The sequence below is a fragment of the Lutibacter sp. genome (assembly GCF_046055765.1).
Lineage (GTDB): Bacteria > Bacteroidota > Bacteroidia > Flavobacteriales > Flavobacteriaceae > Lutibacter.
The window spans coordinates 1-42,031 of sequence record NZ_JASFZF010000033.1; the positions used below are offsets into that span (position 1 = coordinate 1).

41 protein-coding genes and 1 pseudogene are annotated in these 42,031 nt (G+C 29.0%); 18 read left to right on the forward strand and 24 right to left on the reverse strand.

The annotated features are described in order from the left end of the window. Positions 1 to 156 precede the first annotated feature (156 nt). Complete coding sequence (locus tag QM495_RS03780; RefSeq protein WP_408670776.1) at positions 157 to 468, reverse strand: DUF6660 family protein; 312 nt, start codon at positions 466 to 468, stop codon at positions 157 to 159. A gap of 176 nt (positions 469 to 644) precedes the next feature. On the opposite strand from QM495_RS03780, the gene QM495_RS03785 reads away from it, so the two are divergent. From QM495_RS03785 to QM495_RS03800, 4 genes are all read left to right on the forward strand, one after another. Then, positions 645 to 914 carry a hypothetical protein gene (locus tag QM495_RS03785; protein WP_408670777.1) on the forward strand — a complete coding sequence of 90 codons (270 nt, stop codon included), beginning with the start codon at positions 645 to 647 and terminating at the stop codon, positions 912 to 914. Between the two features lie 75 nt (positions 915 to 989). Further along, the gene (locus QM495_RS03790; protein WP_408670778.1) at positions 990 to 1,961 is read left to right on the forward strand and encodes a type IX secretion system membrane protein PorP/SprF; all 972 of its coding nucleotides are present in this window, start codon (positions 990 to 992) and stop codon (positions 1,959 to 1,961) included. Between the two features lie 11 nt (positions 1,962 to 1,972). After that, the gene (locus tag QM495_RS03795) at positions 1,973 to 2,482 is read left to right on the forward strand and encodes a gamma carbonic anhydrase family protein (protein WP_408670779.1); all 510 of its coding nucleotides are present in this window, start codon (positions 1,973 to 1,975) and stop codon (positions 2,480 to 2,482) included. Positions 2,483 to 2,723: 241 nt separating this feature from the next. After that, on the forward strand, positions 2,724 to 3,245 hold the full coding sequence (locus tag QM495_RS03800; protein ID WP_408670780.1) for a hypothetical protein: 522 nt from the start codon (positions 2,724 to 2,726) through the stop codon (positions 3,243 to 3,245). Positions 3,246 to 3,304: 59 nt separating this feature from the next. Here the strand turns inward: QM495_RS03800 and murI are convergent, their stop codons facing one another. From murI to QM495_RS03840, 8 genes are all read right to left on the reverse strand, one after another. Continuing rightward, a complete protein-coding gene (murI, locus tag QM495_RS03805) occupies positions 3,305 to 4,093 on the reverse strand; it encodes a glutamate racemase (RefSeq protein WP_408670781.1) in 789 nt (262 codons plus the stop codon). A gap of 58 nt (positions 4,094 to 4,151) precedes the next feature. After that, positions 4,152 to 4,652 (reverse strand): OmpH family outer membrane protein, encoded by a 501-nt coding sequence (locus QM495_RS03810; protein ID WP_408670782.1) that lies wholly within the window; start codon positions 4,650 to 4,652, stop codon positions 4,152 to 4,154. Between the two features lie 21 nt (positions 4,653 to 4,673). Beyond that, positions 4,674 to 5,462 carry an OmpH family outer membrane protein gene (locus QM495_RS03815; RefSeq protein ID WP_408670783.1) on the reverse strand — a complete coding sequence of 263 codons (789 nt, stop codon included), beginning with the start codon at positions 5,460 to 5,462 and terminating at the stop codon, positions 4,674 to 4,676. Between the two features lie 66 nt (positions 5,463 to 5,528). Continuing rightward, positions 5,529 to 8,093, reverse strand: a complete 2,565-nt coding sequence (bamA, locus tag QM495_RS03820) for an outer membrane protein assembly factor BamA (protein WP_408670784.1) — start codon at positions 8,091 to 8,093, stop codon at positions 5,529 to 5,531. Continuing rightward, positions 8,086 to 8,841 carry an isoprenyl transferase gene (locus QM495_RS03825; protein ID WP_408670785.1) on the reverse strand — a complete coding sequence of 252 codons (756 nt, stop codon included), beginning with the start codon at positions 8,839 to 8,841 and terminating at the stop codon, positions 8,086 to 8,088. Before QM495_RS03825 ends, bamA begins: the two co-directional genes overlap by 8 nt. Beyond that, complete coding sequence (locus QM495_RS03830; protein ID WP_408670786.1) at positions 8,841 to 9,530, reverse strand: DUF6089 family protein; 690 nt, start codon at positions 9,528 to 9,530, stop codon at positions 8,841 to 8,843. The genes QM495_RS03825 and QM495_RS03830 overlap by 1 nt, the downstream gene beginning before the upstream one ends. Positions 9,531 to 9,664: 134 nt before the next feature. Then, the gene (locus QM495_RS03835) at positions 9,665 to 10,546 is read right to left on the reverse strand and encodes an NAD kinase (RefSeq protein WP_408670787.1); all 882 of its coding nucleotides are present in this window, start codon (positions 10,544 to 10,546) and stop codon (positions 9,665 to 9,667) included. Positions 10,547 to 10,548: 2 nt separating this feature from the next. After that, complete coding sequence (locus QM495_RS03840; RefSeq protein ID WP_408670788.1) at positions 10,549 to 11,208, reverse strand: CBS domain-containing protein; 660 nt, start codon at positions 11,206 to 11,208, stop codon at positions 10,549 to 10,551. A 100-nt stretch (positions 11,209 to 11,308) separates the two neighbouring features. Here QM495_RS03840 and QM495_RS03845 point away from each other — a divergent pair, with 100 nt between their 5' ends. The 4 genes from QM495_RS03845 to tig all read left to right on the forward strand — a co-directional run bounded on the left by QM495_RS03845 (position 11,309) and on the right by tig (position 14,623). Then, on the forward strand, positions 11,309 to 12,034 hold the full coding sequence (locus QM495_RS03845) for a pyridoxine 5'-phosphate synthase (RefSeq protein ID WP_408670789.1): 726 nt from the start codon (positions 11,309 to 11,311) through the stop codon (positions 12,032 to 12,034). Beyond that, a complete protein-coding gene (locus tag QM495_RS03850) occupies positions 12,034 to 12,798 on the forward strand; it encodes an alpha/beta fold hydrolase (RefSeq protein ID WP_408670790.1) in 765 nt (254 codons plus the stop codon). The genes QM495_RS03845 and QM495_RS03850 overlap by 1 nt, the downstream gene beginning before the upstream one ends. A 55-nt stretch (positions 12,799 to 12,853) precedes the next feature. Beyond that, positions 12,854 to 13,207: a phage holin family protein gene (locus tag QM495_RS03855; RefSeq protein WP_408670791.1), complete on the forward strand. Its 354-nt coding sequence runs from the start codon at positions 12,854 to 12,856 to the stop codon at positions 13,205 to 13,207. Between the two features lie 93 nt (positions 13,208 to 13,300). After that, complete coding sequence (gene tig, locus QM495_RS03860) at positions 13,301 to 14,623, forward strand: trigger factor (protein WP_408670792.1); 1,323 nt, start codon at positions 13,301 to 13,303, stop codon at positions 14,621 to 14,623. Positions 14,624 to 14,747: 124 nt separating this feature from the next. Here tig and QM495_RS03865 read toward each other — a convergent pair whose 3' ends face one another. Together QM495_RS03865 and QM495_RS03870 are read right to left on the reverse strand one after the other, a co-directional pair. Continuing rightward, positions 14,748 to 16,079 carry a DEAD/DEAH box helicase gene (locus QM495_RS03865; RefSeq protein WP_408670793.1) on the reverse strand — a complete coding sequence of 444 codons (1,332 nt, stop codon included), beginning with the start codon at positions 16,077 to 16,079 and terminating at the stop codon, positions 14,748 to 14,750. A gap of 158 nt (positions 16,080 to 16,237) precedes the next feature. Next, positions 16,238 to 17,833: a M1 family metallopeptidase gene (locus QM495_RS03870; RefSeq protein ID WP_408670794.1), complete on the reverse strand. Its 1,596-nt coding sequence runs from the start codon at positions 17,831 to 17,833 to the stop codon at positions 16,238 to 16,240. Between the two features lie 153 nt (positions 17,834 to 17,986). Here QM495_RS03870 and clpP point away from each other — a divergent pair, with 153 nt between their 5' ends. From clpP to dnaG, 3 genes are all read left to right on the forward strand, one after another. Then, positions 17,987 to 18,646, forward strand: a complete 660-nt coding sequence (gene clpP / locus QM495_RS03875) for an ATP-dependent Clp endopeptidase proteolytic subunit ClpP (RefSeq protein ID WP_408670795.1) — start codon at positions 17,987 to 17,989, stop codon at positions 18,644 to 18,646. A gap of 8 nt (positions 18,647 to 18,654) precedes the next feature. Further along, positions 18,655 to 19,896 (forward strand): ATP-dependent Clp protease ATP-binding subunit ClpX, encoded by a 1,242-nt coding sequence (gene clpX / locus QM495_RS03880; RefSeq protein ID WP_408670796.1) that lies wholly within the window; start codon positions 18,655 to 18,657, stop codon positions 19,894 to 19,896. 203 nt (positions 19,897 to 20,099) lie between these two features. Next, the gene (gene dnaG, locus QM495_RS03885) at positions 20,100 to 22,082 is read left to right on the forward strand and encodes a DNA primase (protein ID WP_408670797.1); all 1,983 of its coding nucleotides are present in this window, start codon (positions 20,100 to 20,102) and stop codon (positions 22,080 to 22,082) included. Between the two features lie 2 nt (positions 22,083 to 22,084). Here the strand turns inward: dnaG and QM495_RS03890 are convergent, their stop codons facing one another. Next, positions 22,085 to 23,734 (reverse strand): MutS-related protein, encoded by a 1,650-nt coding sequence (locus QM495_RS03890; protein WP_408670798.1) that lies wholly within the window; start codon positions 23,732 to 23,734, stop codon positions 22,085 to 22,087. A gap of 63 nt (positions 23,735 to 23,797) precedes the next feature. After that, a complete protein-coding gene (gene nadE, locus QM495_RS03895; protein ID WP_408670799.1) occupies positions 23,798 to 24,589 on the reverse strand; it encodes an NAD(+) synthase in 792 nt (263 codons plus the stop codon). Positions 24,590 to 24,648: 59 nt separating this feature from the next. Here nadE and gldB point away from each other — a divergent pair, with 59 nt between their 5' ends. Together gldB and gldC are read left to right on the forward strand one after the other, a co-directional pair. Beyond that, positions 24,649 to 25,599, forward strand: a complete 951-nt coding sequence (gene gldB / locus QM495_RS03900; protein WP_408670800.1) for a gliding motility lipoprotein GldB — start codon at positions 24,649 to 24,651, stop codon at positions 25,597 to 25,599. Further along, the gene (gene gldC / locus QM495_RS03905; RefSeq protein WP_408670801.1) at positions 25,599 to 25,937 is read left to right on the forward strand and encodes a gliding motility protein GldC; all 339 of its coding nucleotides are present in this window, start codon (positions 25,599 to 25,601) and stop codon (positions 25,935 to 25,937) included. The genes gldB and gldC overlap by 1 nt, the downstream gene beginning before the upstream one ends. On the opposite strand, the gene folK is transcribed toward gldC, so the two are convergent. Further along, positions 25,938 to 27,065, reverse strand: coding sequence for a 2-amino-4-hydroxy-6-hydroxymethyldihydropteridine diphosphokinase (folK, locus tag QM495_RS03910; protein ID WP_408670802.1), 1,128 nt, complete (start codon positions 27,063 to 27,065; stop codon positions 25,938 to 25,940). A gap of 81 nt (positions 27,066 to 27,146) precedes the next feature. On the opposite strand from folK, the gene sppA reads away from it, so the two are divergent. Then, positions 27,147 to 28,901 (forward strand): signal peptide peptidase SppA, encoded by a 1,755-nt coding sequence (sppA, locus tag QM495_RS03915; RefSeq protein ID WP_408670803.1) that lies wholly within the window; start codon positions 27,147 to 27,149, stop codon positions 28,899 to 28,901. Here sppA and QM495_RS03920 read toward each other — a convergent pair. The 9 genes from QM495_RS03920 to QM495_RS03960 form a co-directional block, all read right to left on the reverse strand. After that, on the reverse strand, positions 28,898 to 29,380 hold the full coding sequence (locus tag QM495_RS03920; RefSeq protein WP_408670804.1) for a dihydrofolate reductase: 483 nt from the start codon (positions 29,378 to 29,380) through the stop codon (positions 28,898 to 28,900). The genes sppA and QM495_RS03920 overlap by 4 nt on opposite strands. Further along, the gene (locus QM495_RS03925; RefSeq protein WP_408670805.1) at positions 29,377 to 29,748 is read right to left on the reverse strand and encodes a 2TM domain-containing protein; all 372 of its coding nucleotides are present in this window, start codon (positions 29,746 to 29,748) and stop codon (positions 29,377 to 29,379) included. Before QM495_RS03925 ends, QM495_RS03920 begins: the two co-directional genes overlap by 4 nt. A gap of 11 nt (positions 29,749 to 29,759) precedes the next feature. Next, entirely contained in the window at positions 29,760 to 29,972 is a 213-nt protein-coding gene (locus QM495_RS03930; RefSeq protein ID WP_408670806.1) for a hypothetical protein, read from the reverse strand. 80 nt (positions 29,973 to 30,052) lie between these two features. Then, complete coding sequence (locus QM495_RS03935; protein WP_408670807.1) at positions 30,053 to 30,490, reverse strand: hypothetical protein; 438 nt, start codon at positions 30,488 to 30,490, stop codon at positions 30,053 to 30,055. Positions 30,491 to 30,500: 10 nt separating this feature from the next. Beyond that, positions 30,501 to 31,325, reverse strand: a complete 825-nt coding sequence (locus tag QM495_RS03940) for a thymidylate synthase (protein ID WP_408670808.1) — start codon at positions 31,323 to 31,325, stop codon at positions 30,501 to 30,503. Between the two features lie 25 nt (positions 31,326 to 31,350). Beyond that, the gene (locus tag QM495_RS03945) at positions 31,351 to 32,592 is read right to left on the reverse strand and encodes a nucleoside permease (protein ID WP_408670809.1); all 1,242 of its coding nucleotides are present in this window, start codon (positions 32,590 to 32,592) and stop codon (positions 31,351 to 31,353) included. A gap of 2 nt (positions 32,593 to 32,594) precedes the next feature. After that, entirely contained in the window at positions 32,595 to 33,206 is a 612-nt protein-coding gene (locus tag QM495_RS03950; RefSeq protein WP_408670810.1) for a bifunctional nuclease domain-containing protein, read from the reverse strand. Positions 33,207 to 33,297: 91 nt separating this feature from the next. After that, positions 33,298 to 34,260, reverse strand: coding sequence for an electron transfer flavoprotein subunit alpha/FixB family protein (locus QM495_RS03955; protein ID WP_408670811.1), 963 nt, complete (start codon positions 34,258 to 34,260; stop codon positions 33,298 to 33,300). Positions 34,261 to 34,289: 29 nt separating this feature from the next. Further along, a complete protein-coding gene (locus tag QM495_RS03960) occupies positions 34,290 to 35,036 on the reverse strand; it encodes an electron transfer flavoprotein subunit beta/FixA family protein (protein WP_408670812.1) in 747 nt (248 codons plus the stop codon). 176 nt (positions 35,037 to 35,212) lie between these two features. Here QM495_RS03960 and QM495_RS03965 point away from each other — a divergent pair, with 176 nt between their 5' ends. From QM495_RS03965 to QM495_RS03980, 4 genes are all read left to right on the forward strand, one after another. Next, positions 35,213 to 36,193: a pyruvate dehydrogenase complex E1 component subunit beta gene (locus QM495_RS03965; protein ID WP_408670813.1), complete on the forward strand. Its 981-nt coding sequence runs from the start codon at positions 35,213 to 35,215 to the stop codon at positions 36,191 to 36,193. A 63-nt stretch (positions 36,194 to 36,256) separates the two neighbouring features. Beyond that, complete coding sequence (locus tag QM495_RS03970; protein ID WP_408670814.1) at positions 36,257 to 38,749, forward strand: DUF5686 family protein; 2,493 nt, start codon at positions 36,257 to 36,259, stop codon at positions 38,747 to 38,749. Between the two features lie 65 nt (positions 38,750 to 38,814). Next, entirely contained in the window at positions 38,815 to 39,342 is a 528-nt protein-coding gene (locus tag QM495_RS03975; protein WP_408670815.1) for an inorganic diphosphatase, read from the forward strand. 123 nt (positions 39,343 to 39,465) lie between these two features. Then, on the forward strand, positions 39,466 to 41,877 hold the full coding sequence (locus QM495_RS03980; RefSeq protein WP_408670816.1) for a sodium-translocating pyrophosphatase: 2,412 nt from the start codon (positions 39,466 to 39,468) through the stop codon (positions 41,875 to 41,877). Between the two features lie 70 nt (positions 41,878 to 41,947). Here the strand turns inward: QM495_RS03980 and QM495_RS03985 are convergent. Beyond that, positions 41,948 to 42,031 (reverse strand): annotated as a pseudogene (locus QM495_RS03985) (deoxynucleoside kinase); the annotation flags it as partial.

A 42,031-nucleotide genomic window follows, 5' to 3' on the forward strand; every position in this document is an offset into this window, starting at 1 on the left:
TACGTTCCAGCACCAATAAGTACTAAAATAAATAAGCCAATAATGAATTTATTGTTAATAGAAAAACGAATGATTTTATTGATCATTTTTAAAAGTTTAAATGGTTATAAATTGATAATACCTAAAAATAGTAGGTCTTTAAATCGGTTTTATAACTTAAACTCTAGGTGGTTGGTAAATTTTAGAAAAATAATCACTAAAAAAAGGTGTATTGCTAAATGCATTCAATTTTTTAGTAGGAATTTTTATTTGAAGAATTTCTAGATAAATTGGTTGTTCTGTAAAAAAACTAGCACAACAAATACAAGAACAAAAAGGAGAACATAAATCAAATGTGTTGTGATTTACGTTATTTGAACTTTGAGTAATCGATAGCTCTTGTTGTATATCATTAATAAATACATCATCACACGGTATTGCTGTTAAAACAACCGTATAAATAGATAATATGATGACTAGTAACTTCACGAGGGCAAATATACAATTTATTAAATGCAATGTCGTTGCAAATAATTGGATTAATAAAAGTAAAAATTTAAAAATCACATTAGGATACAATTAATTAAAATGGAAGTTTTAAGTTTTTTTGGCATATTTAGCTAAAAATCTATAAATTAGAAGAGCAATATAAAGTTTGTCTAGTTATGGTAACCATTAATTTAACCGAAGTAAACGGTAAAGTACAAATAGCTAAAATTATTCATAAAAAAATGAAAAATAACGGGATTAAAAAAAGTGAATTAATTTTAGGTACACATTTAAGTAAAACAGCTATTAATAGTGTTTTATTTATGGGTAATTCTGAAAAGGATTATATGTTTGGCACACTACTTAAAGTGCTATATTTTTTAAAAATCAAAGTTTATATGGGTAAAAATGAAGATGATAAAAGTAACATTTTATCTCTTTTTTAAGATTTAAATAATAAATAGTTTTAATATTTAGTTTACTTATATATTAATTATATTTGAACATTATTTTTTTATAAAATGAAAAGAACGTACTATTTTATAATAGTCTTATTTTTTTTGACTCCTTTATTTATAAAGGCGCAAGAAACCTTACCAATATATTCAGATTATTTATCTGATAATGTTTATTTGGTACATCCTTCTGCAGCAGGAATTGGAAATTGTGGAAAAATTAGATTAACAGCTCGTACACAATGGAGTGGTGTAGCTGATGCGCCTTCATTGCAAACACTTAGTATTCACCAGCGAATAGGTTATAATATGGGCGTTGGTGTTATTCTTTTTAATGATAAAAACGGTTATCATTCACAACAAGGAATTCAAGGAACGTATGCGTATCATATTAATTTTAATGAATATGATGAAACGAATCAAATTTCATTTGGAATATCATTAATGGCGGTAAATAATAAAGTTGATGAGAGTGATTTTTTACTTCAAGATCCAGTTATAAGTCAAATTGTTAGAAGTGAAAATTATTTTAATGCAGATGTGAGTATGGCTTATCATAAAGGAGGATTCTTTTCATATTTTACAGCTAAAAATATATTATTAAGTGCCAGAAGTTTATATAGTGATACATACGAATCTTTAAACTTACGTAGGTATTTAGTTACATTAGGTTATTATTATGGAAAAGGAAAAAGTTTTCAAATAGAGCCTTCAATAATGGCGCAAGCTATTGAAAGAACCCATGAAAAATTTGTAGATTTTAATATAAAAGTTTATAAAGATGTTGCGAATGCTCAACTTTGGGCCGCTTTTTCCTATAGAAAAGGTTTTGACAATGCAGCTACTGAAGAATTGAATTATTTAACTCCAATTATAGGTATAAACTACCAAAAATTCATGTTTTCTTATACCTATACAAAACAATCTGGAGATATATTATTTGATGATACTGGTTATCATCAAATTTCTTTAGGATTTAATTTTGGATGTAGAGTACCTCGTAGAAATGGCTGTCCTAATATTAATGGATCGTTTTAAAAATTAATTGAATGATTATTAAAGAATTAAATGGGCACAAACCTCAATTTGGCATTGATTGTTTTATTGCTGAAAATGCAGTAATAATTGGTGAGGTAGCAATGGGAAACCAATGTAGCATTTGGTATAATGCAGTAATTAGAGGCGATGTGCATTATATAAAATTGGGTAATAAAGTGAATGTGCAAGACGGAGCCATTATTCACGCTACTTATCAAAAATATCCAACCAATATTGGTCATAATGTTTCCATTGGACATAATGCCATGGTGCACGGCTGTACAATTCACAATAATGTTTTAATAGGGATGGGGGCAATTGTTATGGATAATTGTATTGTTGAAAGTAATTCAATTATTGCAGCAGGAGCAGTTGTTACCAAAGGAACTCACGTAAAATCTGGAAGTATTTACGCAGGCGTTCCAGCAAAAAAAGTAAAAGATATTAGTGAAGCGTTAATTTCAGGAGAAATTAATAGAATTGCTGATAATTATGTAAAATATGCGAGTTGGTATAAATAGAGTTTTTGTTATTGGGTAGCTTTACTGAAGCTAAAGCAATTTTTTATTGATTTAATTCCAAAACAATCAACTTCCACTTACAACACAAAAAACGAACTATAAACTAAAAATAGATATTATTAGGAGTAGTAATCATTCTAAATTAGGCAACCTAGTTTATTTTAATCCTTTTTTGTTTAAATTAGAGCTATATAAATGCTAATAATTAAGATTTCATTTTTACATAATTAAATTGATTACTATGATAGAAACAGTAGGCAAAAATTTATGGACCCTAATCACGATTATTCTTCCAGGTTTATTTACGTATGGAGCTTGGAGATTATTATTAATCTTACAACCAAGTCATGTTTTAGATTTAGATAATTTTTCATCAGTAGATCAATCAAGTACAATTACTTGGAGTATTATTATATCAATAGCTTTGTTGCAACAAGCTTGTGGAATTACAATTGAATTTCTTTTATATATAGTTGCTAATTATAAAGAAAAGAAATGGCCTAATTTTAATAAACTTTTTAGTAAACGATTTGAATTAGCCAAAAATGGATTAATAAATAAATATGAAACAAGTGTTATAGGTAATTTTTTCTTATCATTAAACGTACTTGTTGGTTTATCATTTTTACTATGTTATTTTTTATATTATGAAGGTTTACAAATTACAAATTGGGTTTCATTACTAATTATTTTTTTTATGATAGTCAATAGTATTGCAATTATTTTTAGAGTGAAAAATGCAATTAATATTGTAAAGGAATAGTGTAAATAAAAAGCGCCTGGCCAATAGCTATATTTTTCTTATTGCAATAAGTGCAAATTTTAAAATTCTAACTTTTCAACACTAAATTTTGTCGAAACATTAAGTAGCATTTTGCTAAGTACTTTAGTAGTTGTATTGGTATAAAATTGATGTTGGTTAAAAGTTGTTTTAGTAGAGCATAAATTATTTTTTTCTAAAATAGCTTTTGTTTGTTTGGCAACTGCCTCACCCGAATCTATAATTTTTATGTGTTTGCCTAAAATTCGATTTATTTGAGGAATTAAGTAAGGATAGTGAGTACAACCCAACACCAAATGATCTATATTGAAATTTAACATAGGTTTTAAGTAAGTTGAAAGTAAGTTGTTTAATTCAGTTGAATTCAATTTACCTGCTTCAATAAGTGGTACTAAGCCTTCTCCATCTTGTTCTATTTTCAGTATGTTTTTAGTATATTCATCAGCAGTTTTTTCAAATAATTCACTTGTTAACGTTCCTTTAGTAGCTAAAATACCAATAGCACCAGTTTTACTCAAAAGTGCAGCAGGTTTTATAGCTGGTTCAATACCAATAAATGGGACGTTATAGTTTTTTCTTAAATAATCAATTGCATTAGTTGTAGCGGTATTACAAGCAACAATTATTAGTTTACAACCTTTAGAAATTAATAATTCAGTATTTTTTATACTTAATGAAATAATTTCTTCTGAAGTTTTTTCTCCATAAGGAGCGTTTTTACTATCAGCTAAATAAATAGTATGTTCATATGGTAATAATTTTAGTACTTCTTTCCAAATAGAAGTTCCTCCAATTCCAGAATCAAATATGCCAATAGGTTGATTTTTCATTAGAATAAAAGTAAAAAAAAATCCCGCAATTGCGGGATTTTTTTAAATAAGTAATTTTTTATTGAATACCTAACTTAGTTTTTACTGATGGTAATAAATCTGTACCATTAGCAACAATTAAAGTAGATGCTTCTAAAACATACGTAAAACCTTGAGCTGTTGCAACTTCATCAATTGCTTTTTTAGCTTTTTCTAAAATTGGTTTTAATTTGTCGTTTCTTTTTTTAGTTATGTCTTGTTGAGCAACTTGAGAAGCTTGATATAAATTTTGTCTATCTTTTTCAACTTCAGCACCTCTTTGTTGGTTTACTTCATCAGTTTGTGAAGCTTGTTCAGCAGTGTATTTTTTTAATTTAGCTTCAAGTTTAGCTTGTTCAGCTTTTAATTCGTTTTCGTAAGTTTTGCTTAATTTTTCTAACTCAGCATTTAAAGCTTTTGTTTCAGGCATTAAACTTATTAATAAATCAGTACTTATATGACCTATTTTTTCTTGTGCTTGTACCGTGTTAAAACCTACAGTTAGTACAGCAATTAGTAATAATGTTCTAAAATTTTTCATTTTTTTATTCGTTGTTTTTAATTAATTATTTTCTTTTTTTTGTTCTTTTGCTTTTTTAGCGTCTTCAATTTCTTTTATTCGTTTTTGTCTTTTAGCTTCAATTACAGCTTTTAATTCTTCACGTTTTTTTAGTTGAGCCGCTTTTTTATCTTCAATTCTCTTTTTAAGTTTAGCTTGTTTAGCTTCTCTGTCTGTTAGTTTTTTTTGAGTTTCCTCACTTACAATTTTTTCAGGAATAGTGCCTTTTGCTTTGCTTTTTTTATCCCTTTTAGCATTTGCCGCATTTACTTTTTTAGATCTTGTTATGCTTGTTATAACCATATCACTAATATCATAAGCCTTATTGGTGTATAGCATTATTAATGAGTTTGATTTGTCTAAAACAAAATCGTATTTTCTTTTTGTTGCAATATCTTGAACCGAATTAAAAACTAAATCTTGAATTGGCTTTACTAGTTGTTGTCTTAAAAAATACAAATCACCATTAACACCAAAATAAGTTGCTTGTAATTTTTTTAAATCGAATTCTAAAATATGTATATCTTCTTCTTTTTCAAAAATTAATTCTTCAGTTAAAAGTGCTTTTTCATTATTTAATTCATCTTTTAAAGCTTCTATTTCTTTTTGTTGCTTTTCAATGTTGTTTTGCCACGTTGCCGCTTTTTCATTTATTTTTGATTGTGCTTCATTATATTCAGGAATATTTTCTAAAATATATTCCATATCTATATAACCAATTCTTTGAGCTTTTTGTGCATTTGAAGCAATACTCAAAATTAAAAACGTAAATAAAAGAACTTTTTTTATCATAACTAATCTATTTTTAGAAAAAATCGTGCCATTTCAATATTTATTTACAAATATAACAGATTTTGATTAGAATTGTTGCCCAATAATAAAGTGAGTTTGCCAACCCGATTTTTCTGTACTTCCCGGTATAGCATCGTAACCGTGTGCAAAATCGATTCCTAGCATTCCAAATGCAGGCATAAATATTCTAAGTCCTACCCCTGCTGATCTTTTTAACGTAAATGGATTAAAATTTTCAAAACCATCATACGAATTACCTCCTTCTAAAAATCCTAAAACATAAATAGATGCAGATGGTTTTAAGGTGATAGGATATCTAAGTTCTAGTTGAAATTTATTATAAATTGTTCCACCATCAATTGATGATAAACGTCCATTTTCATATCCTCTTAAAGCAATAGTTTCTCTACCATCTAATTGGTAAGAAGACATTCCATCACCACCTACAAAATAGCGCTCAAAAGGAGAATCTCCTAATTTACTATTGTAACTCCCTAAAATACCAAATTCAGCATTGGTCATTACTACTAAATCTTTTGTTAACGCAGTGTACCATTTTCCTTTAAAACTCACCTTGTAATACTCTAACCATTTGTATTTTTCTGCTAATTCTAAACTGCTGTAATCTTTATTATTTAAAAGTGAATAAGGAATAGTTAATTTTGCAGCAATACTAAATTCTGAACCTTTTTTTGGAAAAATAGGATTTGGACCAGATGAATTTCTACCTAAAGTAATACTATATGATAAATTGTTAAGATTACCATTTGTTAATTGCAAACCTGCAATATTCATCCCATATTCTTTTAAATCATATAATTGGTAACTAATGCTTTGAGATAATGTAAAATAGTTATCGGGCCATTGTAATCTTTTTCCTAATCCAACAGAAGCCCCAATAATATTTAAACGTTGGTTTTTATCAACTCTATTTGTAGTATAATCATATCTAAATTGTTTTGAATTATAAATTGAAAACGATAAAGATTGTGGTTTTTTACCTCCTAACCAAGGCTCTGTAAATGAAAAACTTGAAGTAGTATAAAATCTACTTTTTTGTAATCGTAATGAAAGTGTTTGCCCGTCACCCATTGGTAGTGGGCGATACGCTTTTTTGTTGAAAATATTACGAACTGAAAAATTGTTAAATGATAAGCCTAAAGTTCCAATAAATGAACCACCACCATAACCACCTTGTAATTCTATTTGACTTGAACCTTTTTCAGCTACTGTATAATCTATATCAACAGTTTTATCTTGGTAATTAGGATTAATATCTGGTGTTATTGCTTCAGCATCAAAAAAGCCAAGTTGCCCTATTTCTCTAATAGTTCTAATGATATCACTTTTACTATATAAATAACCAGGTTTTGTTCTAATTTCTCTGTAAACAACATGGTCATTAGTTTTGTCGTTTCCGTTAACAGTTACTTTTTTAATTCTAGTTGGCTGGTCTTCAAAAATTCTAATTTCAACATCAATAGAATCGTTATTTATTCTAGTTTCAACAGGAAGTACTCTTGAAAAAAGGTATCCATTATCTTGATATAAGGTTGCTATATCTTGTGAATCAGGAGAGCCGTCACCGTTCACTCTTTCTTTTAAAACTTTGCCGTTATATGTATCGCCTTTATCAATTCTTAATAATCGTTGTAATTGGTCATCTGTATATTTGCTATTTCCTAAGAATGTAATATTTCCAAAAATGTATTTTTTACCTTCTTCAACTTTTATATTTAAGTTTAGTGTATTATCATCATTCCAAGTTAAAGAATGGTCTAATACTCTAGCGTCTCTATGCCCTTTTTCGCTATAAACAGTAATTAAGTTTTCTAAATCTTCCGTAAAATCGGCTTCAATAAATTTAGATTTTTTCCAAAAGCGCCCAAGCATTTTTGTTTTGGTATTTTTTAATGCTTTTTTAAGCTTTTTGTCACTAAAAGCTTCATTCCCTACAAAAGTAATTTTTTTAATTTTTACTTTTTCACCTTTGTCTACACGAACTAGCATGTTCACAATATTTACTCCAGAAGTATCAGGTTTTGTATCTAAACTCACTTTAGTTTTTAAATATCCTTTTTCTTGGTAAATCTTTTTAAAATAGTTTTTTGTAGTTACTATAAGGTTGTCAGTAACCATTTCACCAATTTTTAATTCAGCATCAGATTGTAAATCTTTTGCTTTACTTTTTTTAACACCTTGTATGGTTACTTTGTTAAGCTGTGGTAGTTCCTGAACTTCAAATTCTAAATAAGCAGTATTTCCATCAATTTTAGAAATGTATACTTCAACATTGCTAAATTGTTTGGTTTCATATAATTTTTTTATGGCACTTGTTAACTTATCTCCTGGTAATTTAATTTGTTGGCCAATTTTTAATCCTGTAAAAACTTTAACTGTTTTTTCTTCAAATTTTTGAAGACCTTTAACAGTAATTCCACCAAGCTCATAGGAATCTCCTTTTTTAAATGAAGCTTTTTTAATAACAGGAGGAGCGATACTATCTTTAACTATGGTATCGTTTTTTACTTGAATTTCTGTTACATTTTTTGATTGCGATTCTTGTGCAATTATTGAAGTTGTTGCTAAAAAAAATGTAAATAGTAAAAAGATGATATTTGATTTATTCATTGATTTTTTCAATTTGTTCACTAGTTTTTCCAAAACGTCGTTCTCTATTTTGATATTCTAATACTGCTTTAAATAGGTTTTCTTTTTTAAAATCTGGCCAAAGGGTATTTGTAAAATACATTTCTGCATACGCCATTTGCCATAATAAAAAATTGCTGATTCTTTTTTCTCCACTTGTACGGATCATAAAATCAACATCCGGCAAAGAAAACGTATATAAATGATTATTAATAATTTTTTCGTCAATTTCTTCAACGTCAAGTTCATTATTAACAACTTTTTTTGATATATTTTTGATAACATTAACAATTTCCTCTCTTGATCCGTAACTTAAAGCAAGAGTTAATGTTAATGTGCTATTATTTTTTGTTTTTTCAATAACCTCATTAAGCTCTTTTTGGGCTTTTTTCGGTAAACTTTTAATATTACCTATGGTGTTTAGTTTGATATTGTTTTTTTGAAATGTTTTTAGCTCTTTTTTTAAGGATGAAACCAGCAAAGCCATTAAAGTTTTAACTTCTAGTTTTGGACGATTCCAGTTTTCAGTAGAAAAAGCATACATTGTTAAATAATTAACTCCAATTTCTGCACAACCTTCTATTACTTGTCTTACAGAGCTTACCCCATTTTTATGCCCAAAAACTCTTGGTTTTCCTTTTAATTTAGCCCAACGACCATTGCCATCCATAATAACTGCAATATGGTTAGGAACGTTGTTTTTTGCTATTTCATTTTTCAATTCTTGCATTAATATGATGGTGTTGTATAGCAAGATGGTCGCCCAAAAGTATAAATTAATGAAAAACCACTTAGGATATACCAATCGTTATTATTTGGGTTTCCAAAAGTTAGTGAATCTATTTCGTTGTTATTATAATCTAAATCATCTTCAAAAGTATACCGAGCTCTTAATTCAAGTGCTACAGCTAAATCTCCATATAATTTTGTTTTATAGCCAATACCAAATGGTATAGCAAATGAAGTTTTAGAACCGTATTTATATTGTTTGCTGTTTGGTGCTGTTTCAGAGGTAACTACTTTGTAATTAAAGGCTGCAATTTCAAAAATTAAGTAAGGGGTATAAAATTTTCTATAATCATCTAAATTATATTCAAAATAATTAAATTCAATTCCTATAGCTAATTCTTTTATACTGTTATTAAAACCAATTCCTCTAAAATAGCGGGCTCTATTTGTTGCGTCAGCATCATCTGCTGAAATTTGGGCGTAGGTGAATGTTCCTCTGAAAGCTATTCTAGGATTCATATTCCATTTATAAATTAAGCCTCCCATAAAATTGTTTGGTCTTATATAGTATTCAGATCCAATGTCACCAATATAATTACTTCCACCTACAAAAAAACCAACTTCATTGATTTGAGCTTCGGAATTTATTGTAACACAGACGAATGTAAAAAGTAAAACTAGTTTTTTCATAAATAAAATAGCCAGCAAATATAAATAATTATAGTTGCTTTTTGAAGTTAATTAAAGTCTTTTTTGATAAACTACTTATATATGAAATTATTGCAGTTTACATAAACTACTTTTTTAAAATGAAATTATTTAAGTTAGTTTCGAGTGTCTTGTCCCCAAAGTAATTTTTCTCGTAATGTTTTAATAAATGTTTGTTGGTTTATTTGTACCATTTTTAAATTGAATTCAGATTTTTTAACCTGAACTTCTGTACTGCTATTTATAGTGGTAATACGTGAATCTAGTGATAAGAAAAATTTATCTTCTCTACCACTTACTTTAAATTTAACAACCGTATCTTCTGGAATTACCAAAGGCCTTGCATTTAAATTATGTGGTGAAATAGGAGTTATTACAAAACTCTTAGCTTGTGGTGTTATTATGGGACCTCCACAACTTAGGGAATATCCAGTAGAACCTGTTGGAGTAGCTATAATTAATCCATCTGCCCAATAAGAAGTTAAATATTCATTGTCTAAATAGGTTTCAATAGTAATCATAGAAGCGGTATTTTTTCTATTTACTGATACTTCATTTAAAGCAAAATTTAAAGAAGTTAAACTTTCAATTTTTGGAACAGTAGTTACACTTAATAAAGAGCGTTCTTTTACAATATATTGTTGTTTTTGTAAAAATTCTACGGCATTTGTTATTTTATCTTTTTGAACGGTAGCTAAAAAGCCTAACCTTCCTGTGTTAATACCAACAATTGGAATATTTGAGTTTCTAATATATGTTACAGCTCTTAAAATTGTTCCGTCTCCACCCATGGTAAACATAAAATCAAAAGAATTGTTTAATTCTTTATAAGATGAAAATGTTTTAGCAAATGGTACTTCAACATGCATTTTTAACCCAGAATAATAATTTTCTTCAAAAACAAATTCTATGTTATACTTGTTTAAGGTAGATAATAATTCTTCTAAGTATTTTTTATCTTCTATTTTGTAATATTGTCCGTAAATGGCAATTTTCATGCTTAGATGTTTAAGTATTTTCGCAAGTAATTTGTTCTGTCTTTTAACTCTTCTAAATAAAAATCTTCTTCATGATTAGAAAGAACTTTGTAATTATAGCGTCTAAAAGATTGAATAATTTCATTCACATCTTGTGAACTAAATTTAAGAGTTAATTTTACAGTAGTTGTGTTGGTTTCCGAAATAAAAATTCCTAATATTTTACCGTTGTTAGATTCAATAATTTGGCAAACTTCACTAAATGAGTAATCTCTAATTTCTTTTTCTAAAAGCAACACAGTGCCTTCGTTATTTAAGAAAGGGGTTTCATTATAAATGTGTAAAACCTCAATTAAATCGTAATACCCAACATATTCATTTTTGTTATTTAATACAGGAATTATATTGGTTTCATTTGAAGCAAAAATTTTAATTATTTCTAGTAAATTAGTCCCTTCATCAATAAAAAAATGCTTGAATAAATAACGATAATTATCTAAAATAGTATCTGTATCATCTATTCCTTGAATGTCATTTTCAGTAATTAACCCAATAAGTTGACTCTTATTTACTATAGGAAAACAGCAAAAAGTAGTTTCGCTAAAAAACAATTGAGCTTCAGCTATTTTTGTTTGAAGTGAGAATGGGTTATATTCATTTAAAATAAATGGGCTTGTTTCCATACCGTTTTATATTTATAGTACAAATTAATCAAAAATAAAACCAAAAACATATTCTTAGTTCGTAAATTTGTTCCCTAATTAAAAATAATAACTTTTAAGTATGACAAAGTTAAGTGTAAATGTGAATAAAATTGCAACGTTACGTAATTCTCGTGGAGGAGATTTTCCAAACGTAGTTAAGGTTTCGGCTGATATTCAGGATTTTGGAGCTGAAGGAATTACAATTCATCCGAGGCCAGACGAACGCCATATTCGTTATAAAGACGCTTATGATTTAAAAAAAATAGTCACTACTGAGTTTAATATTGAAGGAAATCCAATTTCAAAGTTTATGGATATGGTGCTAGAAATTTGTCCTACACAAGTTACTTTAGTGCCTGATTCAATTGATGCAATTACCTCAAATGCAGGTTGGGACACTATAAAACACCAATCTTTTTTAAAAGAAATTATTTCTGAATTCAAATTAAAAGGTATTAGAACTTCCATTTTTATTGATACCGATTTAAAATTAATTGAAGCTGCTGCAACTACAGGTGCTGATAGAATTGAATTATATACCGAAGATTTTGCTACACAATATGGGCTTGGAAATAAAGAAGCCATACAACCTTATACACAAAGTGCTATTTTAGCAAACAAACTTGGTTTGGGAATTAATGCAGGACACGATTTAAGTTTAGATAATATTCAATTTTTTGCTGAAAATATTCCAAATCTACTAGAAGTTTCAATTGGTCACGCATTAATTACAGAGTCGTTATATTTAGGGTTGGAAAATGTAGTAAATATGTACAAACATAAATTAAGTATGGCTGTTAAATAATGGAAACGTTACATTCTACTATTTTAGGAGAGGGAGAACCGCTGCTCATTTTGCATGGTTATTTTGGAATGAGTGATAATTGGAAATCGTTAGGAAATCAGTTTGCTAAAAATTATGAAGTTCACCTTATAGATCAGCGAAATCATGGTAGAAGTTTTCATACCGATGAATTTGATTATGAATTATTAGTGGAAGATTTACATCAATATATTCAACAAAATAAGTTAAAAAAAATCAATTTATTAGGGCATTCAATGGGTGGAAAAGTAGGAATGCTTTTTGCAGTAACATATCCAGAATTAGTTTATAAATTAATAGTTGCAGATATTGGCCCAAAATATTACAAACCCCATCACGAATATATTTTAGCAGCATTAAATGCTGTTAATTTCACATTGCATACTACAAGAAAAAAAGTTAAGGAAGTTTTAAGAATTTATATTAAAGAACAAGGAATTCTTCAGTTTTTACTAAAAAATGTCTATTGGAAATCTAAAGGAGAATTGGCTTTCCGATTTAATTTACAAAGTTTAGTTGAAAATAATTCAGAAGTAGGTGAAGCGTTACCATCATTTACCCACTTTGAAGGGAATGCGTTATTTTTAAGTGGAGAAAATTCTAACTACATAACAACAGAAGATATTCCATTAATTTCAGCACATTTTTCAAATTTTAAAGTTGTAACTGTCAAAAATGCAGGACATTGGCTTCATGCTGAAAATCCTGTGCAGTTTTACAATGAAGTTGTCAGGTTTTTAAACTAAATAACAAATTGGCATAATTATAGTTAATTTTATAATTCAATTTAAATTTTTAAAAATGAAATTAATATTAAAAGTATTGCTTACGGCTATTGCAGTTGTAATATTGGCCAAATTTTTGCCAGGAGTTAAAATTCAGGGTTATACAAGTGCAATAATAGTTGCTATTGTTCTAGGTTTATTAAGAGTTACAATAAAACCAATACTTATCTTTTTTACACTGCCAGCAACCATAGTAACCTTAGGTTTATTTTTATTGGTGATTAATGCTGTAATTATTTTACTTGCAGATTATTTAATTGGAACTAGTTTTGAAGTTTCTGGTTTTTGGACAGCCTTATTGTTTAGTTTACTGTTATCACTATTTCAATCCTTCTTATATTCATTTTTAAATGAAAAGAAACAAAAATAGTTGAATTTGAACAACTTAAATACTTTGTTAAGTGCGTAAAAAACAGTAATTTTGCACCCGATTTTAAATGATTTTAAGATAAAATAGCACAAAATGAATATTACAAAAGAAAATATTGATGCGTTAAATGCAGTAGTGAAGGTTGAAATTTCAGCCGCAGATTATCAAGAAAAAGTAGCAACTATTTTACAAGACTACCGTAAAAAAGCTGATATTCCTGGATTTAGAAAAGGTCAAGTACCAATGGGAATGATAAAAAAACAATACGGTAAATCTGTAATGATTGATGAAGTAAACAAATTGTTACAAGAGTCATTAAATAACTTTTTAAAAGAAGAAAAATTAGACATTTTAGGAAATCCATTACCAAAAATGCAAGACGATATAAATTGGGATGCGGATGATTATGCATTTGAATTTGAATTAGGTTTAGCACCAGAATTTGATGTTAAATTAGATGCTAAAAAGAAAATTACGCAATACAATATTATTGCTGACGATGAATTATTAGGAAAAGAAATTGAGAATATTCAAAAGCGTTACGGTAAAATAATTGCGAAAGATACTGTTGAAGAAGGTGTAAATATTGCAGGAACATTTGTTAACGAAGAAAAGGAAATTAACAAAAAATCTACAATTGAGCTAGCTTCAGTAAAAGGAAAAGTAAATCAAAAGAAATTAATTGGAAAAAAAGTTGGTGATGTTGTTGAATTAAAAACAAAAGGTCTTTTTGATGATGATCATAAATTAATGGGAGCTTTAGGAATTGATCACGATGCTATTCACGGATTAGATATTGTGGTTCAATTTACAATTGAAGAAGTGAATATTACTGAGCTTAGTGAAATAAATCAAGAGTTGTTTGATAAAGTTTTTGGGCCAGATGTGGTAAAATCTAAAGAAGAACTAATAGCTAAAATTAAAGAAGATGCTGAAAAGCAATTCAAAACGCAAGCAGATCAACAATTATTAAATGATGTGACTGAATATTTAGTTGAAAACACAAAGTTTGATTTGCCAACTGAATTTTTAAAAAAATGGTTAGCCATTGCAGGTGAAAAACCAATGACTCCTGAGCAAGCTTCTGAAGAATTTGAAAAATCAGAAAAAGGATTACGTTACCAATTAATTGAAGGTAAAATATTAAAAGATAACGAGATTAAATTAGATTTTGCTGAGTTACAAGAGTTTGCAAAAGGATTTGTAAAAGCGCAAATGGCTCAATACGGACAATTAAATCCTGAAGAAAAAGAATTGGATGATATTGTACAAAGAGTGCTAAGTAACCAAGATGAAGCAAAACGTTTACAAGAACAATTAGTAAGTCAAAAATTACTAACTTTTTACAAAGAGAATATTACGTTTAAAGTAAAAGAATTGAACTACGAAAAATTTGTAAAAGAAGTTTACAAATAAAATAGTTTACATTCAGAATAAAAAAACTCCTTTATGATTTTCATAAAGGAGTTTTTTTTATTCTGTCACACTGAGCTTGTCAAAGTGTTATTTTTAGAATCTCAACATCTAACTTTTGTAAGATTTACTTCCTTTTTTGCCCCCTAGTTTTGGGTTTCTTATATTTTTTAGCAATTTCTCTTCGGTACGAACCACCTAAATTAACACGTTTGTTTTTTTCTTTTTTCTCATGAAAAGCGGCTCCACTAGGTTCGGTAATTGTCTTTTTCTTACCAGTACTTTCAGGTTTAACTTTAGGCATTTCTTCAGCAACTAGTTGTGTTGAAACTTCAACACTTTCAGGTAAATCAAACACATTAATTTCTGTATTCATTAACAATTCAATTTCACCTAAATAGTCAGCTTCTTCTTCCGTAAAGAAGGAAATTGCTGTTCCCTCTTGTTCGGCACGTCCTGTTCTACCAATTCTATGCATATAGTTTTCCGGTTCTTCAGGAATGTTAAAGTTAATTACATGGCTTACATCGGTTAAATCTAATCCGCGCGCAATAATATCAGTTGCAATTAATATATTAAAAAACCCTTTTTCAAAGTTTTTAACTGAGCGTAAACGGTAATTTTGTGTTTTATTAGAATGAATTACATTGGTTTCACCAGGAAGTAAAACTTCCATTTCTTCAAATAAAATATTGGCTTGTTTTTTATTTTTTACAAATATCAATACTTTTTTAAATGTATCCTTATCTTTTAATAGGTGTATTAAAAAGTTAACTTTTGTATAAAAATTTGGAACAGGATATGCTTGCTGCTCTATAGTATCTAATGGGCTTCCGCTACTTGCAATTTCAATTTTCACAGGAGATTTATAAAATTGATCCAATAAACCACCAACTTCTTTAGTAAGTGTTGCAGAAAATAAAATACTTTGTCGGTTTTTAGGGAGCAAATCAAGCAATGTAATTAATTGTGGTCTAAACCCAAGGTTCATCATTTCATCAACTTCGTCAATTACCAATTTTTGAATTTGTTTTAGTTTTAAAATACCATCTAACGCTAAATCTAATAAACGACCTGGAGTTGCCACTAAAATATCTTGTCCTGCATACACCAATTGTTTTTGTTTATTTAGGTTTGTCCCTCCATAAACCCCCGTAAAACGCACGTTAATATAAGGCGTTAAACTTTCAAGGTCATTAATTACTTGTACTACTAATTCTCTAGTTGGCACAATAATTAAAACACGCGCATGTTTTTGAGTAGAAAATGTAAGTTGTCTTAAAATAGGTAATAAATAGGCAAAAGTTTTACCCGTTCCTGTTTGGGCAATTCCCACAACATCTTTACTGCTCATAATTACAGAAAATGCTTTTTCTTGAATAGGAGTAGGCGTTGTAAATCCCATTTCATCAAGGGCATCAAGTAAAAAACGGTTTAAGTTTAAATCAGAAAAGGTCATTGTTCTATTTTTTGCAAATGTACTATTTAATTAGTTAACTATTTTCGAACTTATAGATGCTAAAGATAGAAGGTTAAAAAGGGTTTTATCAATCCAATATACGTGTAATTTTATACTTATTGATTTGAAATTTCATAAAAGAAAATAGGTGTAAAGCATTATTCAACTAATTCAAATAATAACCATGAGTTTGGATCAAAATTTATGGCTGTTACTTTACCTGAAGTTGTAAGTACGTAAGGTTCAGATTTATCATTCACCTGAATTGTTTTTATTTCTGAAGTACCATCACTATAAATTAATTCTAAATCAAGTGGAAATTGAAAAATGGTTTCTTGTGTTTGTTCAATGATAATTCGAACTTTATTGTCGTAATAAATCCAATTAGGTTTAATAATTGGATGCCCCACTTTTTGAAGCCATTGTGTAAAGAAAGTATCTAAATTTTCACCAGAAATGTTAGCCATTACCTTTTTAAAATCGTTTGAGGAAGCATTACTAAATTTATATTTTTGGTAATAAGTTTTAATGCCGTTCCAAAAAAGGGCATCACCCATTTTTTTTCGAAGCATGTGCAACACCCAAGCACCTTTTTGATATGAATTTGCATTTAACAAACTCATATAATTAGTAGTTTTAGTATCAATTACAGGTGTTTTGCTTCTTTTGTAAAAGTTTAAAACTGTTTGGCGTTCTTCTTTAATTCTTTTTAGAAAAGCATCCTTTCCTTTGGATTCTAAAATATATAAATCGGTTAAATACGTTGCAAAACCTTCACTTAACCAAATATGAGGCCAATCAATTTCTGAAGCTGAATTTCCAAACCATTGATGTGCTATTTCGTGCGTTATTAAATCTTCATGTTCCAATTTTCCAGTAACAGATTTTTCATAATAAAAAATATTCCCAGCATTTTCCATCCCACCAAAACGTGTTTTAGATTGTACGTTTGCTAATTTTTGATAAGGATAATCACCTATATTTTCAATAAAGAAATTAAGAATATTTTTAGCGGTAGAAAAATCGTAAAAACCTTGTTCTTTTGTTTGTGGATACACCCAAGTAGAAACAGGAATATTATGGATTTCTCCAATATTTTGAACTGCAAATTTTGCAATTCCAATCACCATTACTTTTGTTGGTAACGGAACTGTTGTTTTCCAATGAGATAGTTTAGTAGTATTGGTTATATTAGTTTCTTCAACCTGAAAACCGTTGGCTATTATTTGATAATTATTAGGCGCTTCAATAATATATTCAATCGTTGCTTTGTCTGAAGGATGATCTACACATGGAAACCAATTGTGCGCTCTATTTGGCCAATTATCACCAAAAAATGTTCGGTCACCGAATAAATTTTTACTAATAATTAATCCATCTTTTGGAATTCCGTGATATTTTATAGTGTAAGTATATTCTATTCCTGGAAAAGTGTGTTTAGCTTGAATATTTAATTTTTCATTTGCATGAGAAAAATCAACTTTCACATTATTTTGGTAAATAGAATCTATAACCATTCCTAAACCACTGATACTATCTTTTTTAACTAAATCAAGTTGAAATTTATTAACCGATTTTTTAAACTTTAATTTCACACTCATAGTGGCATCAATACTATTTGTGGTGTCATTAACAATAATTGCTAATTTATAGTGTTGAATATCTATAGTATTTAAACGTTGTTTGTAATTTTGAGCTGAAATAGTTGAAGTAAATAGTAAAAATAAAGCAACTAATTTTAAAGAAGTTTTCATATAAAATTTATCGAATAGATTTCAAATATACACAGAAACAATCAAACAATTTGTACTACATAAGTACTTAAATACCGATTACAGTGTTAAACAAATAAACAATTCATAAATACTTCTTATCTTTACCCCCATAATATTTTAAAACCCTGTAAAATGGATTACGGAAAAGAATTTAAAAAGTTTGCAACTCAACACCAAGGAATTAACAGTATGTACTATGATAAACTGGTGAGTAGTGTAACACCATATATTATTGAAGAAAGACAATTAAACGTTGCACAAATGGATGTGTTTTCGCGTTTAATGATGGATAGAATTATTTTTTTAGGAACTGCAATTGATGATCATGTAGCAAACATTATTCAAGCACAATTGTTATTTTTAGAAAGTGTAGATAGTAGCAAAGATATATCAATTTACATCAATTCTCCTGGAGGTAGCGTGTATGCAGGCTTAGGAATGTATGATACCATGCAATTTATAAAACCTGATATAGCAACAATTTGTACAGGCATGGCAGCATCTATGGGCGCTGTATTAATGTGTGCTGGGACAAAAGGGAAACGTTCTGCATTACCACATTCTCGTGTAATGATTCACCAACCTATGGGAGGCGCTCAGGGGCAAGCTAGTGATATTGAAATTACGGCTCGTGAAATCATGAAATTAAAAGATGAATTATATCAAATAATTTCAAAACACTCTGGACAAAGTATGGAGAAAGTGAGTGAAGATTCTGATCGTGATTATTGGATGAAAGCAGATGAAGCTAAAAAGTATGGAATGATTGATGAAATTTTAATTAGAAAGTAATAGAATTTATGGCAAAGGATGAAGTTTTAGAATGTTCGTTTTGTGGAAGAAAAAAACCAGAAACTGATTTATTAATAGCTGGATTAGATGCGCATATTTGTGATAAATGTATAGAACAAGCGCACGGAATTGTATTGGAGGAAATGGCCGAGCAAAGTTCATCAACTCTTACTTCCGAATTAATTGTAAAAAAACCCAAAGAAATAAAAGCATTTATTGATCAATATATGATTGGTCAAGAAAAAGCAAAACGAGTCATGTCTGTTGCAGTTTACAATCATTACAAACGTTTATTACAACCTGAAACCAAAGGTGAAGATGAAATAGAAATAGAAAAAAGTAATATTATAATAGTTGGAGAAACTGGTACAGGAAAAACTTTAATTGCTCGAACTATTGCGAAAATGCTTAATGTACCATTTTGTATTGTAGATGCTACTGTTTTAACTGAAGCTGGTTATGTAGGTGAAGATGTTGAAACTATTTTAACTCGTTTATTGCAAGCTGCGGATTATGATGTTAAAAAAGCTGAGCGAGGTATTGTATTTATTGATGAAATTGATAAAATAGCACGCAAAGGAGATAATCCATCAATTACACGTGATGTTTCGGGTGAAGGAGTTCAGCAAGCATTATTAAAATTATTAGAAGGTTCCGTTGTAAATGTTCCACCAAAAGGAGGAAGGAAACATCCCGATCAAAAATTTATTGAAGTAAACACCAAAGATATTTTATTTATGGCCGGTGGTGCTTTTTCAGGAATTGATAAAATTATTGGAAAGCGTTTAAATCGTCAAGCCGTAGGTTATAGCGCATCTATTAAAGTTGATAAAGTTGATGAAACCAATTTATTACAATACATTATTCCAAGCGATTTAAAATCATTTGGTTTAATTCCTGAAATTATTGGACGTTTACCGGTTTTAACCTACATGAATCCTTTAGATGCAGACACATTAAGAGCTATTTTAACAGAGCCTAAAAACTCCATTATAAAACAATATCAAAAATTGTTTGAAATGGATGGTATTAATTTTACCATTAACGAAACAGCACTAGGTTATATAGTTGATAAAGCGGTTGAATATAGATTAGGAGCTCGTGGTTTGCGCTCACTTTGTGAAGCAATTTTAACCGATGCTATGTTTGAAATGCCTGGAACTGAAGAAACAGAATTAAAGATAACCAAAAAATATGCTGAAGACAGAATTAATATGTCGACTTTAAAAAAATTAAAAGCGGTTTCATAAGTTATATACAATATTAAATAGAAGGTTACCTAAAAAGTAATTAATAACATCATTCTAAACTTGTTTTGGGTTCTCATAATGATTATCAATCAAAATGGGTACGATTCTGAAACAAGTTCAGAATGACGGTTTCCAAAACTTTCTAAACAACCTCTATTTTTTATCTAAATTTTGTAATTTAGAAATCTTAAAAAATAATACTATTGATTTCCAGAAGTACTATAGATAGAGTTTTTGAAACTGCTCGTGTTGAGGAGGTTATTGGAGAATTTGTTCAGCTAAAAAAAGCAGGAAGTAATTTTAAAGGCTTGAGTCCTTTTTCTGATGAGCGAACACCTTCATTTATGGTGTCTCCAGTGAAACAAATATGGAAAGATTTTAGTACAGGTAAAGGAGGAAATGCCATTTCATTTTTAATGGAGCATGAGCACTATTCATATCCTGAAGCAATTCGGTATTTAGCAAAAAAATATAATATAGAAATAGATGAAACCGAACAAACTGATGAACAAAAAGAACAGGCAGATGAGCGTGAAAGTATGTTTTTGGTATCAGAATTTGCTAGAGATTATTTTCATAAAACGTTGTTAGAAGACAACCAAGGAAAAGCAATAGGTTTAAGTTATTTTAAAGAACGTGGTTTTAACGATGACACTATTAAAAAATTCCAATTAGGTTATTCATTAAACGAGTGGGAAGCTTTTACTTCAGAAGCATTAAATAAAGGATACAACCTTAAATATTTGGAATCTACCGGACTTACGATAGTTAAGCAAGATTTACTTTCTTCAACAGGCACAAAACAATTCGACCGTTTTAAAGGTCGCGTTATGTTTCCAATTCACAGTATGAGTGGAAGAGTGTTGGGTTTTGGAGGTCGTATTTTAACAAATGATAAAAAAGCTGCTAAATATTTAAACTCACCTGATAGTGATATTTACCATAAAAGTAATATTTTATATGGTATTCATTATGCAAAACAGGCAATAGCTAAAGAAGATAGTTGCTATTTAGTTGAAGGTTATACGGATGTGATTTCATTTCATCAATCGGGTGTTGAAAATGTAGTTTCATCTTCTGGTACAGCACTTACTGAAAATCAAATTCGATTAATTAATAGACTTACAAAAAATGTAACCATTCTTTTTGATGGTGATGCAGCAGGTATAAGAGCTTCAATTCGTGGTATTGATTTAATTTTAGAACAAGGAATGAATGTACGTGTACTTATGTTCCCTGATGGTGATGACCCAGATAGTTTTTCTAAAAAAGTTTCAAAAGAAGAATTAAAAGAATACTTACAAAATAATTCACAAGATTTTATCAATTTTAAGGTTTCTTTATTAATGAAAGAAGCACAAAATGATCCGGTAAAAAAAGCAGGTTTAATACGTGATATAGTTATTAGTATCTCTAAAATTCCAGATAGAATTCAACGAGAAGTTTACATTCAGGAATGTTCAAGAATTATGGATATTTCAGAAAATGTATTATTTAGTGAATTAGCTCAATTAGATAAAAAAGAAGGAAGAGAAGTTTCAAAAAGGTTTGCTCAACAAAGACCTTTAACACCAGTTTTAGAAAAAACAGCCCAGTTTGAAAAGATAAATGAACTTAAAAAATATGAACGAGAAATCATAAAAATTTTATTATTATATGGAAATAGTGAAGTTGAATTTGAAAACTTTGTTGCAGATGAGGAAAAGGACAATGATGAAATAAAATCTGCTAAAAAAGAATATTTTTTAAATGCTGTTTCCAATGAAATTTATTTAAACTTACAAGAAGATGAAGTTGAATTTACCGATGAAACTTTTAAGCAAATTTATTACGAAATAATCCATCAGTTAAATCAGAGTAAATCTATTTTAGTTGATGCTTTTGTGAACCATTCAAATACAGAAATAGCTAATTTAGTAACTAATATTTTAATGGATGATGAAAAGCATACGATAAGTGATTGGAGCAGAAAAGATATTGTAATTAAAAGCAAAGAAAAAGATTTACCTAAAATGGTGCTCGATGCTATTTATAATTTGAGACGTATTCTTATTGAGGAAAAATTAAAATCATTATCATTTATAAATTATAATAATGAAGAGGAACGAATTGAAAATATAGAAGCAAGTATGAATTACACTAGCTTAAAAGTTCGTTTATTTGAACGGTTAAATAGAGTGGTTTAAGGTTAATTTAAATTATTTTCTTCAGTTTTTCTTGCATCAATTATTATTTCTGAGGGATATTTATACAATTCCAAAATTTTTATAGCATTTCTAGTTTTTAATTTTCCGCTTTTTAACTTATGGTCAAAACACAATTCTTCATTTTCAATAAGTTCACTAAAATGAAATAATTCATAATTTTCTTTCACTAATAAGTCTGTTAATTCAATATCATGAGTAGAAACTAAAGCGATATGATTTTTTTTGTTTAGATAAGATAGAATTGCTTTTCCACCTGAAATTCGTTCAATGGTATTTGTTCCTTTAAAAATTTCATCGAGCACAAATAAGCAATTTTCTTCATTTTTTGCAGCATCTACCAATTCCTTAACGGTCAAAACTTCTTCTAAATAATAACTGGTATTTTTAAGTAAATTATCAGTAATTCTAATGGATGAATACACTTTGAAAAAGGGTGCAGCATATTGCTTTGCAAAACAAATGTTTAAAGTTTGAGCTAAAATACTGTTAACAGCAATTGTTCTAATAAATGTAGTTTTACCAGACATGTTTGAGCCTGTTAACAACATACTAGTATTGGTTAGGTTTATATTATTTGCTATACAGTTATCAATCAAAGGGTGATAAATTTCATTTGAAATGAGTTGTTTTTCTTTTGTGAAACTAGGTGAACAAATTTCATTTTCGCCTGCTTTTAATGATGCTACAGAAATTGCCGAATCTATTTCTCCTATAAAACAAAACATTTTTTCAATACTTTCCTTTTCTTTTGTGATGGAATCTATGAAACTAAAAAAGAGAATATATTCAACCATAAATTGAATTTTTATCAATTCAATTATAAACCAAAAAAATAAGGCATATTCATTACTTAGTTGTTTTTCAAAAGCTATAAACTCTGTTTTTGTTTGAATTTTACTTACTTTTTTTATAAATGTTAAGTCGGAAAAATGTTGTTTTATTTTATTATTTGATGAAAGTTCTTTACTTATTTTTAAAGCTTTAGAAAGTTGGTAAACAGCATTTGTATAGTATGTTACATTTTCTTTATTTTTATAATGAAATACGGTATTTATAAAAAAAACAAGGAGCAATAAAAGTGAAAATAAAGGATTGAAAAAGGTTAGAATTATCAGTAATACAGAAGTTAATGATGAAGCATAAATAAACTTTAAATATGTGGGCTTTTCAATGGGCTTATCAGTTATCAGTTTTTCTAAATCATAAGAGTTCTCAGAATTTATTTTTGATAAAATTAATTGACTTTTAAGCCTTAATGTTTCATTGTTTAAAAACAGATTACTTAATGAATCAAATTTTAATAAACTTTCAATACTGCCAATAGTTCTTAGTTTAAAGTATAAATATTGTTGCCCAATTTTTGAAGAAGTTCTATCAATAAATTTAAAAAGATCATCAATATCTAAGTCTGTTTTAACTTTCTGTGTGATGATATGGAATGCTTTATTTTTATGTTCATTATTTTTAAAATATTTTCCAATAACATAAAAATTAAAATAGTCATTTTTTTTTGGTTTCCCCCAACCTTCAGCAAACCATTTTTCTAGCTTAGAAAATCTTTTTTTTCTGGCATAATTACTATAAATAAATATAATTATTAGAACAAATAGTACTCCTAAAATCCAATTCATAGCTTTTGTTTAATTTCAATTATAAAATATAATTTATGCAATTACAATTTGTTTTGTGAAACTTTAAATCTTAAATTTACTAGGTATTTCACAAACAGGGATTGGATTCATTTTGTGTTTATTGGCATTGTTTCTTTGTTTGTAAATTGTAAAAATTTCAAGTTCTTTACCTTCAAAATTTGAAATAGTTTTACCTAATTCATCTTGTTTCATTGCCCATTCTAATTCATCATAACTTGCACCAATTTGATCTTCGTCAGTTCTACTGTCACCAAATAACCCATCGGTTGGTTGTGCTGTTTGTATAGCTGTGGGTACTTCTAAATATTTTGCAATTTCATAAACTTCAGATTTCATTAAATCAGCAATTGGACTTAAATCTACGCCGCCGTCACCATATTTAGTGAAAAATCCAACGCCAACATCCTCTACTTTATTACCTGTTCCGGCCACTAAATAACCATGCAATCCTGCAAAATAGTATAAAGTTGTCATTCTTAAACGAGCACGTGTATTTGCTAAAGATAAATTTACAGTTGCTGAACCTTCAGTTTTAGGAACTACATTTTTAAAATTTTCAAAAGTAGATGTTAAATTTACTTCAATAGAAGTAACAGCATTAAAATGTTGTTTCAGTTGTTTAATATGCTCCTTTGCTCTAGAAACCTGATTTTCACCTTGATGAATTGGCATTTCTATACATAAAACAGGGAAGCCTGTTTTTGCGCACAGTGTTGAAGTAACAGCAGAGTCTATTCCCCCAGAAATTCCAATCACAAAACCATTCACTTTTGTATTTGTAGCGTATATTTTTAACCAATCAACTATATAATCTATAACTTTTTCGGTATTCATACTTAAACTTTTTTAGTAATTTTAGCGTTTTAATAATTGAATTGTAAATATAGAAATTAATGAAGAAATTAATTGTTCTAACTATTATTTTATTAATGGTAGTTTCATGCCAAGAGAAGACTAAAAAAAAGGTAGATGTTTCAGGTATTGAAATGGAAGTTTTAGTTGAAAGATTTGAGCAAAAATTTTATAACTCAAATGAGAAAACACTTCAAGCCTTAAAAAATGAATATCCTTATTTATTTCCAACTCAAAACGATAGTGTTTGGTTGAATAAAATTCACAATGAATTTGAATTATTTAAAACATCACAAACTATTTTTGAAGATTTTAAAGAAGAAAAATTTCAAATTAAAGAGTTGTTTAAACATGTAAAATATTATCATCCTAGTTTTAAATCACCTAAAATAATTACGCTTATTACCAATTTAGATTATAAAAGTAAAGTGGTGTATGCAGATAGTTTGCTATTTGTTTCTTTAGATATGTACTTGGGAAAAAACAGTAAAGTATATCATGATTTTCCTCTGTATTTGGCACAAAATTTTGATAAATCTCATTTGGTTGTTGATATTGCGAAAGCTATAGGAGAACATTATTTTGTTTCAGGGAATAAGCGTCAGTTTATTGATGTAATGATAAATGAAGGAAAAAAAATGTATTTATTGGATAGTTATTTACCTATGATTTCTGATGCTGAAAAAATAGGATATGGAAGTGATAAATATGAATGGACAATAGCTAATGAAGCTCAAATTTGGAAATATTTTATTGAAAATAAGTTATTATATAGCTCTAACGCCGAATTATATACTCGTTTTATTGCTGATGCGCCTTTTTCAAAGTTTTATATTGATATTGATAAGCAATCTCCAGGTAAAATAGGTGTTTGGTTGGGCTGGCAAATTGTACGCTCATATATGACCAATAATAACGTAACTTTGCAGCAACTTTTACAAGCAAATACAGAAGAAATATTTAAAAATTCAAAATATAAACCAAAAAAATAATGGCGGTAAGTAGCACATCAAAAATTGAAATAACAGTTGGATTGGATGAAAATAAAATTCCAGAAAAATTACATTGGACTGCACAAGATAGTGATATTATAAATAAAGAAGCAAAAGCGGTAATACTTGCTGTTTGGGATGAAAAAACTAAAGATACACTTAGAATGGATTTATGGACAAAAGAAATGCAGATTGATGAAATGAAACAATTTTTTCATCAAACATTAGTGTCTATGGCTAATACTTTTGAGCGTGCAACAAACGATGCTAAAATGACCGCCACAATGAAAGATTTTTGTGACTATTTTGCTGAAAAATTAGAGCTAAAGAAAAAGTAATTATTCTACATTTTTTATAAGTTCAATAATTTCTTTATAATCTTCTATATTATGGAGAAAATCTTTATTAGTAACATCTACTATTAACGTATTTAGATTTTTTTCGGTTTTAATAAAAGTTGCGTAACCTTTATGTATTTTATCTAAATATTCAGGTGAAATATTTTGTTCGTAGTCTCTTCCACGATTTTTTATATTTTCTAATAAACGAGGTGTTTCTTGATAAAGATATATGTATAAATCGGGTTTTGAAATCTCATTGTACATAATATCAAACATTTTTCTATATAAAAAATATTCATCTTTTTGTAAGGTAACTTGCGCGAAAATTAATGATTTAAATATATAATAATCTGAAACTATAAAGTTTTTAAATAAATCAAATTGAGCTAAATCATCTGAAAGTTGTTGATAGCGATCTGCTAAAAAACTCATTTCCAAAGGAAATGCATAACGTTCGTTATCTTCATAAAACTTTGGTAAAAAAGGATTGTCGGCAAAGCGTTCTAATATAATTTTAGCATTAAAATCTTCAGCTATCAAATTAGTAAGTGTTGTTTTTCCAGCACCAATATTACCTTCAATGGCAATGTAATTAAATTTTTCTGATAAGCATATAGGACGTTTCAACTTCAAATACGTATTTTCAATTTTATTATCATCAGTACAATTAGCAAGGCAAACTTGTATGCGTTGTTTTTCAATTGGATGCATAAAATTTGGAGCAATTTCAGCCAAAGGAACCATCACAAATTTCCTATTTAGCATTTCTTTATGAGGCACGATTAATTCTTTTGAAAAAATAATTTCATTATCAAAAAGTAAAACATCAATATCAATAATTCTTGCTTTATATTTTTTTTCTGAAGTTCTTTTTCTGCCTAAAGAAATTTCAGTTTTACGAATAGCGTCTAATAAATTTTCAGGGTTTAAACTAGTTGAAACCTGAACACAAATATTATAAAAATCATCACTTTCAAAACCCCAAGCAGCAGTTTTATAAATTGATGAAATTTTAGCAATTGTACCTATTTCCAACGCAATTATATCTACTGCTTGTTGTAAATTTTTAAACTTGTTGCCTAAGTTACTTCCTAAGGATAAATATGTAGTTCTTACTATTTGCATAAAGTGAATACAAAGAAAAGAAAAGTATCATTTAAAAACATATCTTTGTGAGCCAACTTATAAACATTTATCATTTTTTTTATGAAATTTTTAAGAAATTTATTTGCATCAATTTTTGGAACTTTAATTGCATTGGGTATAATTTTAGTGTTGTTTTTATTAATTGCTGCAGCTTTTGGAGAAACTAAACAAATAACGGTTGCTAATAATTCAGTTTTAGAGATAAAACTAGAAACTTTGGTGAAAGATTATGCCCCAAAAAGTGACAATCCACTTGATGAAATATTGGGTATTAATGATAAAAAAATAGGGTTAAATTCAATTATAAACGCCATTGAAAATGCTAAAATCGATTCGCGAATTAAAGGAATTAGTATTACTTCTTTAGGTGTTAATGCTGGTATTGCCCAAACACAAGCAATTAGAAATAAATTATTAGAATTTAAAGAAACCGGTAAATTTATTAAAGCTTATGCTGATATTTATGACCAGAAATCTTATTATTTTAGTTCTGTTGCCGATTCTATTTTTATGAACCCCGTTGGAGCAATTGATTTTAAAGGATTATCTTCAGAAATACTATTTTATAAAGATTTAGAAGAAAAATCAGGTGTAAAAATGGAAGTTATTAGGCACGGAAAATATAAAAGTGCAGTAGAGCCTTTTTTATACAATGAAATGAGTGCTGATAACAGAAATCAAATTACTGAGTTTTTAACATCTATTTGGAATGAAATGATTGTTGAAATTTCAAAAAGCAGAAATATTTCAACTGAAAACTTAAATGCTATTGCAGATAATTTATTTGCTAGAAATGCAACTTTAGCTATTAAAAATAAAATTGTTGATGGTGCTTTATATCAGGATGAATACAACAATAAATTAAAACAAGCATTAGGTTTAACACTTGATGATGATTTAAATAAAATTTCTATTTTAGATTATATTTCAACAGGAAAAGGTAGAGTACAATCTTCGGCTTCAGATAAAATTGCTGTTATATATGCGCAAGGTGAAATTATTTATGGAAAAGGAAATGAAGATTTAATTGGGCAAGATTTAATTATAAAAGCATTAAAAAAGGCTAGAAATAATAGTAGTGTAAAAGCGATAGTTTTAAGAGTAAATTCACCAGGTGGAAGTGCATTGGCTGCTGAATTAATTTGGAGAGAATTAGAATTGACCAAAAAAGAATTGCCAATTGTTGTTTCTATGGGTAATGTAGCTGCCTCAGGTGGTTATTATTTAGCGTGTAATGCAGATAGAATTTTTGCAGAACCTACAACAATTACGGGGTCTATTGGTGTTTTTGGAGTAATTCCAAATTTTAGTAAATTAGCTAATAATATTGGAGTTAATGCGCAACAAGTAAGTACAAATAAAGGTGCAAATTATAGCGTTTTTGAACCTATGACAGATGAATTTAGAGCAGTTACAATTGAAGGTGTTGAAGCTGTTTATACTACTTTTTTAGAAAGAGTTTCCACGGGGAGAAATATGACAATAGAGGCTGTAGATAAAATAGCACAAGGTAGGGTTTGGTCTGGTGTAGATGCATTAAATAATGGTTTAGTAGATGAGTTAGGGAATTTGGAAGATGCCATTTTGTTTGCTGCTGAATTAGTTGAAATTACAGATTTTAAAGTGCGTAATTATCCAAGCTACAAAAAGGAATTAGAAGATAGGTTTAAGAGTTTACCTTTTGTAAAAACAACAGAAAAAGTTTTAATAGAAGAATTAGGTGAGGAAAATTATAAAATATATCAAACTATAAAAGAATTCTCAAAATTAAATGGAATTCAAGCTAGATTGCCTTTTGAAATTAATATTAATTAAATACGCTTAAAAGAAACAAAACTATAATCGTACTTGTTTTTATCATCTGCTTTAAAATTTTCTCTTGAAATTTCTTTCCAAATAGTTGTATCTATTTTTGGGAAAAAAGCATCGGCTTCAAATAAATGGTGAACAAAAGTTAAATCTAATTTATCTGCAATTTCTATTGCTTGTTTGTAAATTTCAGCTCCACCTAAAATAAAAGGATTTTCATCTTCTTTGGAGGCTTCAATAGCTTCTTGTAGTGAATTAACAATCACACAACCTTCAGCTTTAAAATTAGTATTACGTGTAATTATAATATTTGTTCTATTTGGTAGTGGTTTTCCTAATGATTCATAAGTTTTTCTACCCATAATCACTTTATGATTAGACGTTACTTTTTTAAATCGTTTTAAATCTGCAGGTAAATGCCAAATAAGTTGATTGTCTTTTCCTAAAGCATTGTTTTCAGCTATCGCAGCTATAATAGTTATCATTCTTTTGTTAAATTATCTTGAGAATTCTCCTTTTTTTTTAATTCTGAGGCATAATGCTCGCTTTCTAATTTGGCAATTTTAAGTTTTTGTTTAATAACCAATTTTTCGGTTTGTTTTCGCTCCCAATCTTTTCCCATAAAACGGTGGGTAATAAATACATTTACAAAATGAAGTATCAAAATAAAGAGCCATACTATTACTACCCAAACAAACCAGTTTTCAATATAATTTTCACCTACTTTTAGTAATTTATTAAGTATAATTAAAAATACGGAACCTATTAAAAAAAGTACAAAATGAAAATATAATTGTTTTTTTTGCTTTATACGATTTCTTGCATTTTCATATAATTCGTGTTGTTCCTTCATAGTGATTATAATTACATACTTTTAACCCATTCTTTAATATAAGAAGAGAAATCTTCAGTTTCATTGATATCTTGATGTTGTATTTTTTCATTTGCCAATGCTAAAAATTTTGAAATATTTTTATCAGAAGTATTAAAAACATGTTCAATAGACTTCAAAAGGTTAGTATCATCAATTTCTATGATTCGTTGAATTATTTTATTTTTTAGTTGTAGCGTATCCATTGTTTTTCTTTTTTAGCTATAAATTTATTAAATGTTTCTGAATTAGGTACTTTAAGGATTGAAAAGTTTTCAATTTTATCTTATTGCCAGGGTGTTTTACGAATTTTATGAGGTTTTTTCATTTCAACTCTTACAGCTAAAGGTAAAGAATATTTGACAGAAGTGGGTTTGTTATTTATAGTACCAGGAACAAATTTTGGTATTAATTGTAATACTCGTTTTGTCTCTAATTCAAGATCTTTATGTGGAGCCCTAATTTTTAAATTATCAATTTCCCCCATTTTATTAATACTAAAAATAATATAGATCTTTTTTATTCCTGGAGTAATATTTTTTATTTGATTCGTTCTAAATTTATTTAAAAAATGAGAATTTATCTTTTTTGAAAAACACTTACGTTTGTTTTTCTCTTTTTCACAGCCTTTATAAATAGGAAATGTTTCTGTAATTTCTTCTGATTGAGCATCAATTTTATTAATTGATAATAGAATAATCAATAGATAAATAATTTTTTTCATTTTGCAATTTTTAAACTGAAACTCTTCCTTTAATGTGAGAATGTGGATTATAATTGTTTAACGTAAAATCTTCAAAGGTGAAATCAAATATATTTTTTACAGAAGGATTTATTTCCATAGTTGGTAATTCTCTTGTTTCTCTAGACAATTGTAATTTAATTTGTTCACTATGGTTACTATAAATATGCGCATCTCCAAACGTATGAATAAAATCGCCAGGTTTTAAATTACAAACTTGTGCCATCATCATTGTAAATAGCGCATAAGATGCGATGTTAAAAGGAACTCCTAAAAAAATATCGGCACTACGTTGGTATAATTGGCAAGATAATTTACCGTTAGTTACATAGAATTGGAAAAATGCATGGCAAGGTGGCAATGCGGCTTTATTGTTTGCAACATTTTCTGAAAAAGAAACTGATGTATCGGGTAAAACACTTGGATTCCAAGCAGAAATTAACATTCTTCTACTATCTGGATTTGTTTTTATAGTTTCAATAACTTCAGTAATTTGATCAATACCTTCACTATTCCAATTACGCCATTGATGCCCATACACAGGTCCTAAATCTCCATTTTCATCAGCCCAAGCATCCCAAATTTTTACATTATTATTATTTAAATATTCAATATTAGTATCGCCTTTTAAAAACCATAGTAATTCATGAATAATAGATTTTAAATGTAGTTTTTTTGTGGTTAACATTGGAAAACCGTTACTTAAATCAAAACGCATTTGATATCCGAAAACACTTTTTGTGCCTGTTCCAGTTCTATCTTTTTTAATAGTACCGTTATTTTGTACGTGCTTTATTAAATCTAAGTATTGTTTCATTTAAAATAGAATTTAAGCGAGTTTTTTAATGATGCACGTTTTTTATAGTATCTGGGTTGTGTTTATATTTAAAGATTAACCCAAAAACTATTGCTAAAACTAAGGCATAAGCTGCAAAAATCATCCATATAGAAAACCAATCTCTACCAGTTTCAGTTGTAAATTGTTGGACAATATATCCACTACTTAATCCTCCAATTATGGCTCCTACACCATTTGTAAGTAAAATAAATAATCCTTGGGCACTTCCTCTATATTTGGTATCGGTTTCTGTTTCAATAAATAAGGAGCCTGAGATATTGAAAAAATCAAAGGCTGCACCATAAACTACCATGGAAAGAATAAGATATCCTAGTCCAATACCCTCTGGAGACCCAATTCCGAATAATCCAAAACGTAAAAACCAGGCCAGCATACTCATAATCATTACAACTTTAATTCCAAATCGTTTTAAAAAGAAAGGAATAGTTAAAATAAATAACGTTTCAGAAACCTGAGATAAGGCAATTAAAGTGTTTGAATTAGTTACCGCAAATGAGTCAGGATAGTTTTCTTTAAAACTTCTTAAAAATTCAGATGCCCATGCGTTGGTAATTTGAAGAACAATACCTAACAACGTAGAAAAAATGAAAAATACGGCTATTTTATACTCTTTAAATAAAACAAAAGCATCTAACCCTAATCTTTCTGTCAAAGATTTATTGGAAGAAGTTGACAAAGGAACATTTGGTAAAGTAAAAGAGTAAATACCCATTATTAATGAAATTACCATTGCAAAGTAAAATTGCATATTACTTTGAGCCCAACCAAACGTACCTACAGAAACTTCGGCAATTATAAAACCAATAGTTCCCCAAACTCTAATTTTTGGAAAAACTTTTATTACATCAAAGTTGTTAGTGGTTAAAATACTATAAGAAACGGTATTTGCAAGACCTAACGTTGGCATATAAACAGTAAGATACCCTAATATTAGCCAAAAAAACAAGTCAAAATCGTTAGTTTGGGCTAAATAAAACATGAAAATTGCACCAATAAGATGTAAAATCCCTAATAATTTTTGGGCATTTATGTATTTATCGGCAATAATACCTATTATACCAGGCATTACAACAGATGCTATACCTAAAGTAGTGAATATTTTTCCTATTTGAAAGCCTTCAAATTTTAATTGTCCACCTAAATAACCTCCTAATGAGATTAGCCAAGCTCCAAATACGAAAAGTTCAAAGAAATTTAATACGGTTAAGCGAAATTTGATATTCATGTTTATAATGTTCTTTTATTGATTTCATCACGAATTTTTGCGGCTAATTCGTAATCTTCTTGTTGAATTGCAATATTCAATTTTTCATTTAATTGTTTCAGTGTTTCTTTAGAAAAAGAAGTTTCTTTTCCCTCAGGTATAGGTTCGTCTATTAAATTTTCAATACTTAAAGGATCTTCATCAATGGTTAAAGTATCTTTCATTTTTAAATAAATTCCTGCTTTATCAAGTATGTTTTCATAAGTAAAAATTGGTGCATCAAAACGAGTTGCTAAAGCAATAGCATCTGAAGTTCTTGTGTCAATAATTTCTTCAATTTTATCGCGTTCGCAAATTAAACTTGAATAAAAAACACCATCAACTAACTTATGAATAATTACTTGTTTTATAATAATATGAAACCTATCTGCAAATGTTTTAAAAAGGTCGTGGGTAAGTGGGCGAGGTGGTTTAATTTCTTTTTCTAGTGCAATAGCTATAGATTGTGCTTCAAAAGCACCTATAACAATAGGTAAGGTTCTTGTGCCGTTTACTTCGCTGAGCACTAATGCATAAGCGCCACTTTGGGTTTGACTATACGATATACCTTTAATATTTAGACGAACTAAACTCATAAATTAAAATTAACAAAAAAGGCTATCTAATCAAAGGACTTTGATGTCCTAATAATTAGACAGCCTTAATAAGAGGCACAATTTAACAAAATTATGCGTTATTTGCTTTAAATTCTTTTAACTTTTCAATTAATTTTGGAACAACTTCAAAAGCATCACCAACAATACCATAATCGGCAGCTTTAAAGAAAGGAGCTTCGGGGTCTGTATTAATGACTACTTTTACTTTTGAGGAGTTTACTCCTGCTAAATGTTGAATTGCTCCTGAAATTCCAATTGCAATATATAAGTTTGAAGCTACAGGCTTCCCTGTTTGTCCAACGTGTTCACTGTGTGGTCTCCAACCTAAATCTGAGACCGGTTTAGAGCACGCAGTTGCTGCTCCTAAAACATCGGCTAAATCTTCAATAATTTTCCAGTTTTCAGGACCTTTTAAACCTCTTCCTCCTGAAACTACTATATCTGCATCAGCAATAGTAACTTTACCAGTAGTTTGTTCAATTGCTTCTGAAGTTAAGCCACTTTCAACTATTGATGGAGAAAACTCTTCAATATTTCCAGCTACTTGATTTTCAATTAAACCAAAAGAATTTTTTGCTAATGAAATAACTTTACATTCAGTATTTACTACTGTATTATTAAATGCTTTATTTGAAAAAGTTTTTCTTTTAAGAGTAAAAGGTGAAGTAGAACTTGGTAATGAAACAACATTATTTGCATAACCAGCATTTAAATTAACAGCAACTGTTGGAGCAAGATATAATCCGTTTGAATTTGAATCAATAATTACAACTTGTGATTCTTCTTTTTCGGCTGCCTGTTTAATAATATTTGCATATATTTTGGTATTAAAAGTATTTAATGCATCATTTGAAACAGTTAAAACTTTCTCTGCTCCATACGCATATAATAAAGTAGGGTCTACAGGATTTATGGCTAATACTACTACATTTGTTCCTAATTGTTCGGCTATTTTTTTTCCGTAAGAAGTTACTTCAAAAGCAGATTTCTTAAATTTTCCTTCCGATGTTTCGGCAAAAACTAAAACTGACATATATTTTTGTTTGTTAAATCGTTTAATTATTATATTACTTTGGCTTCATTATGTAATAAACTAATAAGTTCATCAACATTATCGGCATCAACTAATTTACAAGCTGACTTTACGGCTTGTTTTTCAAAAGAAACTATTGTAGTTGCTGGATCACTATTTATTGGCTCAACAATAGCTAGTGGTTTTTTTCTTGCCATCATAATTCCACGCATATTTGGTATACGCAAATCTCTTTCTTCAACTAACCCTTTTTGACCTGCAATAATTAAAGGTAAATTTGAAGATAATACTTCTTTTCCACCGTCAATTTCACGTGAAATAGTAGCCTTGTCACCTTCAATTTCTAAACCTATACAAGCATTTACAAAACTATAACCTAGTAATGCAGCAATCATTCCAGGAACCATTGCCCCGTTATAATCACTAGATTCTTTTCCTGCAAGCACTAAATTGTAACCGCCATTTTTTACCACTTCGGCTATTTCTTTAGCAACAGCTAATCCATCAGTAGGTTCAGCATTTACTCTAATTGCATCATCAGCTCCAATAGCTAAAGCTTTGCGTAAAGTAGGTTCAGTAGAAACATTTCCAACATTAACAACAGTAACTGTTGCTCCTTGTTTTTCTTTAAACCACATAGCTCTTGTTAATGCAAATTCATCATAAGGGTTTATTACATATTGCACACCATTACCATCAAATTTAGAATCATTTTCTGTAAAATTAATTTTTGAAGTAGTGTCTGGAACGTGACTTATACAAACTAATATTTTCATTTTATTATGTATTTTAAATATTTTGGTATAAAATTAAAAAAGCTTTTTATTAATAGTGACGAATATACTACTTTTTTTTAAAATACTATGCGTGCATAGTAAAATTTTATAAGACACTATTTTTTTGATTCTAATTTTAGAAATGCTTACTTTTGCAAATCTTAAAATAAGATACAATGAAGACGATACAATTTAGAGAAGCTATTTGTGAAGCAATGAGCGAAGAAATGCGAAGAGATGAATCTATTTTCTTAATAGGAGAAGAGGTTGCTGAATATAATGGTGCATATAAAGCTTCAAAAGGAATGTTAGATGAATTTGGAGCAAAACGTGTAATAGATTCTCCAATTGCCGAGTTAGGTTTTACTGGTATTGCAGTTGGTTCAGCAATGAATGGTAACAGACCAATTGTAGAGTTTATGACTTTTAACTTTTCTTTAGTTGGGATTGATCAAATTATAAATAATGCTGCTAAAATTAGACAAATGTCTGGTGGGCAATTACCTTGCCCTATTGTTTTTAGAGGGCCAACTGGTTCTGCAGGACAATTAGGAGCTACACATTCACAAGCATTTGAAAATTGGTTTGCTAACACACCAGGTTTAAAAGTAATTATACCTTCAAACCCGTATGACGCAAAAGGATTATTAAAAGCTGCTATTAGAGATAATGACCCTGTAATTTTTATGGAATCAGAACAAATGTACGGTGATAAAATGGAAATTCCTGAAGGAGAATACATTATCCCAATAGGTGTTGCAGATGTAAAAAGAGAAGGAACAGATGTTACCATTGTTTCATTTGGAAAAATAATTAAAGAAGCATATAAAGCTGCTGAAGTTTTAGAAAAAGAAGGAATTTCAGTAGAAATTTTAGATATGCGTACGATTAGACCAATGGATTTTGATGCGATTTTTAAATCGGTTAAAAAAACGAATAGGTTAGTTGTTTTAGAAGAATCTTGGCCATTTGCAAGTATTTCTTCTGAAATTACATTTCAAGTACAAGAAAATGTATTTGACTATTTAGACGCTCCAATAAAAAGAATTACAACGGCTGATACACCTGCACCATACTCTCCAGTTTTATTAGAAGAATGGTTACCAAACTTTAATGATGTTGTGAAAGCTGTTAAAGAAGTATTATATATAAAATAAAGGCATAGAATTTGCGTTATAAATTCCTTTCTAGTTTTATCTTGAGAGGAATTTTTTAGTATTATGAAAAAATTTAAGTTACTTAGTTTACTATTAATATTCACTGTTTCAGCTACTTTTTCACAAGTGAAAATTAGCGGGGTTGTTAAAGATGAACAAAATGAAACAGTTCCTTTTGCTAACATTGTTTTTGTTGGCTCAACTACAGGAACTGTTTCAGACGAAAACGGAAAATTTTACTTAGAATCTGATAAAACATATACTAAAGTAAAAGTTTCATTTATAGGTTTTGAACCGAAAACTGTAACTGTAAAAAGTAGAGACTTTAATTTGATAATTACATTAAAAGAAGCTGCTTCAAAATTAAAAGAAGTGTTTATTTATAGTGGAAAAATTAAGAAAAAAGGAAATCCCGCTATTGCAATTTTGAAAAAGATTTGGGCTAAAAAACGTCAAAATGGTATTTATTTATTCGATCAATATGAATACGAAAAGTATGAAAAATTAGAATTCGATTTAAATAATGTAGATAGCGCTATGAAAAAAAGCAAACTTTTTAAAGGAATGGAGTTTGTTTTTGAAGGTATTGATACTTCTAGAATTACAGGAAAAGCTTTTTTGCCAATTTTTATCAATGAATCTGTTTACAAATCGTATGGAACTAATAAAAATGGAAAAAGTTTTCGAGAAGATTTAATTGCAAATAAAAATTCAGGATTCGATTCTAATCAAAATGTAATAGCATTTATTAAAGATTTATATGTTGAATACAATATTTACGATAGCTATATTAAAATTTTCGACAAAAGTTTTGTGAGCCCAATTTCAAAAGCTTCAGGAATTTCAACCTATAATTACGTGTTAACTGATAGTGCTTATATAGACAATAAGTGGTGTTACAATATTTTATATTACCCAAGAAGAAAAAATGAATTAACATTTAAAGGTGACTTTTGGGTAAATGATACCACATTTGCCGTAAAGGAAATTAATATGCAAGCTACGCGTAGTGCAAATATAAACTGGGTGAAAGACATTTATATTGAACAGGAATTTGATGTTTTGAATGACTCTGTATTTCTACTGAAAAGAGATTACATGTTATCTGACTTTAGCTTTAAGAAAAAAGAAAAATCAAAAGGTGTATACGGAAGAAGAACAACCATGTATAAAGACTATGATTTTAATAAAGTAAAAGAAGCTAAGTTTTATAATAAAGAAATAGACGTTTACGATGTTTCTATATACAACAAAAATGATAATTACTGGAATGCTGGCAGACAAGAAAAATTAAACAAAAACGAGAAAGGTATTTACAAATTGTTAGATACTTTAACAACTGTTCCTAAATTTAAAAGAATCTACAATTTAGTTTCAATTTTAGGATCAGGGTATATAGAGTTTAATAAATTTGATTATGGTGATATTTTTTCAACTATTGGAAAAAATGATGTTGAAGGATGGCGTTTACGGGTAGGAGGAAGAACATTTTTAGGTGGTAGTGAGCCTTGGCGTTTACAGGGTTATACAGCTTACGGTTTTGACGATCAAAAATTTAAGTATGGCTTATCTGGTAAATGGATGCTTAATCCAAAAAGCAGATTAATAATTGGTGGTGGAAATAGGCGAGATGTTGAACAAATAGGTGTTAGTTTAACAACAACTAATGATGTTTTGGGACGTAGCTTTGCATCTTCAACACTGTTTTCGAGTGGTGATAATACAAAGCTTACAAATATAAATTTATCGAATTTATTTATCTCAATTGAACCTAGAAAAAATTTAGAATTTCGATTGGGTGCTTCTTATAGAACTTTAGAATCCGCTTCACCAAAAACATTTAATTTAGATTATTGGGTAGATGAAGCAGCTACTATTAAAAAATCTAGTAGCATTCAATCTGAAATAGATTTTTCAGTAAAATATACTCCTAATAGAAAAACAATAGGTTATGGCGTTGAACGTAATGAAGTAACAGATACCTATTCAACCTTATTTTTAAATTATTCTAGAGGAATTAAAGGGATTTTTAATAGTAATTTTAACTATCAAAAAATTCAATTTTATTATCGCCAGCCAATACTAATTGGTGGTTTTGGCAGAATGTTTACTACTTTTGAAGTAGGAAAAACATTTGGAGAAGTTCCTCTAGGTTTATTAAGTGTAGTTCCAGGGAATCAATCTTATTTCACCATTGAAAACACCTATTCATTATTAGATTATTACGAATTTGTGACCGACAGCTATGCTTCAATACATGTTGAACACAATTTTAATGGTCGATTTTTTTCGAGAGTGCCACTACTAAGAAAATTAAATTTACGAGAAATTGTAAGTATAAAAGGTGTTTGGGGTGAAATTTCAGATAAAAATAGCGCACTAAATGCTTCAAATATTAAGTATGTTGCTCCAACAAAAGGGTATTATGAATACAGTGTAGGAGTTGGCAATATATTTAAAGTGTTTAGAATAGATTTTAGTTGGAGAGGGAATTATAAAAACACACCAGGAGCAAATAATTTCGCAATTAAAGGAGCTTTCGGCTTTCATTTCTAAATTTCAGAATAAATTAACAATTGTACATTCAGAATTATGTATTTTTGCCAAAAAAATCAGAGAAAATGAATTCAAAAACCAAAAGAACGTTCGATGTACTAATCGAAATACCAAAAGGAAGTAGAAATAAGTACGAGTATGATTTTACCTTAAATAAAATTAGGTTCGATAGAATGTTATTCTCATCAATGATGTATCCTGGTGATTACGGTTTTATTCCAGAAACATTAGCTTTAGATAAAGATCCTCTAGATATTTTGGTTTTGGGAAGTGAACCAACTTTTCCAATGTGTGTGATGGAAGTTAAAGCTATTGGTGTTTTTCATATGACTGATGAAAAAGGACCTGATGAAAAAATAATATGTGTGCCTGTATCAGATCCAATTTGGAATCAATTAAATGATATTTTAGATATGAATCCACATCAGGTAAAAGAAATTGAACATTTTTTTCAAGTTTATAAAGATTTAGAAGAAAAAAAAGTTGATGTAGGTGGTTGGGGAGATAAAAGTGAAGCCTATGATATTTTAGATAAATGTATTGAAAGATACAATTTAAGTGAACATAAAAAAAAGAGAACATTTACCATATAATTTTATCAAAAAAAATCCTTTCAAAATATGAAGGGATTTTTTTTGATAAAACCATTGCGAAAACGTTTGAAAATACTATTTTTAGCCCCATCTAAACAAATAATTAAACTTAATTAATATATAATGGATTTATTAATCAAATTTTTACCACTTTTTGGAATTTTAGCGCTTGCATTTGTCGTTGTAAAAAATGCTTGGGTTACTAAACAAGATTCTGGAAATGAAAAAATGTCAAAAATTGCAAAACACATTGCAGATGGAGCAATGTCATTCTTAAAAGCAGAGTATAAAATATTGGCTATTTTTGTTGTTACAGTTGCTATCTTATTGTTTTTTAAAGGAACTTATGAAGAGGGTTCAAACGGAATGATAGCATTGTCATTTGTTGTTGGAGCAATTTGTTCTGCTTTAGCAGGTTTTATAGGTATGAAAGCAGCTACAAAAGCAAATGTAAGAACAACACAAGCAGCAAGAACTTCATTAGGAAAAGCATTAGAAGTTGCTTTTGCAGGTGGTGCAGTTATGGGATTAGGAGTTGTTGGATTAGGTGTTTTAGGTTTAAGTGGTTTATTTATGATTTACCAAATGATGTGGCCTGGAGCTGAAAATTTAGCAATGGTATTAAATGTACTTTCAGGATTTTCATTAGGAGCTTCATCTATTGCATTATTTGCACGTGTTGGAGGAGGAATATATACAAAAGCAGCCGATGTTGGAGCCGATTTAGTTGGTAAAGTTGAAGCAGGTATTCCTGAAGATCATCCATTAAACCCTGCAACTATTGCAGATAATGTAGGTGATAATGTAGGTGATGTTGCTGGTATGGGAGCCGATTTATTTGAATCGTATGTAGGTTCAATTATAGGGACAATGGTATTAGGAGCCTATATTTTTACTCCAGAATTTGACGGTTTAGGAGCAGTTTATTTGCCATTGGTTTTAGCTGCTGTAGGAATTGTGATGTCTATCTTTGGAACATTATTTGTTAAAGTAAAAGATGGTGGATCTCCTCATAAAGCATTGAATCTTGGTGAATTTGGATCTGGGTTTTTAATGATTGTAGCTTCTTATTTTATAATTAATGCCATGTTACCTGAGTCTGTTGAAGGATTACCATTTGGTGCTATGGGTGTTTTTTATGCTACTATTGCTGGTTTATTAGCTGGTTTTGGTGTTGGAAAAATCACAGAATATTATACTGGAACTGGGAAAAAGCCTGTATTGTTTATTATGAAGCAATCAGAAACTGGTTCAGCAACAAATATTATTGCAGGATTAGGTGTTGGAATGATGTCAACAGCTGTTCCAATTTTATTAATTGCAACTGCAATTATTGTTTCTCATTATTTTGCTGGTTTGTATGGTATTGCAATTGCAGCCGTTGGGATGTTAGCAAATACAGGTATTCAATTAGCAGTAGATGCTTACGGACCAATTTGTGATAATGCTGGGGGAATTGCTGAAATGGCAGAATTACCAAAAGAAGTACGCCAACGTACTGATAAATTAGATGCAGTTGGGAATACAACTGCAGCGGTAGGTAAAGGATTTGCAATTGCTTCTGCAGCTTTAACCGCTCTAGCATTGTTTGCAGCTTTTATGAAAACAGCAAACGTTACTTCAATTGACGTTTCTCACCCAACTATTATGGCAGGACTTTTAGTAGGTGGTATGTTACCATTTGTATTTTCAGCGTTATCTATGAATGCTGTAGGCCGTGCAGCAATGGCTATGATTGAAGAAGTTCGTCGTCAATTTAGAGATATTCCTCAATTGAAGGCAGCATTAGAAGTAATGCGTAAGTATGATTCTGATATGTCTAAAGCAACCCCTGAAGATAGAAAAATATTTGATGCTGCTGATGGATATGCTGAATATGAAAAATGTGTAGAAATTTCTACAGATGCATCAATTAAAGAAATGGTATTACCAGGATTATTAGCATTATTAGTGCCAGTAGCAGTAGGGTTTATTGGTGGAGCTGAAATGTTAGGAGGAGTATTGGCTGGGGTTACAACTTCAGGAGTTTTGATGGCTATTTTTCAATCGAATGCAGGTGGAGCTTGGGATAATGCAAAAAAAATGATTGAAGAGCAAGGTAAAAAAGGAACAGCAGCTCATAAAGCATCCGTTGTTGGAGATACCGTTGGAGATCCATTTAAAGATACTTCAGGACCTTCATTAAATATTTTATTAAAATTAATGTCTGTTGTAGCATTGGTAATTGCACCAAGCATTGCTATGACAAGTGATAGTGGTGTTGTTAATCAACAAGAGGTTTCAGAAGAAATTATGAACGTTCAAAAACCAGATGTAAAAACAGTTGAAATAAAAATTGAAAAGACGACTAATGATGATGGTACAGTTAAAGCCATTGTGACTACTACAACAACTCAAAATAATGAAACAACTATAGAAGATAAGGTTTTTGAAGGAACTGATGAAGAAGTTAATGCGAAATTAGAAGCACTTAAAGATGTTAAATCATCAATAAAAAAGATAAAAGTTAAAGAAGTTTTAGAAAAGAAATCTTAAAAGCCTTTAATCATAAACAATAAAAAAGCTCACCATTGGCGGGCTTTTTTATTGTTTAAAGTTTTTATAGTTAGAATAATCCGTTTATTTGAGCGTCAATTTTGTCAATAACAGAACCTAAATCTTCTTGATTATCAACAAAATCTAAATCATC

Coding starts and splice junctions, on each gene's coding strand:
- QM495_RS03785 (WP_408670777.1), top strand. CDS start 645: ATGGTAACCATTAATTTAACCGAAGTAAACGGTAAAGTACAAATAGCT.
- QM495_RS03790 (WP_408670778.1), top strand. CDS start 990: ATGAAAAGAACGTACTATTTTATAATAGTCTTATTTTTTTTGACTCCT.
- QM495_RS03795 (WP_408670779.1), top strand. CDS start 1,973: ATGATTATTAAAGAATTAAATGGGCACAAACCTCAATTTGGCATTGAT.
- QM495_RS03800 (WP_408670780.1), top strand. CDS start 2,724: ATGATAGAAACAGTAGGCAAAAATTTATGGACCCTAATCACGATTATT.
- murI (WP_408670781.1), bottom strand. CDS start 4,093: ATGAAAAATCAACCTATTGGCATATTTGATTCTGGAATTGGAGGAACT.
- QM495_RS03810 (WP_408670782.1), bottom strand. CDS start 4,652: ATGAAAAATTTTAGAACATTATTACTAATTGCTGTACTAACTGTAGGT.
- QM495_RS03815 (WP_408670783.1), bottom strand. CDS start 5,462: ATGATAAAAAAAGTTCTTTTATTTACGTTTTTAATTTTGAGTATTGCT.
- bamA (WP_408670784.1), bottom strand. CDS start 8,093: ATGAATAAATCAAATATCATCTTTTTACTATTTACATTTTTTTTAGCA.
- QM495_RS03825 (WP_408670785.1), bottom strand. CDS start 8,841: ATGCAAGAATTGAAAAATGAAATAGCAAAAAACAACGTTCCTAACCAT.
- QM495_RS03830 (WP_408670786.1), bottom strand. CDS start 9,530: ATGAAAAAACTAGTTTTACTTTTTACATTCGTCTGTGTTACAATAAAT.
- QM495_RS03835 (WP_408670787.1), bottom strand. CDS start 10,546: ATGAAAATTGCCATTTACGGACAATATTACAAAATAGAAGATAAAAAA.
- QM495_RS03840 (WP_408670788.1), bottom strand. CDS start 11,208: ATGGAAACAAGCCCATTTATTTTAAATGAATATAACCCATTCTCACTT.
- QM495_RS03845 (WP_408670789.1), top strand. CDS start 11,309: ATGACAAAGTTAAGTGTAAATGTGAATAAAATTGCAACGTTACGTAAT.
- QM495_RS03850 (WP_408670790.1), top strand. CDS start 12,034: ATGGAAACGTTACATTCTACTATTTTAGGAGAGGGAGAACCGCTGCTC.
- QM495_RS03855 (WP_408670791.1), top strand. CDS start 12,854: ATGAAATTAATATTAAAAGTATTGCTTACGGCTATTGCAGTTGTAATA.
- tig (WP_408670792.1), top strand. CDS start 13,301: ATGAATATTACAAAAGAAAATATTGATGCGTTAAATGCAGTAGTGAAG.
- QM495_RS03865 (WP_408670793.1), bottom strand. CDS start 16,079: ATGACCTTTTCTGATTTAAACTTAAACCGTTTTTTACTTGATGCCCTT.
- QM495_RS03870 (WP_408670794.1), bottom strand. CDS start 17,833: ATGAAAACTTCTTTAAAATTAGTTGCTTTATTTTTACTATTTACTTCA.
- clpP (WP_408670795.1), top strand. CDS start 17,987: ATGGATTACGGAAAAGAATTTAAAAAGTTTGCAACTCAACACCAAGGA.
- clpX (WP_408670796.1), top strand. CDS start 18,655: ATGGCAAAGGATGAAGTTTTAGAATGTTCGTTTTGTGGAAGAAAAAAA.
- QM495_RS03890 (WP_408670798.1), bottom strand. CDS start 23,734: ATGAATTGGATTTTAGGAGTACTATTTGTTCTAATAATTATATTTATT.
- nadE (WP_408670799.1), bottom strand. CDS start 24,589: ATGAATACCGAAAAAGTTATAGATTATATAGTTGATTGGTTAAAAATA.
- gldB (WP_408670800.1), top strand. CDS start 24,649: ATGAAGAAATTAATTGTTCTAACTATTATTTTATTAATGGTAGTTTCA.
- gldC (WP_408670801.1), top strand. CDS start 25,599: ATGGCGGTAAGTAGCACATCAAAAATTGAAATAACAGTTGGATTGGAT.
- folK (WP_408670802.1), bottom strand. CDS start 27,065: ATGCAAATAGTAAGAACTACATATTTATCCTTAGGAAGTAACTTAGGC.
- sppA (WP_408670803.1), top strand. CDS start 27,147: ATGAAATTTTTAAGAAATTTATTTGCATCAATTTTTGGAACTTTAATT.
- QM495_RS03920 (WP_408670804.1), bottom strand. CDS start 29,380: ATGATAACTATTATAGCTGCGATAGCTGAAAACAATGCTTTAGGAAAA.
- QM495_RS03925 (WP_408670805.1), bottom strand. CDS start 29,748: ATGAAGGAACAACACGAATTATATGAAAATGCAAGAAATCGTATAAAG.
- QM495_RS03930 (WP_408670806.1), bottom strand. CDS start 29,972: ATGGATACGCTACAACTAAAAAATAAAATAATTCAACGAATCATAGAA.
- QM495_RS03935 (WP_408670807.1), bottom strand. CDS start 30,490: ATGAAAAAAATTATTTATCTATTGATTATTCTATTATCAATTAATAAA.
- QM495_RS03940 (WP_408670808.1), bottom strand. CDS start 31,325: ATGAAACAATACTTAGATTTAATAAAGCACGTACAAAATAACGGTACT.
- QM495_RS03945 (WP_408670809.1), bottom strand. CDS start 32,592: ATGAATATCAAATTTCGCTTAACCGTATTAAATTTCTTTGAACTTTTC.
- QM495_RS03950 (WP_408670810.1), bottom strand. CDS start 33,206: ATGAGTTTAGTTCGTCTAAATATTAAAGGTATATCGTATAGTCAAACC.
- QM495_RS03955 (WP_408670811.1), bottom strand. CDS start 34,260: ATGTCAGTTTTAGTTTTTGCCGAAACATCGGAAGGAAAATTTAAGAAA.
- QM495_RS03960 (WP_408670812.1), bottom strand. CDS start 35,036: ATGAAAATATTAGTTTGTATAAGTCACGTTCCAGACACTACTTCAAAA.
- QM495_RS03965 (WP_408670813.1), top strand. CDS start 35,213: ATGAAGACGATACAATTTAGAGAAGCTATTTGTGAAGCAATGAGCGAA.
- QM495_RS03970 (WP_408670814.1), top strand. CDS start 36,257: ATGAAAAAATTTAAGTTACTTAGTTTACTATTAATATTCACTGTTTCA.
- QM495_RS03975 (WP_408670815.1), top strand. CDS start 38,815: ATGAATTCAAAAACCAAAAGAACGTTCGATGTACTAATCGAAATACCA.
- QM495_RS03980 (WP_408670816.1), top strand. CDS start 39,466: ATGGATTTATTAATCAAATTTTTACCACTTTTTGGAATTTTAGCGCTT.